Below are 57,671 nucleotides of genomic sequence, written 5' to 3'. Positions count from 1 at the left end.
CTGAGGGATCGCCAGGCAGGTCCTCAGTTCTGTTTTGACCGCATACAAACAGTCTGTGGATGGCGGGGTCGCAGCGCCGTCGCGCCATGTCTATGGCACGTAGACGGCGCACGCAGCGTTCACCTGGAACAGTCACATCTTTCATCCGCGCCGCTGCAGGCTGGACATATCGCAAACAAACAGGAGAACCCCATGGCCGAACCCCAAGAAAACCTGATGGACTGGCTGCGCGATGCGCATGCAATGGAGCAGCAGGCCGAGCAGATGCTCAAGGCCCAGGCCGCACGCATCGAGCACTACCCCCAGCTCAAAGCCCGCATCGAGCAGCATCTGGAAGAGACGCTGGGGCAACAGCGCTTGGTCGAGTCGTGCATCGAGCGCCTGGGCGGTTCACCGTCGATCATCAAGGACGCCATGGGCAAGATGGCCGCCTTCGGGCAGGCGATGGGCGGCATGACCACCTCCGACGAAATCGTCAAGGGTGCGATGGCCAGCTACGTGTTCGAGAACCTGGAGATCGCCACCTACACCGCGTTGCTGGGTGCCGCCAAAACGGTAGGCGATACCGAAACGCAGCGCGTGTGCGAGCAGATCCTGCCCCAGGAGCAGGCCATGGCCGATTGGCTACTGGCGCATCTGCCGGAGTTGACTGAAGAGTTCCTGGTACGCGACGCCACCCCAGGGGTTACCGCAAAGAAGTAAACGTCGGCTACGTCAGCTTGCATCGGCCCCGCAGTGCGGGGCCTTTTTGCTTCTGCGTGCAGAGCGCTTACCCTTGGCGCTTTCCTCGCACCGGTGTCTGCAATGACGACCAACCCAACGTATCCGATCGGCACGCCCGGGCAACCGTGGGGCGAGCCGGAACGCGCCATGTGGCGCGCACGCCAGCTGCAGCAGCGCAGTTATGCGGACGATGTCGTGCAGCAGATCGCCACCCTGGCCGAGCAATACCAGCGCGTGCAGTACGGCACCATTGCCCATGCGCAAGGGGAGTATCCCTTGCTGGCACTACGAAGCGAGCAGTGGGACGACAGCCTGCCATGCGTGTTGGTTACTGGAGGCGTGCACGGCTACGAAACCAGCGGCGTGCAAGGTGCGCTGCAATTCCTGCAGCAACGTGCTGCCGACTACGCAGGCAGCTGCAATGTACTGGTGGCGCCGTGCATCAACCCATGGGGTTATGAGCGCATCCAGCGCTGGAATGCCGATGCAGTGGATCCGAATCGCGCGTTTCGCAACAACAGCCCGGCCGAAGAGTTGGCTGCGCTGATGCGGGTGGTGGCTGCGACCCCCGGGCGAATGCTGGTGCATATCGACCTGCACGAAACCACCGATAGCGACGAGAGCGAGTTTCGCCCAGCGTTGGCGGCGCGCGACGGTGCGGTGTTTGTGCCGGGAAGCATCCCGGACGGGTTTTATCTGGTGGGCGACAGTGAAGATCCGCAGTCCGCCTTCCAGCAGGCGGTGATCGCGGCGGTGGCCGAGGTGACGCATATCGCGCCCGCCGATGCGGATGGGCGGCTCATCGGGGCACCGGTGGTGGGGCATGGGGTCATCAATTATCCGGTGCGGCGACTGGGCCTGTGCGCCGGTGTCACCGATGCGCGGTATCGCACGACCACCGAGGTCTATCCGGATAGCCCGCGCGCCACACCCGACCAATGCAACGCTGCGCAGGTCGCGGCAATTTGCGCGGCAATCGACTACGCATTGGCGCAGCACTGAGGGCAGGGCACTCAGTGCAGCTGACAAAACGACTGTGCAGCCGCCAGGCGGGCGCTGCCGGTGCTCGGAGCCGGCATGTCCCACGCGTACACGCCGGTTCCTCCGCGCCGTCCACGCCTACCTGACGACTGTTCGCTGCGTTGTGTTAGCCGCTCTCAGGCACGTACGCGGCAGGGTTGGCCGGCAAATCCCTGTACGCCGCGCGCAGCGATTGCTCGCGTGCGGATTCGGGCCAGGGTTCTGCGGCTACGTCGCATGTGTGCGACGCGTCTGCACGGCCGTGCATCGTCGCAGCATGGACCGGCGCGTTGCCTGCATGGCCAGCAGAGGACGGGCCGCACGCATGCGGCCTTGCGCGTACAGCGCGTAAACTACGCTTTCATAAATTGCACGAGCGCAGATCCATGCAACACGCTGCATTCAATGGCGCACGCAGGCGCGTGTTGGCTGGCGTGGTCGGGTTGACGCTCAGTGGTGGCGCGTTTGCACAACAGACCAACCCGAGGAACACCATGGCGCAGGACAGCAGCTGGCACGCCGGAACCTGGCTCAACCGGCCGAAGACATTCGCTATCAACGGCGACACGTTGGATGTGGTGACCGACCAGGCGACCGACTTCTGGCGCAAGACGCACTACGGGTTCACCCGCGACAGCGGGCACTTTCTGGGCATCAAGGCCGGCGCAGGCTTCACCGCGCAGCTGCGTGTGCGCGCGCAGTACGAAGCCTTGTACGACCAGGCCGGCATCATGGTGCGCGTGGACGAGCGGCACTGGGTCAAGGCCGGGATCGAACTCAGCGACGGGCGTGCCATGCTCAGCAGCGTGTTGACCAACCCGGTATCGGATTGGGCCACTGGTCCTTACGAAGCCGACCCCAAGGATTTCTGGATCCGTGCCACGGTTGCCGACGGTGTGCTACGCCTGCAGGTCTCTGCGGACGGCCGTCACTGGCCGTTGGTGCGGCTATGTCCATTCCCGATAGCAAACGCCTATCTGGTCGGGCCGATGTGCTGCACGCCCGAGCGCGCCGGACTGAAGGTGCGGTTCTCCGATTGGGCACTGAGTGCGCCGTCAGGCAAGGACCTGCACGATCTCAGTTGAGCGGGCCTCGCTGCATTGCAGGCAACAGGTTGGACGTGCATCGCATTGCCAGGCATCGTGTATGCAACCGCACAGCGGCGCGGTGCGATTGCCTGTCCGGCAGGCTCCGCGCGCCGCCGCGGCGTTACGGCAGGCGCTGCACCGCCGCGGTGTGTTTGACGTAATCGGCCACCAGATGCGCTTCCATGGGTCTGGCCAGCAGATACCCCTGCGCTTCATCGCATCCCCAACTCCGCAGCAAGGCAATCTCATCGGCGTGCTCGATGCCCTCGGCCACTGTGCGATAACCCAATGCATTGGCCAGGCGCACCACCGCCTCGGCGCGCATCTGCATGCCGGTTTTGGTGGCGATGCCAGTCACCAGCGACCGGTCCAGCTTGAGCACATTGACCGGCAACTCGGTGAGATAGCCGAAATTGCTATAACCGGTGCCGAAGTCGTCGATGGCCACGCTCACGCCTGCATCGCGCAACGCGCGCAGCCGCGGCACCGCTTCGACATTGCTGCGCAGCCAGCGCCCTTCGGTGATCTCCAGCTCGATGCATGTGGTGGGAATCGCCAGATCCTTGCAGCGGTTGATCACATCCGCTGCCAGATTGATGTTGCCGAAATCGCGCGACGACAGGTTGATGGAGATAGAAAAATCCAGGCCCTGGGCACGCCACTTCGCCAGCTGTACCAAGGCGCTTTCGATCACCCAATTGGTGACCGTGCACATCAGTGCGGTTTTTTCGAAGAGCGGGATGAACTCGTCGGGACCAATCGGGCCGAGGCTGGCATGATGCCAGCGCAGCAACGCCTCGAAGCCGGTCACCGATAGGTCTTCAAGATCGATGCGAGGCTGGAACACCAGCCGGAAATCGCCAGCGTCCAGTGCCTGTTCGGCATCCAGTGCCAAGCGGTAGGAGCGCTGGATCGCATCGTCGTGCGAAGCGCTATACCAGCACACGATGGCATGGTTATTGATGGCATCGCCCAGCGCCACCAAGCCCTTGCGCATCACGTCGTTGGTGTCCGGCTGCTGCGGGGCAAAGCGCACCACACCGGCATGAAAGGTCAGCGACATCGGTACGCCGGCGGCATCCACCGGCTTGAGCAGCATGTCGCGCAGATCCAGCAGCAGGTCTTCCATCTCGTCCGGCGCGGAGTTGAGCAGGAAGAACGCAAAGCGCATCGAGGCCACGTGGTACACCGTCGCCTTGCCGCGCAAGGCGCGCGTCAACACATAGCTGGCGTGGCGAACCAATTCTTCCAACGGCTGCATGCCCAGCGCCTGGCGCGCCTCGTTGGCGGCCTGGGTATCGTAGACCTCAATAAATGCAGCAATGGTGGGCACGCTATGGCTGCCGAAGGCGAGGGCGTCCAGATCCGATTGCAGCTGACGCGTATTGAGCAAGCCGCTATGCGGTTCGCGCCTGCCTGCACCGAACTGCAATTCCAGTTGTGCGGCAGCCACATTGGCGAACATCAGCAGTTGCTGGTGCTCCTGGCTCGCCAGCCGGCGCTCGCGTGTGTCGATCACGCACAGGGTGCCGGAAATGCCTGTCTGCGGGGCACCCACCGGCACACAGGCGATAAAGCGCGCGGGCAAGCCGGGGAAGGCGGCATCGCCCAGTTTGATTTGCGCAAGCGTTGCATGCTCGATCAACTCGGTCACGCCATTGGGCGCTGCCGGAACCTGCTGGCACAACTCCATCGCCTGCTCGACATGACTGCTGCTGATACCACGCGCTGCCAGCACGCGTAGGCGCCCGCCCTCGGTGATGGTCAGCGCAGCAGCCGGCGAAACCAGGGCATGGCAAAGCAATCGTGCGATTTGCTCGAGTGGCTCCATGCCACCCAGGTCGATCGGCACGCCTGACCAGTCGAAGTGGCGATCCTGCGGTTTGTCGTCCGGGGCTAGCGTCATGGCGTCAGGTTCCGTGTCGAAGATCACACTGCACCGCTACTAGAAACAAACCGGGGTCATCGATAGGTGATGAGGTCTGCACGATTCGTACATTCCCTATCAGCGTTGGGGTAGTTCCACGCGGTAAACAAGCTGGCAGCCCCGACAATAACTGCTGCCGCTGCGCCTGAGTTATACAAATACCGCACTCCCCAATCGGTGTCGACCGGTGCAGTGGTCTTACTCATAAAAGCGAACTCATAAATTGGCGGGAGCGTCTGCAAGCGCATGTATCGAACTTTTGCGACGCAGCAAGTTTCACTGAAAACGATTGTTACAAGGCACTACTGCGCCGAGTTTTAACGACGCATCAGCCTGGTTTTAATAATCCAGCCTCATCCAGTCGATGCCTTTGAAAAAGTCGGTAAGTTCCTGTTTTGTTAGTGAAGCAGTTGGTTCGTGCATCGTGAGCTTTTACTGCTGAGGTCGCGAAAGTGCAATTAACGAGCACGAGCAAATCAGTTCACAGAATCGGTGAGTGTGGTGGATGAGTTCAAGCTTAGTGATATTCGACACAGTTTTAGGTCGATTGATTCGCCTATTAATATAGCGTCGCAGTAATTCAGTACTGGTATTAACCGAACTCTTCCTTATTTAGGGGCTTCTGGTTCTTAGCCTTACTGTTGAACTGGCCTGGATTCTTTAAACCGGATCTACCGTCATTCCAATCCCGTCTTTGGAGGCGCGTGCATGGGTGCGCGCTGGTCTCTGCTCGGCAATCAGGGGGAATTCAAATGAATCGTGCATTTGCGCTGGTCTGGAACGCAGCCATTGGTAATTGGGTGGTGACGCATGAGTTGGTGCGTCGGCGTCGCAAGCCTGGCTCTACCCGTCGTCATTTGCCGGCCCTGGTGGTCCTTGCGTTGTGGGCCGCCGCACCAATGCTGGCCTGGGGCGCATGCACGCCGGCCATCCCCGCGGCGGGCGCTACAGTCACCTGCTCGGGTACGCCGGTCACCAGTAACAGCTTTTCCAGTAGCGCCAATAACCTGACCGTGAATGTCGCCTCCGGCAGCCAGATGACCGCAGGCTTGTTGGGCGGCACCGCCATCGCTCTGAGCGGTACCAATTCCACACTCAACAACGCCGGCACCATCGACCCTTCCGTGCTTGGGCTGCTCTCGGTACTGAGCAGCGGCGTGACCATGGGCAATGCCAGCTCCACTGCAGTCACCGTCAACAACTTTGCCAGCGGCACGCTCTACGGCACTGGCGGCCTGCTCGGCGCCAATCTGCTCAATCTCGACGGCATGGCGCTGGGGCTGACGTCGGCCAGCAACGGGACGGTGCAGATCAACAACGCCGGCGTGATCGATAGTCGCCCGTTGCTAGGGCTGTCGATTTTGGGGCCTGACACGCCGGTGATCGCAGTGACCGGTGGAGGCACCGTCAACGCGGTCAATACCGGCACCATCAACGGACGGGCGGGCTTTCAAAGTTCGGCCACCGGCAATACGTTCGTCAACTCGGGCACCATCAACGGCAGTGTTTCGATGGGGGCGGGCAGCACCAACAGCTTCACTGCAGTCACCGGTGGCAGCGTCAACAGCGGCGGGGGGCTTGCACTGGAATTGCTTGGCCCCGGCGGTCTGCTGAGTTTCGCACAAACCGGTGTGGTGGATGGAGGCCTGGGCGGAAACAACACGCTGATCCTGCAAAATTCTGCAGTCGGAACCGGCAGCGGTAGCGCCGGCACCGGGACGTTGAGCACTGCGCAATACATCAATTTCGGCAATTTGCGCGTCAATAGCGGCACCTGGTCGGTGGGCGGCGCGAGCAACTTCGCCAACAGCGCGCTCAATGGCGGCGTGCTGCAGTTCGCCAATGCTGCGCAGTTGGGCAGCACCATCACCGCCAACGGCGGCACGCTCGAAGCCACGGCTGCAGGCCTGACCCTTGCACCGACCAATGGCATTGCGCTTGGCGCGGGCGGCCTGACCGTACAGGGCACCAATAACCTGACCGTCGGCAGCCCAATCACCGGCACCGGCGCGTTGACCAAGACCGGCACCGGCGGACTGGCGCTGACCGGTACCAGCACGTTCAGCGGTGGCGTCAACCTCGTCAATGGCGCGTTGACGGTGGGTGCCAACAGCGCCTTGGGCACCGGCACGGTCACCGCATCCGGCGGCAGCGTATTGGCAGGTGCCGCGGTGAACCTGGCCAATGCGTTTTCGCTGAGCAACACGGTTGGTATTGGAGGCGCAAACGCGCTGCGACTCGGAGGGGCGGTCAGTGGCACCGGGACGCTCAACAAGGTTGGCGCCGGCACGCTGACCTTGGGTGGCAGCAATACATACAGCGGTGGCACCACCTTGGGTGCCGGCAGCGTGCTGCTGGAGACATCCGGTGCGCTCGGCACTGGCACGGTCACGGCGGCAGGCGGTTTGCTGGATAACACTGCGCCGCTGACCCTGACCAACAACGTTGCGCTCACCAATACGCTGGGCCTGGGTGCCAGCGGCAACGCATTGACCTTGAGCGGCACGCTGGCCGGCGTTGGCGGTGTCAATAAAATCGGCACCGGGACGCTTTCGCTCAGCGGCACCAATACCTACAGCGGCGGCACCACGCTCGCAGCGGGCACGCTGCAGCTGGGTACCGCGTCCGCGCTCGGCACGGGCGCATTGAATGTCACCGGCGCATCCAGCCTGAGTACCACTGCGCCATTGACCGTGACCAATGGCATCAGCCTCGCTGCGCCGTTGAACTGGACCGGCACACAAGCGCTGACGCTCAGCGGTGCCATCAACGGTGCAGGCAGTTTGATCAAGAGCGGCACCGGCGATCTCACGCTGACCAACGCCAACACCTACACCGGCGGCACCACGCTCAGCACCGGGCGGCTGGTGGTCGGTTCGAATGCGGCCCTGGGCACGGGCACGCTCGTCGCCAGCGGTGGTGAGCTCGATACCACGGCCGCGTCCACGCTGGGCAACGCGATTGCGCTGACTGGAACCTTGGGCGTCGGCAGTAGCGGCAACGGGTTGAGTCTCACCGGCACCATCAGTGGCGCCGGCGCATTGGACAAACTTGGCGGCGGGACGCTGACGCTGGCTGGCCTGAATACCTACACCGGCGGCACCAGCCTCAACGCGGGCACCTTGCAGGTGACCAGCGGCACCGCACTGGGCACCGGTGCGTTGAATGTCACAGGTTCTGCGACCTTGCAAAACACCGCCGCTGCCGCGCTGAGCAACGCAGTGACGCTGGGCACCGGTGCGCTGACCGTCAATGGTGCGCAAGCGTTGACCTTGGGCGGCGCCATCAGCGGTGCCGGTAGCCTGGTCAAGGCCGGCGGCGATCTCACGCTTAGCGGCAACAACACGTATACCGGTGGCACCGCGCTCAACACCGGCAAGCTCACGGTGGGCAGCAATACCGCGCTGGGTAGCGGGACCCTGACCGCAGCGGCTGGCACGACATTGGACAGCGCGGCAGTGAGCACGCTTGCCAATGCAATTGCACTGGCAGGGCAGCTCACTGTGGGTGGCAGCAACGCGCTCACGCTGACCGGAGGCATCAGTGGCGCCGGCAGCCTGGACAAACTCGGCCCTGCCAGCCTGACCCTCAGCGGCAACAACACCTATCTCGGCGGCACTCGTCTGACGGCAGGCAGCCTGATTCTGGGCAGCGATGGCGCACTCGGGGCGGGCGGCCTGAACGTGAGTGGCGGCCTGCTCGATAGCACCACTGCACGGGTGGTGGCCAACAACGTGGTGCTGGATGCGGATCTGCAACTGGGCGGCAGCCAGGACCTGACCCTCACCGGTGGCATCAGCGGCATCGGTGGCCTGATCAAAGACGGCGCTGCAGCGCTGACGCTGACCGGCGCGAACACCTTCGCTGGCGGCGTGGATCTCAACGCGGGTCGCTTGTCGATCGGCAGCGGCGCGGTACTGGGCAGCGGTGTGTTGACCGCGGCCGGCGGCACGCAACTGCAGGCCACCGCGGCAACCACGCTTGGCAACGACGTGGTGCTGAATGGTGCGTTGTCGTTGACCGGCAACAACACCCTGGGCTTGACCGGCACCGTGAGCGGCACCGGCAGCCTGGTCAAGCAAGGCACCGGAGCGCTCACGCTCAACGGAAACAACAGTTACGCCGGCGGCACCGTGTTGAACGACGGCGCCCTGGCCGTGGGCAGCAATACCGCGCTCGGTAGCGGGGCACTCACTGCCGCCAACGGCACGGCGCTCACCGCAGCGGCTGCGGTGACCTTGCAGAACGCGCTCACCACCAACGGTGCGCTGACGATCGATGGACAAAACCTCACGCTCGACGGCGCGATCGATGGCGCCGGCAGCGTGATCAAGTCAGGCGCGCAAACGCTGACCCTCAACGGCAACAACACCTGGAGCGGTGGGCTGCAATTGCAGAGCGGGTCGTTACTGGTTGGCAGCAATACGGCGTTGGGCGCGGGCACCTTGACCGCCGCAGGCGGTACCACACTGGAGGCAAGCACCGCCGTGGCGCTGGGCAATGCAGTCGCCTTGAATGGCACGTTGACCCTGCCTGGCACGCAGGATATTGCGCTCAACGGCGTGCTCAGTGGCATCGGTGGTATCGATAAGCAGGGCAACGCCACCTTGACGTTGAGCAACGCCAATACCTTCACCGGCGGCGTTGCGCTGGACGCAGGCAGGCTGGTGCTTGGGAACAATGCGGCGCTTGGCGCGGGTGACGTGCTGGTCAACGGCCCTGCCGAACTGGATGCCGTTGCCGCGTTGACGGTAGGCAACAACGTCGTGTTGAACGATCAACTGACGCTGGTCGGCAGCAACGATCTGGCCTTGAACGGCAGCCTCAGCGGCACCGGCAGCCTGATCAAGAACGGCGCCACCACACTGTCGCTCACTGCCAACAACAGCTACAGCGGCGGCACCAGCCTGACCGCAGGCACCATCGCGGTGGGAGCCGACAATGCGCTCGGTAGCGGCGGCCTGTCGGTGCTCGGCAATTCGGTATTGCGCAATGCCGTCGCCGTGGCGCTGGGCAACGACATCGCGCTGGGCGCCGCGCTCACCGTGGATAACGCCGCAGACATGCTGGCCAGCGGTGCCATCAGCGGAAGCGGAAGCCTGATCAAGACCGGCCTCGGCACGCTGACCTTGAGCGGCAACAACGGCTACACCGGCCCGTTGGCGATCCAGGCGGGTACCGTGGTGGCCAGCACTGCGGCTGCATTGGGCAACGCCAGCACTGTCGATGTCGCGGCAGGCGCGCTGTTGAATCTGGCCAACGGCGGCCTGATCAACGCGCTCAGCGGTGCGGGCGGTGTCGATACCGATGCCGGCGCCACGCTCCAGCTGGGTGGCGGCGATTTCGCCGGCAGCCTGGGCGGTGGCGGCAACCTGGACAAGGCGGGGACCGGCACCGTGCGTTTGCTCGGTACCAGTGCGATCGGTGGCAGCACGCAGGTCAGTGCGGGCACGCTCGATGTGGTCGGCAGTCTCGGCACCAGCGCATTGAACGTCGCATCGGGCGGCACGCTGACCGGCACCGGCGCCGCCGGTAATGTGGGTGCGGCCGTGACCATCAGCGATGGTGGCAGGCTTGCATTGACCAGCGGCTCGTCGTTGAGTGTGGGCGCGTTGACGCTGGCACCCGGCGCGTTTGTCGACGTGGCATTGGCCGCGCCGAGCGCAACCCGCTTGCTGGCCGTCAATGGCGATCTCACCCTGGACGGTACGCTCAACATCACCGATCTCGGCGGCTTCGGCACCGGCGTGTATCGCTTGATCGACTACACCGGTGCGCTCACCAACAACGGCATGCTGATCGGCCTGTTTCCGGGCAGCGTGGACATCAGCCAGCTCGCCCTGCAGACCGCCATCGGTCAGCAACTCAATCTTGTGGTGACCGCGCCGGGTAGCATCGTGCAGTTCTGGGATGGTGTGCAGACCACGGCCAATGGCACTGTCGATGGCGGCGCCGGCACCTGGGGTGCGGCCACCAACTGGACCGGCCAGGACGGTAGCGCCAACAGCGCGTGGCAAGGCGACTTCGCAGTGTTTTCCGGTACGGCGGGCACGGTGGGCGTGCAGGGCACGCAGAACATCGGCGGCTTGCAGTTCGTGACCGATGGATATCAGCTGACCGATGCCGGCGCGGGTGCACTGGCGGTGACCGACCCGTTGACCGCCATCCGCGTCGACCCGGGTGCCACGGCGAGCATCGATGTGGCCATCACCGGCACCGGCGGCGTGCAGAAGCTCGACACCGGCACGCTGGTGCTGAGTGGTCCCAACACCTACACCGGTGGCACCGCGCTCGGCGGTGGCAACCTGGTGTTGGGCAATGCACAAGCGCTGGGCACCGGCACGCTGACCGCCGCAGCGGGTACCACGCTCGATACTAACCAAGCGTTGGCGATCGGCAACGCGGTGGTGCTCGATGGTGCATTGACCGTGCCCGGCAGCAACAACCTGGCACTGACCGGCGCCATCAGCGGTGCCGGCAGCTTGATCAAGAACGGCACCTCCACGCTCACGCTGGGTGGCAGCAACAGCTATCTCGGCGGCAGCGTGTTGAATGCCGGCACGCTGGCGGTGGGCAGCAACGCCGCGCTCGGCACCGGCAGCCTGTCGGTGCTGGGCGATGCGACGTTGAGCAATGCCATCGCCCTGGCCCTGGGCAACAACGTCAACCTGGGCGCCAACCTGACCATCGCCAGTGCGGATGATCTGGCGTTGACCGGCGTGCTCAGTGGCGCGGGCGCGCTGACCAAGACAGGTCTGGGTACCTTGACCTTGTCTGGCAGCAACCTGTTCAGTGGCCCGGTGTCGGTACAGGGCGGCGTGCTTGCCACCACCGCCACCGGCACGTTGGGGACGACCGCCAGCGTGGATGTTGCGGCCGGGGCAGGGCTCTCGCTCGGCAGCAATACCGCGTTGAGCAGCGTGACCGGCCTGGGCAATGTCGCGATCCAGGGTGGCAGCACCTTGCAACTGGGCGTTGGCAATGTCAGCAGCACCTTGGCAGGTGGGCTGAACGATGCCGGCAATCTTGAAAAAATCGGCACCGGCACCGTGCAACTCACCGGCAGCAGCGCGATCGGCGGCACCACGCAGGTCACGGCGGGCACGCTGGATGTGGATGGCACGCTGGGCAGTGCCGGTGGCGTCACCGTGGGCACCGGCGGCACGTTGAGCGGCAGCGGCGTGGTCAACGCCGCGGTCACGGTGAATGACGGTGGCCGCCTGGTGGTGACCAGCGGTGCGCTGCTGACCACCGGCAGCCTGAGCATCGCGTCCAATGCCACGCTGGATGCGTTCCTGGGAATTCCCAGCCAGACCGGGGTACTTGCGGTCAACGGCGACCTCACGCTGGATGGCACGCTCAACATCACCGACATCGGCGGCTTCGGCACCGGCGTGTATCGCCTGATCGATTACACTGGCACCTTGACCAACAATGGCATGGGTTTCGGCACACTGCCGGGCACGGTCGACCCCACCCAGCTCACGCTGCAGACCTCGCTGGCGCAGCAGGTCAATGTGGTGTTGTCGGCTTCTGGCAGCAACGTGCAGTTCTGGGATGGCGCGCAGACCGTCGCCAACGGCAGTGCCGATGGCGGCACCGGCGTGTGGACCGCCGGCGCCACCAATTGGACGTCGGTCGATGGGCTGACCAACAGCGATTGGCAGAACAGCTTTGCGGTCTTCGCAGGCGCCGCGGGCAACGTGGGCGTGCAGGGCACCCAGGGCATCACCGGCATGCAATTCATCACCGATGGCTATGTGCTGAGCGATGCAGGCGGTGGCGCATTGAGCGCCAATGCAGCGACCACCATCATCCGTGTCGACCCCGGCGTGACCGGCACCATCGATGTCGCGATCGGCGGCACCGGCACCCTGCAGAAGCTCGACACCGGCACGCTGGTCCTGTCTGGTGCCAACACCTACACCGGCGGCACCGCGCTCGGCGGCGGCAGCCTGGTGTTGGGCAATGCGCAAGCGCTGGGCGCCGGCACGCTGACTGCCGCAGCGGGCACCACGCTCGATACCAACCAAGCATTGGCGCTCGGCAACGCGGTGGTGCTCGATGGCGCGCTAACACTGCCGGGCAGCAACGATCTGGCATTGACCGGTGCGATCAGCGGTGCAGGCAGCTTGATCAAGAACGGCACGTCCACGCTCACGCTCAGCGGCAACAACAGCTATGCCGGCGGCACGGTGCTCAGCGATGGCAGCCTGGCGGTGGCCAGCAACAGCGCCCTGGGGAGCGGCATCTTGTCGGTCACCGGCGATTCGGTGCTGGGCAACGCGGTTGCCGCGGCATTGGGCAACGCGGTCACGCTGGGCGCGGCGCTTACCGTCGACAACCCGGCCGACCTCACGCTTGCCGGCAACATCAGCGGTAGCGGGACCCTGATCAAGACCAACACCGGCGTGCTGACGCTCGACGGCAGCAATACTTACAGTGGTGGCACCACGATCGCTGCCGGCACGCTGGTGGGAGATAGCGCAAGCCTGCAAGGCGCCATCGTCGATAACGCAACCTTGGCGTTCAACCAGGTGGCCGATGGCGTGTTTACCGGTTCGATCACCGGCACTGGCACTATGATCAAGCAGGGTGCCGGCGCACTGCTGCTCAACGGCGCCAATGGCTACACCGGTGGCACCACCATTGCGGCCGGCACCCTGGTTGGCGACACCGCCAGCTTGCAGGGCGATATCACCAACAATGCAGCGTTGGTGTTCAACCAGGCCGCCGGCGGCGTGTATGCCGGCGCGGTCAGCGGTAGTGGCTCGCTGGAAAAGACCGGCAGCGGCGTGCTGCAATTGCTTGGCGCCAATACGTATACCGGCGGCACCGTCATCAGCGCCGGCAGCCTGGTCGGCAACACCACTAGCTTGCAGGGCGATGTGGTCGACAACGCGACGTTGATTTTCGATCAGGCCAGCGACGGCGCGTTCGCCGGCGTGGTCAGCGGTACCGGTAGCGTGATCAAGCAAGGTGCCGGCGCGTTGACCTTGGTGGCGCCCAACACCTATAGCGGCGGCACCACCATCGCCAGTGGCAGCCTGATCGGCACGACCGACAGCCTGCAGGGCAACATTGTCGACAACGCAGTGCTGGTGTTCGACCAGGCAACCGATGGGACCTACGCCGGCAACGTCACTGGCAGCGGCGTGCTGGTCAAGAACGGAACCGGTGCGCTCACCCTGGATGGCGTCAACGGTTACCTGGGCGGTACGACCGTCAACGCGGGCACATTGATCGGCGATACCAGCAGCCTGCAAGGCAATATCGCCAACAACAGCGCATTGGTGTTCCAACAGGCGGGCAATGGCACCTATGCGGGAACGCTGTCTGGCGCGGGCAGCTTGCTCAAGGACGGCGCGGGCACGCTGCTGATCACCGCAAACAGCGGTGGTTTTACTGGTCCGACCACCATCGCGGCAGGCACCTTGAGCGTAGGCAACCCCGCCAACCCGGGCGCCGCGCTGGGTGGGCCGGTCACGGTGGGCCCGGGCGGCACGCTCACCGGCAGCGGCAGTGTCGGTAGCCTGGTGTCGTCGGGCACGGTCGCCATCGGTGGTGCCGGTGGCACCATCAGCGTCGGTGGCAACGCCACGTTTGCACCAGGCTCCACGTTGCAGGTGACCCCCGGCGACGGCGGTGTGGTGACGCCGGTGACGGTCGGTGGCGCAGCCACCGTGGCCACCGGCACCACCCTGGCGTTGGTGCGTGCGACCGACCTGCCGCTGTTTACGGAGATTCCGGTGATCAGCGCCAGCGGCGGTCTTACCGGGCAGTTCACCAACGTCGTCTCCGACTACGCGTTTATCGATCCGAATGTGAGCACCACCGCCACGGCGCTGTCGGTGACGTTCGGGCGCAATACGGTGGGCATGGTGGACGCGGTCACCACGCCGAACCAACAGTCCGCTGCGGCGGCTGTGGACGGCTTGCCGAACACCAGCCCGATCTATCAGGCCGTCGTGCGTTTGCCCGACGACCCGGAAGCGGTGCGCACTGCATTTGCCTCGCTATCGGGCGAAAGCCATGCCAGCACCGCAACCGCGTTGCTGGACAGCCGCTTCCTCAACAGCGGCATCGGTAACCATCTGCGTGGCGACAGCCAGGACACGCTGGTCGGCGACACCACGGTGTGGATCACCGGGCGCAGCCTGCCCAACCGCGTCGATGGCGATGCCAATGCGGTGTCGGTACGCCGCGAGGACAACGGCGTGATGGCCGGTGCGGAACGTCGCTTCGGCGAACGCAGCGTGGTGGGCATTGCGGTCGGCAACCAGGATATCGAGAGCTGGTCGCGCGAATGGGGCGACCGTGCCGATGTGGATGGCACGCATGCCGGCGTGTATGGCCGGGCCGACTGGTCTGCGTTCTCGCTGCAAGGTGCGGTGGATTACGCCAGCTATAGCGTCGACAGCACGCGCCGGGTGATGTTGCCCGGCGTGCTCCAAGAGCGCCTGGATGGCAGCTACGACGCCACCGCGGTGACGGTGTCGGTGGAAGCGGCCTGGAATCTGCGTACCGAGGGCGCGGTGTACAGCCCGTTCATCGCGGCCGATTACACCCGCCTGAAGACCGATGGTTTCACCGAGCGCGGCGGCATCTCCGCCCTGTCGGTGGACAGCGCCAGCGACACCTTCAGTACCGCCACGCTGGGTATGCGTGGTCATTGGGACCTCGGCCAGAAAGCGGCGTTGTATGCGTCGGCAGGTTGGCGGCATGCCTTCGGCGACCGTTCCGTGCAGCGCTCGGCCGGCTTCGTCGGCACCGGGTCGGAGTTCTCGGTGCAAAGCGTCACCCTGGCCAAGAACGCGGCCATCGGCGAGCTGGGCGTGAGCCTGATCACCTCGCCACGCAGCCGGCTGGCACTGTCGCTGCAAGGACTCAACGGCGACGGGCAGACGGCGTACGGTGGTCAGGTGACCTGGGGAGTAAGCTTCTGAGCCTTGTCTTGCGGCGTGCTTGACACTGGAATGAGAAAAACGCCCCGGATACCGGGGCGTTTTTTTTGCCTACATTCCTGTGCCTGTTGCGCGCATCGCAAGATGCGCACCTGAGCATTCGTATGCGTGCGGCGATCAGGTTTAATGCATGACATCGAGAGTGGAAAAAGCGCTGCATAGGTGCCGCTTCAGGCGCATCCGGGAGCACGCATACCGTCGCAACGGCAGCATGCCAGCCGATGGCACGTGCATGGGCATGCACCACAGCACGCTCGCGCACCGGTCACATCGCGCGCATCACAGCCCGATGCGTTCGGCCAGGCGCACCAGTTCGGCCAACGAGCCAGCCTGCATCTTGCGCATGGCTTGGCCACGCCGCACCTTCACGGTGATCTCGCTCAGATGCAGGCGCGCGGCAATCTGCTTGTTCAACAGACCTTGCACCACCAATCGCGTGACATCCTGCTCGCCGCCACTCAGCGACTCCCAACGTGCACGCAACTGCGCGGCGACCGCCTCGCTCTGGCGGCGCGCACGGTCGCGGCGGATGCCGTCCTGAATCGCATCCAGCAGGGCCTGATCGCGGAACGGTTTGGTCAGGAATTCGATTGCGCCGTTCTTCATCGCCTCCACGCTCATCGCGATATCGCCATGGCCGGTAATGAAGATGGTGGGCAGGGCAAAGCCGGAGTCGACCATGCGCCGATGGAACTCCATCCCGCTCTGGCCCGGCATACGGATGTCGAGCACCAGGCAGGCGGGTGCCTCGTGCAACCGATGCGCGAGGAATTGATCGGTGGTGCCGAACGCGTAAACCTGCAGGCCGACCGAGGCGAACAGATCCTCCAGTGCGGCGCGCATCGAGGCATCGTCGTCGATGAGATACACCACCGGAGCCAGCTCGCTCATTGCCTGCGCTCCGTCGCGACCAGGGGCAGACGCAAGCCGAAGCGCGCGCCGCGTACACCGGCCGGCTCGGCCCAGATCTGCCCGCCGTTGGCTTCCATGATGGTGCGGCTGATGCTCAAGCCAATGCCCATGCCATCGTCCTTGGTGCTCCAGAATGCCTCGAACACATGCGCCAGTGCGTCGTCGGACAACCCCGGGCCGGTATCGTCGATGCACAGGCATGCCCATGCACCATCGATGTGCGAGCGTACGTGGATGCTGCGCGCCTCGTCCGGCCAGGTGGCCAGTGCCTCCACTGCGTTGAGCAACAGATTGCCGATGACCTGCTGGATCTGTACGCCATCGGCCAGCACCGCGGGCAGGGCAGGGTCCAGCTCCAGCGACAGCGCGATGCCATGACGTTCGGTTTCGCCGCGGGTGAGGGCAATCATGTCGAGCACGGTGCGGTTCAGATCCAGCGGCTGGCGTTGGCTCGCTTCGCCACGCGCCAGCGCACGCATGCGCGCGATGATGGCGCTGGCGCGGCCGGCGTCGGCGAGCATGCGCTCCAGTGCGGCATCGGCCTTGGCCAGGTTGGGTGGTTGCTGCGCCAACCAGCGCTGGCAGGCATTGCCACTGGTCACGATGGCGGCCAGCGGTTGATTGACTTCGTGCGCGATCGACGCGGCCAGCCCGCTCATGCTGCCGCTGCGGGTGAGCCGCAACAGCCGGGCCTGTGCGGCATGTGCGCTGGCCTTGGCCGCTTCCATCTGCACCGCCAGATACGTGGTGACCGCCACCACCACCGCGCTGATGCAGGAGTTGATCACGCCCACGCGGTAGCTGCCGGCCGGGGTGAGATGGAAGCTGAGCACGATCAGCGCCAGGCAGATGGCCGCCAACAGCACCACACCCGTGCGCGTCAGCAGGCGCACCGACAGCAGCACCACCAGCGTATAGAACAAGGCTGCCGCCACCGCGTAGTCGGTGAAGGTATCGGCCACAAAAATCGCTGCCATGCCCGCCACCAGCCCGACCATGCCAAGCAGGTCGGTACGCGTGGGTGGCGAGCGGAATAGAGAAGTCATGCGCATGGCGGCGATTGTCTCAGCTGTCGGCGCCGCCGTTACATAACCGGCGCTGGATGCAGCGCGTGATTCATGGAACCGCGGGCTTTTGCGTCTGGGCCGCTGGCGACCACCACGGCCCGCCACCGAGGGCCTGATACAGCGCCACGGTGTCGGTGTAACGCGCGGCTTGTGCCTGGACCGTGGCGGCCTGCGTGCCTTGGTAGGCCTGCTGCGCCTGCAGCAGATCTGCCATGCCCACCGCACCGACCGCCTGTTGACGTTGCACCAGCGCCAGCGTGCGCTCCGCCAGCGCCTGCGCATCGGCACAGGCGCGCAGGTTCTGCGCGTCGCTCTGCAGCGCGGTGAGCGCATTGGAAACCTCGCCAAATGCGTTCAATACCACGCTGCGGTACTGCGCCATGGCCTGCGCGTAGCCAGCTTCGGCCGCCCGTTGCTGATGCGCAAGCGCGCCGCCATGGAACAGCGGTTGCAGCAGGCTGCCGGCCACCGACCATTGCGTATTGCCGGCCGCGAACATGCGTCCGACACTGGATGCAGAGCCGCCGCCGGCCGCACTTAAGGTAATCGATGGCAAGCGCGCAGCCGCCGCCACGCCGATCAATGCGCTGGCAGCATGCGCCTGCGCTTCGGCGGCGCGGATGTCCGGGCGGCGATCGACCAGCCGCGAGGGCAGCGATAACGGCAATTGCGCCGGTAGCTGCAGCGTGTCCAGCGTAAATGCCGCACCCGCAGCGTCGCCAGGCAATTGCCCGCCCAGAATCGCGAGCAGGGTCCGTTGTTGTTCCAGTTGCTTTTCCAGCGCCGGCACCGCGGCCTGCGCCTGTGCCAGCGCAGTGCGTTGGGCCAGCACCTGCGCTGTAACGAGCGCGCCAAGCGCCTGCTGGCGTTCGGTGAGCGTGCAGAGCTGCTCGGCGATGGCGACCTGCGCGCGCGCAGCAGCCAGTTGCGCGCGCACGGCCGCCTCGCCAATGGCCGCATTCACCACGTTGGCGGTGAGGCTCAGGTACGCCGCATCGCGCTGATCGCGCTGCGCCTGTGCCTGCGCACCGGCCGCTTCCACTTGCCGCCGCGTGCCGCCAAACAGGTCCAGCGTATAGCTGACGCTGAGTTGGGCGGTGCGTAGCGCATACGGTGTGTCGATGCCGGCATCCGGCGCCGGCACCACCGAGTCGCGTTGCCGGCTGGCATCCACATGCAGATCCGCTTGCGGTAGCCAGACACCGCGTTGTGCGGCCAGCGTCTGTTGTGCCTGGCGGAGCGCCGCGTCGGCGGCCTGCAGATCCGGATTGGCACGCAATGCACGCTCCACCACAGCATTCAGTTGCGGCGATCCGAATGCGCGCCACCAGGCGGCCGGCGGTTCCTGCCCGGGCTCGAACTCTTGCGCACCACCATGTGCCACGTCGGCGGCTGCGGTCGTTGCCGGTAACGCGTTGGCGGTGTAGCGATCGGCAGCAGGCGCAGCGGGGCGCTGAAAGTCCGGTCCCACTGCGCAGGCGGCGAGCGATACCGCCACGGCACCGGCGAGCAATGCGTTGCGAACGTCTGTCATGGTGTCGTCTCCTGGCGGCCCTGGCGCGTTGCGACGAAGGCTTCCATCAGGTAGTACAGCGATGGCAACAACACCAGGGTGAGTATCGTGGCGGTGACCAAGCCGCCAACCACCACCGTGGCCAAGGGGCGCTGCACATCGCTGCCCAGGCCAGTGGCGAGCATCGCCGGTGCCAGGCCGAGCGCTGCCACCGTCGCGGTCATCAGGACTGGACGCATGCGGCTCAGCGCGCCGGCCACCACCGCCTCGCGCAAGGACATGCCCACGTCTTGGCGCAGCCGGTTGATCTGCGCGAGCATCAGCACCGCGTTCAGGACCGCGACCCCGAACAGGGCGATGAAACCTACCGCGCTGGAGACATTGAGCGTCATCCCGCGCAGGTGCAGTGCAGCCAATCCGCCGATCATGGCCAGCGGCACGGCGGCAAGCACCAATGTCGGCTGGCGCAGGTTGCCGAACGCGCCGAACAGCAACACGAACATGATGCACAAGGTGGTCGGCAGCACCACCAGCAAGCGCGCCTGGGCGCGTTGCAGGTTCTCGAACTGGCCGCCCCACACCAGTTGCATGTGCTGCGGGTCCAGGTGCACGTGCCGCGCGAGCGTGGCCTGCGCATCGCTCAGGAAACTGGACAGATCGCGGCCGCGCACGTTGAGCCGCACGATGATGTTGCGCCGGCCCATCTCGCGCACGATCACGCTCTGGCCGCTGGTGGTCGTGATGCTGGCCACCGCCGAGAGCGGTATCTCGGCACCGGCGGCGGTACGCAAACGCAACGCACCAATGGCCTGCGGATCGTTGCGATACCGTTGCGGAAAGCGCACGGTAAGGTCGTAACTCTTCTCGCCGATATACATCTGCCCGATCGGGCTGCCGCCGATGCCGGTGGAAATCAGATCCGACACATCGGCCGCATTGATGCCATAGCGCGCTGCCGCCTCGCGGTCGAAACGCACCTGCAGGTTGGGCAGGGGCGGTTCGACATCCACGGCGATGTCCGCAGCTCCGGGCACCTTGTGCAAGGCTGAGGCCACCTGATCGGCAACGCCGCGAACCTGCTGCAGATCGTCGCCGAACACCTTCACGGTCAGATCGCTGTGCGCGCCGGAGAGCTTGTCCTGCACGCCGTCGATCATCGGTTGCATCATGCTCACCGTGTAACCGGGCATCCGTGCATAACGTGCGCCGAGCGCAGCGATCAATGCCTGCTTGTCCATGCCGGCCGGCCATTCCCTGTAGGGACACAGGCCCACGCTCGCTTCGATATGCGAAGGCGTCCAGTAGTCGGTGCCGTCGTCGTTGCGCCCGGTCTGGGTGACCACGTAAGACACCTCGGGAAATTCCAGCGTGGCCTTGCGCAGGGCATTGGCCATGGTGGCGGCCTTGTCCAGGGTGATGCCCGGCGGCATCTGCACCTGCAGCCACAGCGATCCTTCATCGATGTAGGGCAAGAAGTCGCGGCCGATGCTGCCCCCCAACACCGCCAGCACGCACAGCGCCAGCGCAGCGCAAGCCAGCAGCCAACCGCGTCGGCCCACGCTGCGTTCCAGCACTGCGCGATAGCGCTGCCCCAGTGTTGCCAGTACGCGGTTGTGCAGCATCTTGCGCGGCGTGCGGAACGCCAGCCACGCCAGGCCAGGAATCAGTGTCAGCGCCACCAGCAGCGCACCGATCAAGGCCACGCCCACCGCGTAGGCCATTGGCGAAAACAGCTTGTATTCGATGCGCTCGAATGCCAGCAGCGGCAGGTACGCACACCCGATCACTGCCATGCCGAAGAAGATCGGCCGCGCCACCTGCAGGGTGGCGTCGATGGCATCGCGTGCCGTCAATGCACGCTGGCTGTTTTCTTCGCGCAGGCGCAAGACGTTTTCCACCAGCACCACCGCGCCATCGACCAGGATGCCGAAGTCGATCGCGCCCAACGACAGCAGATTGGCGGGAATCTTGAGGTGGTGCATGAAGATGAAGGCGATCAACAACGACAGCGGGATGGTCAACGACACGATCGCCGCCGCGCGCGGGCTACCCAGGAAGATCAACAGCACCACGCACACCAGCAACATGCCTTCGGTCAGCGTGGCGCTCACCGTGTGCAGCGTGGCGTCGATCAACGCGGTGCGATCCAGATACGGCACCACCTTGACGTCCTTGGGCAACGCGCTGCTGTTGAGCTCCTCCACGGCGCTGTGGATGCCTTGCAAGGCCACCGAGGGGTTACTGTCCTTGAGCAGCAACGCGATGCCTTCGATCGTGTCCGGGTTGCTGTCCTTGCCCAGGATGCCGCGTCGCTCGACATTGTCGTAGCGCACCTCGCCCAGGTCCTTGACCAGGACCGGCACGCCATTGCTGCTGCTCACCACCACGTTGCCGATGTCCTGCAACGAATGCAGCAGGCCGATGCCGCGGATCACGTAGCTTTGTTCGCCACGGTCCATCACGCTGCCGCCGCCATCGGCGTTGTTGCTGGTGATGGCGCTCTTGACCTGCTGCAGCGACACCCCGTACCGGGTCAAGCGGTCCGGCTCCAGCGCCAGCGAAAACTGCGTGGTGAGGCCGCCGAAGTTGGTCACATCGGCCACGCCTGGCACCTTCTGCAGGCGCGGAATCACCGTCCAGAATTGCAGGTCGGACAGCTCGCGCAGGCTGCGTGTTTTCGATTCCAGCGTGTAGCGATAAATCTCGCCGGTGGGTGAGGTATACGGGTCGAGCCCGGGAATCGCGCCATAGGGCAGGGTGACCGCCTGTATGCGTTCCAGCACGCGCTGCCGCGCGAAGTAACCTTCGGTCCCATCGTCGAAGACCAGCGTGATCAACGAAAGAGCGAACAGGCTGCGCGAGCGCAACACATGCAGGCCGGGCGTGCCCATCAACGCACGTTCCAGCGGCACGGTGATCTGCTGTTCCACTTCTTCCGCGCCCAGGCCCGGGACCTGCGTGACCACCTGCGAGGTGACATCGGCGATGTCCGGGTAAGCCTCCACCGGCAGCTGCGTCCAGCTCCATGTGCCGTATAACGCAATGAGTACGAAGACCAGCCAGACGATGCCGCGACGCTGGAAGCAGGTGGTGATGATCGACTCAATCATTGAGCAAGGCTCCGTCCTTGATCACCACACGCTCGCCGGCCTTCAAGCCGGACAGAATCTCGGTATACCCATCCATTGCGCGGCCGGTGGCCACGATGCGCGAGCGATAAACGAACGGCGCGGTTTCGATGAACACCCGCGTGTACAGTCCCATCTGCAAGAGCGCGCTGTCGGGCACCAGCAGGGCCTGTTGGGGACGCGATTGGAACTGGGCGCGCGCAAACATGCCCGGCTTGAGCAGGCCATCGCGGTTCTCTAAGGCCACCCTGACTTTCAATGTGCGGGTGGCGGGGTCGAGCAAATCATCCAGGTGTTGCACGTGGCCGGCGAAGCGTTGGCCTGGATAGGCATCCAGGCTGGCAGTCACCGGCTGCCCCTCGAAGACCTGGCCAATCTCGCGTTCCGGCACGCTGGCGGTGAGCCACACCTGCGAGAGATCGGCCACCGTCATCAGTGACGCTGCTGTGTCGTTCCAGAAGCCGCCCAGCGCAGCGCTCAGGTCCACCACGCGGCCGGCAATGGGCGCACGCACGACATAGCGCCGATGCGACCTGGCCTGCGCAGCCACGCCCAGCTGGGCCAGGCGATCGCTGGCGGCCCGTGCATCGTTCTGCGCGCTGTCGAAGGCCTGCTGCGCGGCCTGCAGATCGCGTGCAGCGGAAATGCTATCCGCTGCCAGCGCCTTCTGTCGGGCAAGTTCCAGACGTGCCTGTTCCAGCGTGGCACGCGCCTTGCCGGCATCGCTGTAGGCACTGGCAAGTTCGGCAGAATCCAGCACGCACAGCACATCGCCAACACGCACGGTGTCGCCCAGAGTCTTGGGCAGTGCGACCACGCGCCCGGCCAACGGTGGCACGACCCGCACCAGCCGCTCGGGCAAGACCTCGATCACGGCCGGCATCTGCAGCAGCGGGGCGAGGGGTCGGCTGCGCACCGCCTGCACGCGCAGGCTGGCACGCAAGGGCGAGTGCGCCGGCACCATCACCTGCATGTTGGTGTGGATCAGCAGCGGCGAGGGAGCAGCCGGCGGCGGTGTGGCTCCGCAGCCAGCGAGCAAGCTGCACACACAGGCAGCTGCCAGCGTAGAACGCAGGAAGGGGGACGGCATGCGATGACTCGAACGGGGAGGGGGAAGGCGTTGCACCCGCGGTCGGCGATGCGCGAACGCAGGCCGCGGTTGCATCGGCGAGGGATCTACGCTCGCTGCCGGCAGCGGCGTCCATCGGCATCGCCTGGCACCCATGGCGAATCGCCACAGGTGTGAGGTTGCGCGCCAGCCATCGGGGCTGACGCAGTTGCAACGCGTGCTGCAGCCGCGTCGATGGCGTGCATGGTGCCAGCCGTTCGTGCGCGAAACCAGGGGTTTTCGCGTGTTTTCGCCAGTCCATGGACATCGCATCGATATACCTTCGTATCGTCTGCGCGTGGTCGGCACGCAGCACGCCGTGTCAGCCAAGCGCTTGGCAGTCCGGCGTTCGCATGCGGCCGTCAACGAAAAGGCCCCGGACATGCCGGGGCCTTTCTTTTATCTGTCACCCAGCCGTGTGCGTGACATCGTCACTTGCGTCACTTGCGTCACTTGCGTCACCTGCAGCACCGCCGCATCGGCTGCGCTCAGAACTGCCAGCGCAGACCGACGTTGGCATTGATGCTCTTGGTGTCCGAACGACCGCGCTCGGCACCGACGTTGCCGTAGATGGAGAACGCATCGTTGAGCTGGTAACGCAGGCCGGCCGAGGCGCGCAGCGACTGCTTGGACACCGGCTCGCCAGCGACATTGAAACGCGCTTCCGGCAAGCCGGTGAACCACGCCGAGAAGCCGGAATTCGGGTTGCCCAGCAGCGAGCGATACGCCACCAGACCATCGAAGCCCCATTTGCCGCGTGCCAGATGGCCACGCACACCCACCTCGCCATAGCCTGCGCGCAGGGTGTCGCTGTTCGCGCTCAGGCCCAGACCCGTGACCGAGGCTTCGCTGAAGGCATCCTGGGTCTGGTTCACCACACCGGCGGCCACGAACGGCGACAACCCGGCCTGCGGCATCAGGCCGATTTCCGCGCGTGCCGACCAGTTGGTGTCGTGGCGACGGTCCTGCAAGCGCTCGCCGATGCTGCCGGCCTGCACGTTGCGCTCGGTTTCGACGTTGCTCATGCCGTACGAACCGGTCGCCGACAGATACGCCCGGCCGATCGGCTGATACAGGTAGGCGGTCATCGCATACCGGTCCGAGCGCAGTCGGCTCGAAGACGCCGCGATGTGCGCACGGTCCTGACCGGAGGTCACGGCCGCACCGACGACGGTGCCGGCGTTGCCCATCGGCAGATCCACGCCGAAGGTGGTGGCCTGCTGGGTGTAATCGGCCGAATCGAAACCGCTACGGCCCAGATCGCAGTCCAGGTAGCTGCCCTGCATCCAGGTGGTCAGCGTGGTGGTATCGGCCAGGTAGGGCAGACGGTCGGCAGCCACACGTGCGTCGTTGAGCGCGGACTGGAAGCCCAGCGTACGCTCGATGCCGTGCACCTGGCCGGTCAGGGTCGGCAGCGATGCGGCAACCTGCGCATCGGATGCTGCAATCAGCGAACCGGTGGCGCTGATCAGGCCGCCCAGGTTGTCGGTGTCGCCCGAGGCGACCCGCGTATCCAGCACCTTGACCAGCGCGTCGGCCTGGTTCGCACCATTGACCACCGACTGCGGCGCACCGGCCGCCTGTGCGCTGGCCGCGGAGGCATTGCGGGTCAGGGTCGCGGTGACGGTGGTCGGGTCGTAAGACAGTGCCGCGGTCCAGAAGAAATTGTTGGCGTACTGCACGCGATCGAACGTGCCTTGCAGGACGCCCGCCTTGACGATCTTTTCGGTGCTGCCGACGGTGTAGCCGGCCGCCTCCGGCAGCAACAGCAGATTGCCCTTCAAGCTGGCCTGGCCGGTGACGGCGAGGCCCTTGCCCAGTTCGATGGCCGTGGTGCCGGTCGAGTTGACCAGGCTGTAGTTGCCGTTGATGACACCGCCGCGCGATTCGAAGGTGGCCGAGTTGAGCACTGTCACGTCCGAACGCAGGCTGCCCGACAGTGCCAGCACACCATCGCTGACGCTGGTGCCGCCGGTATAGGTGTTGGTGCCGCTCAGGGCGAGCCTGCCGGCGCCGTTCTTGGTCAGGCCGCCCGCGCCGGAGATGTCGTTGCTGAAGGTGCTGTCGTAACCGGAGGTCACGTTGGCCGCCCAGTTGCTTGCGAACTGGCCCGGGCCCTTGATCGCCTTGGCCGCATTGACCAGCCCCCAGCCGTACAGCGCGTCCACGCCCGGGTCGCCCAGGTCGGTGGCGGTGGTCAGCAGGGTTTGCTGCAGGTTGGAGGCGCTCATCCACGGATACACGCTCAGCACCTGCGCGGCGACGCCGCTGACTGCGGCGGTGGAGAACGAGGTGCCGGCAATCTGGCCCTGCAGTTCGGTGCCGGCCAGGGCCGGGGCGGTGTAGCTGCCCGGTGCGACCAGGCACCACTGCGCAGCGGCGCCGCAATGATTGGAGTAGCTGGTCAGGCCGGCGGCATTGCCGGCGCTATCGATATTGATCGCACCCACGGCCAGCCAGTTGTTGCGCACGCTGGCTTCCTGCACCGGCGTTGCGGCCGGGTAGGAGGCTTCTGTCGCCCCTTCGTTGCCAGTGGAGGCTACGATCAGCGCATCGGCCTGCACCAACGGGGTCAGTGCGTACTTCCAGGCCAGCGCAGCGTTGGCACTGGCGGCGGCATCGGGGTAGGAGGCACCAATGGACAGGTTGGCGATCCGCACGCCGGCCGCGGCCAGGTCCACCGCCGCGCGACGGGTCTGCTGGGTGCCGCAGGAATTTTCGGCGCAGATGCGCGCGTAGAACAGGTCCGCATCCGGCGCGACGCCACCGGCAAAGCCGTCCTGCGCGGAGCCCAGCACGAGCGCAGACACCACCGTGCCATGACCACGCAGGGCATTGGCCGACGATTCGGGCGTGCCCGGGCTGGCGGTGTAATCGTTGAAGCTGTCGACCTTGCCGCTGATCGGCGCGTAGCTCGGCACCAGGTTGTCGTCCAGCACCGCCAGCTTCACGCCCTGGCCCCGCGCACCGGCCTGCTGCGCCAGATCCGCATTGGTCGGCACCAGCAGATTGCTGCCCACGCCCTGATAGCGGGGCGGGGCCGGCGTCGGGGCGGGCGCGGTCTTGGGCAGCGGATCCGCTGCCGGCGGCGGTGTCGTCGGTGTCGTCGGTGTCGGTGCGATCACGGTGGTCTGCGGCGCGTCGCTACGGACGTTGCCGCCACCGCCGCCGCCGCCGCAGGCGGTCAGGACGAGGCAGGAGGCGATGGTGGTTGCAAGTAGCGAGCGATTCATTAGGTTGTCGATTCCAGTTATTGAGTGCGCCGCTACTGCTGGTGATTCAAATTTGGCGCAGAAGGTCCCCGCGCCGGCGATCGCCAGCGAAGGCATTAATTTCACGCGTTATTCATTTCTCGACCGCCGCGCCTTTCGTTCGTACGGAATGCGCTCGCGGAGCATCGGATAGTGCGTTCGGCATAACCGAGTGCTTGCGATTTGTTTAACGGCGCTGTCCACGTTCTCTGAAATGTGAATGGACAGTTGCTATTCAGAGAAAATCCGCACAAATAGGCTTTACTGATTTAATCCATAGCCCAAACGAATTAGGAGCGCATTATCAGGTCAGGTCGCAAATTGTTGTAGGAGCGTACTCAACAATAAAGCATCACAAATCTCGGAGGGCAGCTATCCTAAATGCGACTGCGGTCTTCGTGAATCAGGGAATGGCATTGGGGTTGTCAGTGAAATCACTATACGGATAGCGAATTCAAGCGCAAGTTAGCGGATCTAACGGGCTCTAGCGCTGCGCCTTCGTGACAGGGTTGCCGGTCGCAGAATTATACTAATTTGCTCATTTCCTCTTTTCGTTTCATTGAATATATTTCCGGAAATATACCAAGCGAGGTCTGGTGCAAACGCCCATTGTGCGTAATCCGGCACGTCAGGCGGGTCAAATTCACCAGTTCGCCATTTGCTTAAAGATCGGGCAGGAATTTGAAATAAACCGAGCAGCTTCAGGTCGTTGATCCTTCAACCGGAGATGCAGCTGAATGGCACGTGTTTTTTTCCTGCGTGGTGGATTTAAATTCCGACACGCGCAGGTCCATTCCCCGACCGCAGACTGGATCAAACACCCGCGATGACGCTTACCGTCATGGGCTGGGAGCGCATCGCCTGCCGCTGCGCGGCTGCGTCCGGCGCGTCCGAGTGTTGCCGCGCCCCATCGCGGTTCTACATCACGCAAGGCCGATCGCCGCTGCGCTACCTGTGCCGGCGCCAGGTTTGGCGACGCTCGCTGCAGCGTGGGTTGCGATCGTGTAAACGGTTCAAAGTGTGCTGCTGCCACCCGGGCCGATCGTCGTTATGCTCGATGCGGATGAGCACCACATCGCCCGAGGATCTGCTGACGATGGAAGGCACGCTGCATGGCATTGCCTATGCCGTAGTGGCCCGTCAGCTCGAGCACCAGCGCGTGGTCCTGGACACCTTGGAGGTAGGCGGGCAGTCGGTGCCGTTGACGGGATCTCCCACCTTCGGTTCGCTGCAGGCCGCCGTGGACATCGGCAGCAAACTGGCCGAGCAATACATCGGCCAATTGCTGAAGAAGCAAACGCGCCCGCGCTCGACCCCGCCCGGCAACGCACAGGGTTAGCGCGCAGACGCCAGCAGACGGCGACTGCGTTGGCGACCGGTTCGACCAGCGCTGCGGTGAGAAACGCATCGGCGGTCATCCACCTCGTGCAATCGCCTTCACCCGGCCCTATTCTCGGCCTCGGCATCAGTGGCAACGCGTCGCTGGCATGCCGGACGGAGATGAGGCGGCGTGACAGAGACAAGCAAAGACCCGGCATGCGCGGAGTAGGGCGCATGTTCTGGCTGATGCAGACGTTGGGCTGGTCGCTGTTCCTGGCGATTGCCTACGTGGCTCGGCCCAGCGAGGAAGCGGTGCCCGATGGGCTGCAGTTGGCCGCAGTGGCTGGCTTTAGCGTGGGCGGGTTGTTGGGCAGCCTGCTGCTGCGCCGGCTCTATCGAACGCTGCAAGCCGATGGCTATGGCGAAGTGCGTTGGCTGGGCCTGTTGCTGGTTGCCAGCCTGATGGCGGCGCTGGGCGTAGATGTGGCGGTCCACAGCGTGCTGCTGGGCTTGCGCGGACTCTCGCCGGGGTTGATGGCGCTGTCCGAGGCGCAGCCGATGATCTCGGGCACGGCCCTGCTATGGCCGGCCTACATCGCCTGGAGCCTGCTGTACCTGTCGATCAGCAGACAGACGCGGCTAGCCGAAGCGACTCGCCACCAGAACGATCTGCGGCTGGCGCTCAAGGAGGCGCAGTTGCAACGTCTGCTCGGCCATATCAGCCCGCATTTCACCTTCAACACGCTCAACAATATTCGAGCGCTCATCCTCATCGATCCAGAGCTGGCACGCGAACAGATCACCCGCTTTGCCGCCACGCTACGCTACCAGTTCACCGGCGGCGAAGAAGCCCTGGTGAGCGTGGAGGAAGAAATGGCGGTCGTGCGCGACTATCTGGGCTTGGTCGGCATGCAACTCGGCAAGCGCCTGCGCTATGCCGAGCAAGTGGATGCAGCCACATTGATGCGACGGGTACCACGATTCTGCGTGCAGCTGCTGGTGGAAAACGCGATCAAGCACGGTCTGGGGCTCAGCAGCAGCGTTGGCGATCTGCAGGTAGGCATTGCCGTGCAAGATGATGCGCTGCATCTCCATGTGCGTAACAGCGGGCGATTGCAAACCGGCGGCAGCGGCGGCACGGGCCTGGCGAATCTGCGTAGTAACGGCCGTCGGCATGCGGCAGCACGGCAACCGGGTCTTCTCCCTCGCGTTGCAGTTGCAGTACGCCGTCCACTTCTGCAAGCACGCGTACATCGTCTGCAGCAAAGCGGTAACGGCCCAGCCATGCGCGGTCCTGGCTGCGCAGTGCAACCGTCGCCGCATAGGCATGCCCGGCGGCGATGGCGGCCAGCCGCACGCTCAGGTTGGTCGGGTCCAGGAACTCGGCATTGGTCAACACGGTCACGAAGACGTCCGGCTGTCTCACGCGCACTACATAACTGTTGAAGCCGTTGATGAAGCCGCCATGCTCTACGTCGGCCAGGCCGTTTACCTGGCCGATGATCCAGCCGAAGCCGTAGGGCGAGGCGCCGCCATCGGCCAACGTCGTCTTGCGCATTGCCTGCGCCAGTAGCGATGCCGACACCGGCAAGCCGTCGCGCAATGCGCGGTGCCAGATCGCCAGATCGTCCACCGTGCTGATCAGACCGCCCGCGCCTTGCGGCTGCGACATGCTGATGAAGTCCGCGTTCTGCAATTGGCCCTGGGTGCGGCGATAGCCATGCGCGCGTTTGGCGATTACGGTGAGATGGTCATCGTAGCGGGTATGCAGCATGCCCAGCGGCTGGAACACCGACTGCTGCATGTAGACCGGGTAGGGCTGAGCGGTGATGCGTTCGATCAGATAGGTCAGCACGATATAGTTGGAGTTGCTGTAGCGAAAGCGCGTGCCCGCAGCAAACTCCAGCGGCAGGTCCTTGAAGTAGTTCATCAGGCTTCGCGCATCGGTGTCCTCCCGCCGCGCGGCGCGCGCGGCGCGCAAGGCAGCGATGCTGCTGACATTCTTGATGCCGGAGGTATGGGTGAGCAGTTGCTGCACGGTGACCTTGGCGAGCGGGCCGCTCAGCGCCGGGTCCACTGACTCCAGGCAGGTATCCAGTTGCAGCTTGCCCGCCTGCACCAGTTGCAGGACCGCCATGGCGGTGAACTGCTTGCTGACCGAGGCCAGCCGCAATGCCGCGTCCGGTTGCATGGCTATGCCATTTTCGATGTCTGCCATGCCGTAGGCCTGGCGCAGCAGCACCTGATCACCGCGCGTCACCAGCACCACGCCGCCGGGCTGGCTGTCCTTGAAAAACGCCGCGGCCTCGCGCGCCAATTCGGCCATGGCTGATACCGGCGGTGTGGTCTCCGTCGCGCGGGCCGTGCCGGCCATGCTCAGCGCGGTGGCCAGCAGCATCACCGCAATTGTCTTCATAAACCTGCTCCCTCAGTGAATGGAGCGCAGCTTGGGAGCGGAACCGCGCAGCGCCCAGCGATGCATGACGTGCGGTCGGGACAGGCAGCGAACGGTCGGCGGAGCGGATGAGCGGGAGCCGTGAGCGAAGGTCTGCGCTGCACATGGCCGGGCATCGCGTGTTGTCAGGGTGTGGGCGCTGCAGAGGCTTGCGGTGCACTTCCACAGGCAGCCTGCTGCCGGCCAGCATGCTGCCCAGGGATCGAGCGCGACAATAGATGCAGCCCCTGCGTTCGTTCGAAAGGCACAAGCCGGCGCCAGCCAACGTCATCTGCAAGGCGCGAATCGCGCAAATATCACGCTGCTCATCACATGCAAGCTGTCAGCATCGGGGCACGTTTCGCCATTGCCCCAATGAGTCCGCTATGAATTCAACGACCGTTCCGGCCCGTCCATGGGCCGTCCACCCGTTCCACGCAGCCGTGCTCGGCGGTGTGTGGCCGCTGTTTCTCGGCGCGTTGCTGAGCGATTACGCCTACTGGAGCAGCTATCAGATCCAGTGGAGCAACTTCGCATCCTGGCTGCTGGTCGGCGCGATGGTGTTGACCACGATCGCGCTGGTGTGCGCCATCGTCGCGCTTGTGCGCGGAAGCCGTAACCTGATCTACATCATTGCGCTCATTGCTGCGTGGATCGTGGGCTTTTTCGACGCCTTGCATCATGCCCGCGACGCATGGGCCGTCATGCCGGCAGCCCTGGCGCTGTCGGCGATTGCAACGTTGTTCGCGTTGGTTGCGACCTGGGCAGGATTGTCCGGTCTGCGCGTAGGAGGTGCACGATGAAGCGTCAGACCACCAGCATCATCACGGTCTCCATTCTTGCCGCAGCGCTGGCCGCATGCGGCAAAGCGCCCGAAGTCAGTCAGCGCGGCGCAACGCCGGAACTGCCGGAGCCGGACCGCGGTCTGCTGCCCGAGATGAAGATTGCCGAGCCAACCGCCTGGAATGAGCGCAAGCCCACGGTGCCGGCAGGCTATCGCATCGCCGCGATCGCCAGGGATCTGGGTATTCCGCGCCAGACGCTGGTGTTGCCCAACGGCGACATCCTGGTGGCAGAAGGCCGTGGCGGCGGCGCGCCGAACCTCAAGCCAAAGGATGTCATTGCCGGTGCGATCAAGGCCAAGGGTACCTCCAAAGCAAAGAGCGGCAACCGCTTGACCCTGCTGCGCGATGCAGATGGCGATGGCACCTACGAATTGAAAACGGTGTTCGCCGACAAGCTCAACGCGCCTTACGGGCTGGCGTTGATTGGCAACGCGCTGTACGTGGCGAACCAGGATGCGTTGGTACGCTTCGACTATCGCGAGGGCCAGACCCAGGCGAGCGGGGCGCCCACCAAAGTGACCGACCTGCCGTCGGCCATCAATCACCATTGGACCAAGGCGCTCACTGCCAGCGCCGACGGCCGCCATCTGTATGTGGCCATCGGCTCCAACAGCAACATCACCGAACGGGGCATGGCGGTCGAGCTCGACCGCGCGCAGATCTGGCAGGTAGATGCCGCGACTGGCGCACACAAGCCGTACGCGACCGGTATCCGCAATCCCACGGCGCTGGCCATCCAGCCCGGTAGCGGTGCGTTGTGGGCAGTGGTCAACGAGCGCGATGAAATCGGCCCCAATCTGGTGCCGGACTACCTCACGTCCGTACGCGAAGGCGGTTTCTACGGTTGGCCCTACAGCTATTGGGGCAAGAACGTGGACACGCGCGTCATGCCGCAAGATCCGCAGAAGGTGGCTTCGGCGATCGTGCCTGACTATGCCCTGGGCTCGCATGTCGCCGCACTTGGGGCGGCATTGCCGCCGCGCCGCTCCACCCCAACAGCCTGGTGCGTCTGCTACGGCGGATCTTCCGCGAGGCCGGGCTGAGCTCTCCCAACGCCTACAGCGGCCACTCGCTGCGCCGCGGCTTCGCCGGCTGGGCCAACGCCAACGGCTGGGACGTCAAGGCGCTGATGGAGTACGTCGGCTGGCGAGACGTGCAGTCGGCGATACGCTACATCGACGGGGCCGATCCGTTCGCCCGCCAGCGCATCGACGCCAGTCTGCCGGAAGCGTCCGCGCTGCCCAGGCATGCAACGACCTGAGGGGCTGGATGGCGTCGATCGAACGGACCGCATACCCGCAATTCAAGCGCAACCCGGTCGTCCGCGAACTGGTTGCGGCCTACACGCCAACCGACGCTGAGGTGGCCTTCGTTGCCGAGTACACCCGTCAGCCTGCGCACCGCCTGACGCTGACGATCCTGCTCAAGACCTTCCAACGGCTGGGGTACTTCCCCATGCTGGACGAAGTCCCGCCGGCGGTGGTGCGCCATATCCGCAGCGCGCTGAAACTGCGCGTGCAGGTCAAGCCAGCGAATCTTGCCAACGCCTCGCGCTATCGCTACTACCGCCGAATCCGGCAATTCCTGCAGGTCCGGGCCTACAGCGATGGCGGGCTGAAGATTGCTGCACGCGCGGTATACGAAGCCGCTGCGGTGATGGAAAACCCGGCGGACCTGATCAATGTAGCCATCGAACAGCTCGTGCGTGATCGCGTCGAGCTGCCGGCGTTCTCCACACTGGATCGCCTGACCCGGCGCATCCGCACGCTGGTCAACGGGCGCTATTTCGCCCAGATCGAGGCCCGACTGACCATCGACGAAAAACAGCGCCTGGAAGGCCTCATGCAGGTCGAACAGGGGCGCCAGAAGAGCCCGCTGCACGCGATCAAGCGCCTGCCCAAGCGCTCTTCGCTGCAGCATTTCCAGGAGTTGATCGACCATATCGCCGAACTGGACGAATTGGTCGGCAGCGAGTTGCACCTGGCGGGCATCCCGGAGGTCAAGCGCAAGCACTTCGCCGCCGAGGCGCGGGCATTGGATGCTTCCGAGCTGCGCAAGTTTCGGCCCGCTAAGCGCTACGCCGTACTGGTGTGCTTGATCCACCGGGCCCGGGTCCAGACGCGCGACGATCTCGCGGAGATGTTCATCAAACGCATGGGGAACATCCACAACCGGGGCCGAGAGGAACTGGAGCGGCTGAGGGCGCGCTATCGCGAGAAGACCGAAGCGATCGTGGCGACGATGTCGGATGTGGTCCGCGTCCTCGACCATCATCGCGGCAACACCGAGGCGGGGCGTGAAATCCGCCGCCTAGTCAACGCCCATGGTGGCGTGCAGACGTTGCAGGCCGACTGCAACGCCATTGCGGCGCATAGTGGCGACAATCACTTGCCGTTGCTGTGGCTGTTCTACAAAAGTCACCGCTCCACCATCCTGCGGATGGTGCGTAGGTTGGACTTGGCCTCGACCACGGAGGACCGCTCCGTGATCGATGCGATCGAGCTGATCCTGACGCAGGAACGAACCCGCAGCGATTGGTTGGATGAACCAGTCGATCTGGCATTCACCACCCAACTCTGGCGCAAGACCATCGTCCATCGCACCGAACAGAACGAAGAGCGCATCCACCGGCGCCTGTTCGAGGTTTGTGTGTTCTCATCGCTGGCCAACGAACTGAAATCGGGCGACGTGGCTGTGCGCGGATCGGAAACCTACGCCGACTACCGCGAGCAGTTGCTTCCGTGGGACCAGTGCGAACCTATGTTGGAGGATTACTGCAAGCAGCTGGGGCTGCCGGCCACGGCCGTGGGCTTCGTCAACGCGTTGCAATCGCGCCTGATGCAGGTCGCTGAGCTGACCGATCAAGGCTATCTGGAGAATGGCCAAGTGGTCATCGGCGAGGATGGCATCCCGGTGCTCAAGCGCAGCAAGGCCAAGGAGATGAGCAGTGGGGCCCGCGCCCTGGAAACCGCCATCCTAGATCGCATGCCCGAACGCAGCGTCATCGAGATCCTGTGCGATGTGGCTCATTGGACGCGCTGGACCCGGCACTTCGGTCCTCTGTCCGGCTCGGACGCCAAGATCGAGCAACCGACCGAGCGCTACGTCCTCACCGCCTTCACCTATGGGTGCAACCTCGGACCGGCCCAGGCTGCCCGACACCTGCGTGGCGCTGTCTCGGCGCACATGCTGTCGTTTGTCAACCGCCGGCATGTGGATGCCAACAAAAACTGGCGGCAGCTTGTCGGGACATCTTCAACAGCTACGCCGGCCTGCAGCTGCCCAAATGCTGGGGCGACGGCAAGAGCGCGGCCGCCGATGGCACCAAATACGATCTTTACGACCAGAATCTGCTCGCCTCGTACCACATCCGCTATGGCGGCTACGGCGGCATCGCCTACCACCACGTGTCCGATACGTATGTCGCGCTGTTCAGCCACTTCATTCCGTGCGGTGTGTGGGAGGCGGTCTACATCATCGATGGCCTGCTGAAGAACACCTCCGACATCCAGCCTGACACCGTCCACGCCGACACGCAGGGGCAGTCGCTGCCGGTGTTCGGCCTTTCACATCTGCTGGGCATCCAGCTGATGCCGCGCATCCGCAACTGGCGCGAATACAAGTTCTTCCGCCCCGATGAGGACATTCGTTACGAACACATCGACGCGCTGTTCCGGGACACTGTCGACTGGGATCTGATCGAGACCCACTGGAAAGACCTGATGCAAGTCGTGCTCTCGATCAAGACCGGCAAGATCGCGGCCTCGACGTTGATGCGCAAGCTGGGCAACTACAGCCGCAAGAACCGGCTGTACCAGGCCTTCAAGGCGCTCGGTTCCACCGTGCGCACCTTGTTCCTGCTGCAGTACATCTCCAACCGCGAGTTGCGCGAGCAGATCACCGCCTCGACCAACAAGGTGGAGGCTTACAACGGCTTCGCGAAGTACTTCTTCTTCGGCGGGGAAGGGGTGATTGCCGACAATGACCCCGTTGAGCAGGAGAAGGCCGTCAAATACAACGACCTGGTCTCCAATGCCGTCATCTTCTACAACGTGGTCGAACAGACCCGAATCATGACGTCTCTGATGCGGCAGGGGTGGAAGATCACGCGGGAGGACGTGGCGTGCCTCAGCCCGTACGTGACCAGCCATGTGAAGCGCTTCGGGGATTACCTGATTGATGTGGAGGCGGTTCCGGAACCGTATGAGACTGAACTGGCATTGGCAGGGTAGTTTTGGTGCGCCAAAATATCCGCTAACTCACTGATGCAATGAGTGAAATCCAATTTTGCGAGCTATTTTACACGTATGTCGGCTGAACCCCATAACCACCGGCTAGCAAGATGGGCGCGGGTGCGGACCGAGCTGGCCAGTGGAATACCTCATAGCCCAAAACCCGTGACAGGCAGCGTCAAGCAAGGACGCCAAACGCCGGCCACCTTGAACCATTTGCCACCTGGAGTGCGCAACTGGGAAAACCAGCCAGTCATCTTTGACTGCGTTGAATGGGTACTCGGATTGCGTCGGTGGACCATCAAAGAAAGCGGTGCCCAGCGCCCCAGTAGCGCATGTCGCACGGCTCGATGCCGTAGTTTTCCTAGGTGACTAGCGTCATCGTCCGGTCCGCTGCTGTGGAGGGATCAGCATTGGTAGGCGGCCAGGGCGCACAGGAGCGTCAACAGTCCACTTCGCATAATGTATAGAAGGTTGGCGTTATGGCCACAGGGGAGAGGGCTACCAGCAGCGCCTCATGTGCTCCCGTTTGCACCGCCAGGACCAGCAGCGCGACCACCGCGGCGGCCGCGCTTAGCCTGTCCAGCACTGATCGCCATAGAGCCCGCTCAGCTGGCGACGCAGCGCGCTCTCCGTGGATCCGCGCCATCCATTCGCCGCCGTCCAGTTTTGCCAATGCGCAGACCTGCGCAATTCGTTCATCTGGCATCGGGTAGCGGTCTTTTCTCCAGCTGCTTATCACAGCTCGCGTGACCCCAATACGCTGAGCCAAAGCATTGTCTGACTGGAGGTTTGCCTTCTCTCGCGCTTTGTCAAGCAGCTCGTTCACGCTTGGCATGTTTAGAAATCTCTTGACGTTCTGTTCAGTGGTCACTATACATGCGCCTGTGGATAGGAATCCCTAGACACCCCTCCCCCCCGGTACCCCCCGGGGGCCGAGGGTCAGGGTAGGGGATCTGCAACAGGGGACATTCCGTGACGCATCACATTATCTTGGCCATCTGGCTGGTCCTGATCGCGTGCGCATACCTGCGCGCCGTGTTCGTGTCGATCGCCTATCGCCGGCAAGCTCGATTCAGCCGCCTCGACTCCGCTTACCGCGCCGCCGCCCTGGTCGCCAACGCCAAGCGGGAGTTCCGCGCATGAAGGACCTCGCCTTAATGGTGCTGGCTTCATGGGCATTTGCTGCATTCGTATCCCTTTTCATCATGGGCTTCTACTTCCTGGCCGCTCCCTGGTCCTGGATCTGCGCCCTCTTTCTGTTCGTGACTCCTTGCGGCGTGCTTGCCTACTTCGTGAGTGAAGGCCTGTGACCCCGCTGCTCGCCCTTTGCCTACCCTTTTCACCGGTCGCAGCCTGCAATCAGACCGGTGCAAGCCCGGCGCAGCCGGGTGGCCCGAGTAGTAACACGGGCCAAAAGTGTCAGACCCTCGAAGGGCTATCGAAGCCGATCATCGACTTTTGCACCCTGGTCTTCGACACCGACAAGGCGGTCAATTTCTTTAAGCGCATGAACGCCCAGCAGATGGTTGCCTACGTCTTCGGCACCTCGGGCAGCATCGTCGCCGGCCCCCTGCAGGAGCGGCTGTGGAACTTCAACTACCAGCGCAGCGCCATGCTGATCGATGAGACTTCCAGTGTGTGCGGCCGCATAGGTGTCGCAGATACGGGCGAGGTCTGTATCAGCCTGACAGGGCAGGGCTGCAGCCACGTCCCGAGCTGGCCTTATGCCGAGCGCATCGCACAGGATCTGGGCGCACACCTGACGCGCGTCGATATCGCTATCGATGACCACACCGGCAAGTGGTTCGATGTGCAGCAGTTCCGCGATGCCTACCACGATGGTGCGTTCACCATGAACGGCCGGCCTCCGCATGCTAAGCACATCAGCGACGAGGGTAACGATAAGGGATGCAGCTTCTATGTCGGCCAGAAGGGCCATAAAGAGCTGTGCATCTACGAGAAGGGCAAGCAGCTGGGTGACCCTGAGAGCGAGTGGACACGTTGCGAACTGCGTCTTTACGCCAAGCGCATCGATCTTCCCCTCGGTGCGTTGGTTGACCCCGGTAAGTATTTCGCCAGCGCCTACACCGTTCTCGCTGACCTGGTCATCGGTGAGTTGACACGCCTCGAGCTCAAGGAACGCATGGTTAACCCCTCGGTTAAGGCCATGATCGATTTCATCGACACCCAGGCCGGTAGCGCTCTGCGTGTGCTCTGGAATGCGCTCAACACCCGTAGCCACGAATACGCCGTGTCGGTCCTCGATCGCTATCTCACCCATGACGGTGTGCCTGGTCGTTTTAAGAACCTGCAACAGCTCGATCTAGAGATACGGATCTCCAACCAGTTGGATGAGCTGTTCCCTGATTGCGCCGATTGAAATTCGCTGCACGTCGTTATGGCCACTGACGTGGGTAGCAGCAAATGTGGTCAAAAGAATCACCCGGATCGTCGGGATCAATCAAACCTAAAAAGGGTTACACCATGAGCGGAATCAAAGTCACCGTGTTGAATAGTGAAGTCGATGAGCGTGGCGGCACGTTCGAAGATGAGAAGGGCAAGGAGCGCAGTTACACCACGCGCAAGCAGAAATGCCGCCTTGAGGTCGACGGCTTCGTGTATCCCTACGAGGCACGCCTCGAAGACGGCCAGAAGGCCTTTGCACCTGGCGAGTATGAGCTTGATGTCGCCGGTATGCTGCAGGTGAATAAGGGCAACATCGCGTTGGGTAAGTTCGCCAAGCTCAAGCCGCGTCAGGCTTCTCCCGGACGCGCTGCGTCGTAATCCATGGCCGTCCTGATCTACACCACTCATCCCTACGTCGTGCTCGGCTCGGGCTTTGTCCTGGGCGCTCTGACGGTCGGTGCGATGTGGTTCGGCGCAACTCGGAAATAGCCTCATGACACGTGTCCTCACCTGTATCGATGCAGTGCCTGCACAGGACGGCACGTGTTCTCAAACTGCTTGGCTGGATCAATCCAGCTGGGTGGAAATGCTGCCCACGGCGGAACAGGCCAATGTCGTGGGGCCAGCGATTGTAGTCGGCCTCGTAACACTCGCAGCCTTACGGCTAATCATCCCAAGTAAAGGAGAAGACGAATGAACAGCAAGAAGATCTGCGCCCTGGGCGCATATCTGTCCACCCTCGGCAACAAGCCGAAAGCCATCGCGGTTGGTGGTGCTTTTGCCATGGCCGCTCCGTCTGCATTCGCGCAGGCCGCAGCGGGTTTCGATCCGGCAACGATCTTGGCAGCGGTGGCCGCCATGGTTGCGGCGGGCGTGTTGATCTACACCGCGTTTGCGGTGGGTCGTTGGACCATGAAGGCCTTCGGCCTGATCGGCGGCAAGTAAGTAAATCATCGACAGGGCAGGGCGGGGAAACCCGCCCTTTTTTATATGACCGGAACAGTCCTCCTAATTTTCTATTTTATGGCCGGCCGCATCATGGCCGATGGGCTCCGCTGATGCGCTGGGTCGGTCAATATTTCGCGCGTGCGGTTGTGAGGCGAGTTGCGTATGTCGTCGTAGCCGCATTTTGTGGGCTGCTGCTGCAACTTTGTAGTGGCAGTGCGCATGCGGCTGTTGACCAGGGCGAGGCGTACTCGCTCTGCATGCAGTTTGCTAGCGAGATGGTTGCGAAGAATCCGGACATGCGGCGCAACCCTTCGTGCCCGTCGAATAAGCCATTTCAATACACATGCCAATATCAAGCGATCCCCTATCCAGGCGCTTCCCCTTGGTCTATCGACACATGCGGTGATTACAGCTACGACGATCAGTACACCTGTGCCTCTCGTAACTCAAAGAAGCTCGCTGACGCAGCACCCTGGTACACACCACCACCGAGTTGTATTTCCGGCTGTCAGGTGCAGGGCACCTCGTTCAGCGGTGACAATGGCGGCGTTAAGACCTATGGCATGAAGGATCGCACCTATAACGGGTCGATCTGTACCCCTACAAAGCCGACTAACGACATTGGCGAATTGCAGGAAGAGAAGGACGACGCCACCAAGGAAAAAGCGCCGGAATGCACCGCGCTGGGATCTGGGCAGACGGCCTGCATGAAGCCGAACGGCGACTATTGCGCAACGGCGTCATCCGGCAAGACGTTCTGTTGGAAGCCCACCGAAACGGGCAAAAAAACCGATGCCACCGATGCGCAAAGCAAGACGCCAAAGGGCGATCCCGTGACGCCGCCGCCGATTCCTCCGCCGGATGGCGAATGGCAGCGCAAAGAAGGGCATCAGCAGACCACGTGCGTGAACAACACATGCACTACCTACAACGTGACCAACTACACGACCGTGCCGTCTGGTACTTCGAAGAACGGCACGGGTGATAACAGCTCCGACGGCTCGGGCAACACGTCCGGCAATGGCAGTACTAGCAGCACGGGGAAGAAGGACGACGACAGCAAGGACAGTGCGAGCGATAGTGGAAACTGCACCACGCCGCCTATCTGTGTTGGCGATACCTTGAAGTGTCTGCATCTGAAATTCACTTGGAAGACGCAGTGCAATACTGATCGCGGCGAAGTCACTGCGGGTGCTACGTGCAGCGATGGTGATGTGCCGGTGTGCGCTGGCAAGAGTTGCAAAGCCGCTGAGTATTCGCAGGTTTTGCAGGCCTGGCGCACCCGGTGCGGTCTGGAGAAGGATCGCGACGCAGCTAAAGCCGACGCTGACCGGGGTTCAGCCGATGCCGCTGGAGACGATGAAAAAGGCGAGGTTGCCAAGCTGTGGGCCTCTGACGGCAAGCCTGGTCCGCATTTTGATCAGAGCCGTCTGAGCATCGGTGGTGGCGACTTGCTCGGCGGCAACATCGAGATCATGGGCACGTCATTCACTTTGAACGCTCAGTTCTACGATGCGCTCGCCATCATCAAAAAAATCATCATTGCGTCCGCCATGGTGGCTGCGTTCGTGATCTTGTGGAGGTCCTAATGTCGTGGTTTTCTTTCGATGTTCCGTGGCTGGGCGCGCTGGGCGGACTCCTCAACAAGCTGATGAAGCTCAAGTTGGCGTTGTGGACCGCCAAGGCTCTAGGTGCGCTCGGTCTCGGGTTCGCCGGTAAAGCGTTCGTGTATGACCCGCTCATTGACCAGGCCGTGAGTGCCTGGCAGCTGGTGCCGCCGTTGGCGGCCAACTGGGTGCATGCGCTTGGCCTGGACACTGCTATTTCAATTATCCTCAGCGCGTACGGCATCCAGGGCGTGCAGCGTGTCTTTCTCACTCGTGCAAATCAGGCTCGCGACGAATGATCGGTGATACCGCCTCTATTTCTCTGTTGACCGGTTTGCCGGGTTCTGGCAAGTCGCTGCGCATGACGCAGCGCATTGTCGAGCTGGTGGAGCGGGGCGCACACGTCTACACGTGCAACATCAATGGCATCAGCGTACCCGGCGTCACGCCGTGGGAAGATCCAACGAAGTGGCGCGAGCTGCCTGCTGGCGCTGTTTTGTTCGTCGACGAGGCGCAGCAGTATTTTCGCGCTCGACGCGGCGGTGATCCGCCTGAGTACATCAGCGCGATGGAGACGATTCGCCACCTTGGTGTGCGCCTGGTGCTGGCAACGCAGCAGCCGAACTACCTCGACACGCACCTGCGTGGCCTGGTTGGTTTCCATGAGCATCTGTTGCGCCAGTCCGGCAAGGATCAGACCTTCATCTTCCGCAATCACCAGGTCATGGACGAGGTGCGGTTGGGCCTTAAGCGCATCAAAGGCTTGTACGACTATCAGCTGTGGAAGCTGCCTGAGAAATATTTCCAGTACTACAAGAGCGCGGAGCTGCACACGGTCAAGTACCGCATGCCGTCGTTGATGAAGAAGATCCTGATCACCGGACCGATCGCCATCGTGATGATGCTCAGCGTTTTCGGGTGGCTATTCTGGAAGGGTATCCATGGGCGAGCGGAAGCGGAGGAGATGGCCAAGACTGCGCCTGTGGCGCAGCCGGGCCATTCCTCCGCTGGAGCGACCTCGGGAGGCAACGCCAGGCCTGCCATCGCAAGCGGTGAGGATTACATGCGTGCGATCACCCCGATGGTCCAGGACGTCCCGTGGTCAGCGCCAGGCTTTGCGGGTCGCGAGTTCCGTGCAGATCCGCACATGTTCTGCATGAGCAGCGAGAACAGCTGCCGGTGCGTTACGGAGCAAAACACCAAGGTCGTGGTGCGCGACGATGTTTGCCGCGACATTGCCAGGTGGGGCGAGCCATACAACCCGTACAAGCCGCCGCAGGAGCGCCGGGAGTACGCGAAGGCTGAGCAGGCCGATCACACTAAGCAGGACGCGCCGCAGCCGGCTTATGGCGCGCCAGGCACGGTTATGTCGAAGGGGGCGAGAGTGCAGGGCACGTTTCCCGAATCACCTGGCTACCAGGCGCACAGCTACACCAAGGCAACGACCTTGGAAATGTAATTCCGTGACGCGTCACATAACTAATTGTCATTAGACTTTCGTGACGCGTCACGATAATATAGACACATCAAGTCAGGGGTGCCACATGCATATCAAAGATCTGTTAGTCGAGATTCAAGCCGTCATTCTGATTGCAGTTCTGTTGTTTCTTTGGTTCCGTGCTGCTCGCCGCGAAGCCAAGAAGAAGGCTTAATGTGATGCGTGACGAAAAAGACCCCGGCACCCTCGAAATGCAGCTGCCACGCAAGAAGGGCAGGCCGCCTAAGTTCATCGGCGGCGCAATGTCGGCTGCGGAGCGTGCCAAACGGTATAGGGAAGGTCTGCGCAATGAGGCTCGCCAAGTGGTCCCGGCCATCGTTTTTGAGGCCGAGGGCGAGCCTCTGCGCGATACGGCCATTCTTGAAGCATTGCGCCGCGCCATGCTCAAGGGCGACGGTCGCGCAGTTCACGCAATCACTGACGAGTTGCGTACGCGTTACTGCCGCAAATCGTGACGGATCACAAAAAGGAGCTTACTATGAAATATCGTATCGATTGGGTCGAGGTTGGTCTTAACGTGTGCGTAGTCGCTGGGCTACTCGTCGTCTTCTTTTTCTGAAGAGGATATTGTGATGCGTGACGAAATTACTCCATTGCGCCTCGTCGCTGCGGCGTTAGTTCCTGCGCTTGAGCGCTCGGTCGCCGGCTAGAGCGTGCACCGCATAGCCGAGTCGTTCCTGGTAAGCGATTCAAAGCCGTGTTCGGTCTTTATTAGCAGCCTTCCGCCCTGGCAACGCACGTTGTCTGGCCAATACATCACGTCGTTGGGCAGTTCGGTGTTGGGCGTCTCGGTGACGATGCGTTCCTCTACTGTCGGCGGAGGGCAGGGTTGCCTGTCATTGCGTTCCTGGGTCAGTGCGCTCTTGTTGGCCACCAGGCCGAACGTGGCACCGATGAAGCCTAGTCCGACGACGAACGTCGATATCTGCCAGCCTGCCTTGTCCATCATCGCCTCCGTGAGAATCCCGCGATTGTAGGGGTGTAGGGGTGTAGGGGTGTAGGGGCATAGCCCCTACGGATAACGCCTCATCCGCGCCGTGGAGATCGAGGCCCACGCGTGTGCCGGACCACTCGTGCTCGATCGGCGGACCCCGTGCCATCCACCATTGATGACCGCGTTTCTCGCCTGCGTTGAATCACGTCACTGAGGTAGATCACCTCGGCGCCTCGAGATAAACGAGACCCCGGAACCCTTGTGGCAGTAGGCTTTCGCGGATTCGCCGATCGCGCGTTTCTCTCGATGGACATCATCATTGACCACTCGCGTGCTATGGCGCACGTCAGCGCCCAGTACCGCATATCGCACGGCTCGATGTCGTGTCCTTCGGGAGTGAAGAATCGGTGTCCCTGGAAACCAAAACCGGCCCAAGGGCCGGTCAGGTCTACGCGTTCGTAGGTGTCTATCGTCATCCGGTCCGCTTCCTTTGGAGGGACCAGCATTGATAGGCCGCCAGGGCGCACAGGAGCGTCAATAGCGCGACTTCGCATAATGTATATTATGTCAAGGCGCTTGCAGCGCTGGTTGCGTTCGTTTGCTGCTGCGGTCACGCCGCGGCGGCGACGATGGCCCGCCGAACGGAGAGCGGCGCATGCGTAATCGAAAACTGACAGGCCAATGGGCCGGTTTTTCGTTTCAGAACAGATACCTCATTACACCAGAGGGCCGCGCCATGGAGCCATGGCAGCTGAGCTACCTATCACTCACCTGCGATATCGCACGCGAGTGGACGAAGATGATGGCCGAGGGACGGTCAAAAACTCGGCTGAAACGTCCGGCGAACGTCATTTTCATTAGGGATCGATTCAGAAAAAAGATTGAATCAACATCGGGTCCGCAGGTGGTGGCTACCGGCTTTGCGGCGGAATGCGCAGGATCATCATTGCCGAAGGCGCGTAGGCGCAAAGGCCGCGTGTGAAGCGTTATCCGTAGGGGCGATGCCCCTACACCCCTACAATGCCCGCTCATCGTCAACGGGGGCCGTATGAGCTACAGACCGCAAAACAACCATGATGGGCTTTGGTGGGAAATCGCGCTGGGCATCTTTGTAGGCCAGCTCATGACCGCAGCACTCGCGGGCGTGGTGGCGCTGTGCCTAGGCTACTTCACGCTGCGCAGCGTCAGCGCCGCGCTGCCCACAGTCGGGCCGCACCCTCTATACAAGCCACGCTCTCAGCGCGCAGAACCGGCACGGCTGCAACTACGCGAACTAGAATCAGACGAGCGGTGCATTCAACACAAGCGCTTCCGACGACTGTCGAACGGCTGGCAGGAGTTGCCGAACGATCCCTGTTGAATCGTGACACGTCACGAAACTACATATCGAGCGTAGTTGCCGGCGTGCTGGTGACGGTCTGATAAGCCTTACTTTCGGGGAACGTACCAAGGCTGCGCGGAACACGCCCGATTACACCGCTTCCTTGATGGTCGCGATCAGCGCCACCGGCGTCACTCCCTACGGTCGCAACGCCAGCAGCGCCGTCGCTCCTGCCATCTGGCGAGGTGTTATAAAGGCGCGGGTCCTGCTCGCGCACTGGCTCGCGCCACGGCCAGGGGGTAGCGACCAACACATGCTTGCCGGCTGCCAAACGCACACCATATGGCAGCATCGAGACGACATAGCCAAGCGCCCGCAACTGATCGATATCAAGCTGCTCAATGACATTGTTTGACGTATCGATCCACTGCACCCACGCACGCTCATGCGAGCCAACACGTGCACGCGCAGCCAACCGAATGCGCCCTTTCTCCGCAAGCTGCGCGACATAGCGCTGCTCGTCGGTCAGATCGGCAAGAGGATCGGGTGGCGGCGCATGCACGGGCACACTTGGCGCGCCATTAGCGAGACCAGCACCCACACTGGTCTTGTCGGACTGCTGCCACACATGCGCACCGCCCGGCGCAGGCTTTTGCGTTTCCTGCTTGCCCTTGCTGAAAAAGCCCGCGAAAAAATACAAGCCGACGCCGCCGACCACAAGGAAGATCACGGCACGCACGGCCATCGCGGCCCAAACGTTTTTGCCGCCCTCTTCGTAAACCTCGGTATTTTCCGCGCCAGGCGCGTAGCCGTCATACAGGGGAAAGATGGCGGGATCGTACTTGAGCGTCTGCCCACCCACTTTTTCAAACTTGCCGGGCGAGGTCGTATGGAAATACGTCACGCGGTACCGGCTTTTCATGCCCACCGCAGTGAGCTTCTGGAACGTATTTTTTTTCTCGATACGCGCCTTAACAGCGGAATGCAGCCGATTGATCCACTGCGTCATGATGACCGCATCGCCGCCGTTCTGACCGAGCAACGCCCAGAAATTTTCGACGGCTGGTTCCAGCGGCTTACGCTCGTTCACGTAGAACTCGTGAACCTCATCGATCACCACCAGTGCATCTTTGAATTCGTCTGGAATGCACCACTTGCCCGAAGCATCCTGCGTGCAGGCAAACAACTTGGCTACATCCTTGGTGTCCACAAGAACCAGCCAGTGCCGCACATCCTTTTCCTCCATCCCCAGATGCTTGGCGATGCGGTCATGGCGTAGACCGTTGAGGCGAGCAAACACGCGACGACCTTTCTTAATTGCCGGCAAGATGTGATTTTTTACCGCGTCGTAGCTCTTACCGGCGCGCGGCACACCTTCATTGAAAACGAGCATGTCACCAAATCCCTAGCGTCAGCACACGACGCAGCAAGTAGAAAATCATGGCCGCACCCACGGCAACCAGGGACGGCCCAATCATGAAGACATCCGCGAACCAAAGGATTGTGCTGCCGGCATTTCCCAGCATCGCGCCGATGCTCTGGCCTTTCATGAAGTCGGGCATCGGCAAGAGGCTCAAGACATACAAGATCGCCGACAGCGACTGTTCCAACCACATCACAAACAAATCGCCAATGAAATCAGCGAACGCGTGCCAAACCGCCTTGACCGCTCTCCATATCCAGGCTGTCAGATCGGTGAACCAACCAGCGTACATGCCCTGCCCCTTATGTCACGGCGATGCGGATGGCCGCATAAGCAGCAATCGCCAAAATGACCCATCCACACGCACGCAAAAACGTGAGGAATGTGCCGCTACAGTGAAAATCAATCGTCATGGCATCCCACCACTTCGACGCGCGCAGGCTAAACACCGGACACGAACCGCCAGACGGAACCGTCATGAAGCTTGCAATCCCGCCAGCGAGAGGTGTGGCGCGAACCTGCGTTGCAAACCTCGACACAACGGACTCCACTGTTTTATCGCTCTTGGTGTAGAGGTCGCCGATAGGCGAAGCCTCTCCCGGATCGTCGCTATCCCCATCACCGTCGCCGTCTCCGTGTCCACTTCCGGAGCCGCCACCAGAGCCGCCAGAACCGCCACCCGAACCATTGTCTTTGCCACCCTCGCCCACGTTGCCCTGCCCGCCTTTGCTGCCGCTGGAACTCCACGTGGTCGTGTTGTAGGTGGTGTTATTGACGGTGGTCGTGGTGTTGGAAACCTGCTTAGGGTCTTTCAGATTAGGAGGAGGCGTCGGCGTAGCGGGTGCCTTCTGCCGATCACCGGCATACGTGCCATCGGCGGTCTGACGCGGGCCAGTTAGCTCTGGCTTCCAGCACAGCGTGGAACCAGCAGCGCCGGTCACACAGTGGGTGCCGTCCGACCTGATGCACTCAGCGTAAGCGCCGCCAGTAGATGCACACGTTTGCTTGTCAGGCTCATGAATACCAGACGGCACAGCATCGCCCTCTTGGCACTCCTGCCCCGTGGGTGACCAGTTCTTGGCAGCGCAATACAGGTCGGCACCACCACCCATGCACACATCCACGCCGCCAACGGAATTCATTGTGTACTGGCACTGATTCGAACACGCATAGATGGAACCGCGCACCGAGACGTTCGTCAGCGGAGGCGCATTTTTGCAGTTGTTATCATTGTCATAGGGGTACTCGCCGCAGGTCACCACAGACACGGGGCCTTGATAGTAAGCAGCGGCGCTGTATTGACATTGGTAGTACTTGCCAGCAGCCACGGTGCCCTTGTCTACGCACGTGCCTGGGCTGGTAATAAGGTTCGTGTCTTTGACCTGATACGCGCTGGCATCCTTCATGCACTTGGCAAATGCCTGTGACCGCGAGTCAGCAGCCTGCGCAGGAGAGATGGCACATAGCGCGATGACGAATGTCACCAACGCCGAACGAATCACTCGCATCATGGCGCGTCCAAACCCTTGACGGCTGCCCATCCACACAGCGCGCCCATGAATGCACAGAACAGTAGAACGATCATGACGACCCCCAGAAAGAGAGAGGGCGACACCGAAGCGCCGCCCTACCCTCACCACCATTAGCCGAAGAAGCCAGCCACCTTCTTTGCACCCCACTTGGTGAAGCCAACCAGCGCGATCAGCGCGGCAGCACCCACAACAGCGGTCACGGCATCAGCCGCACTCAGACCCGACAGAATGTCACCCATTTTTTCTCTCCTTGTTGATTGATTGATTTACCGGTCATTGAACATGCCCGCGACGCTGCCGGCGAGGCGCCCCAGGACGAACCACACGATCACCACACCGCAGCAGCCGGTGGACCACACAACGGCGTCCTCATTACTGGGCATGGCGAACGCTTCTTGCACCAGCGCATACACGCTGTATTCGCTACCACTGACCAGCACGTAGGCACTACATTCGCCGACCGATTGGCCGGTGGGCACCAAGGTGCCATCTGCTTGAAGGGCTACGCACATCGCCATGGGCTAGGCCGCTGCGCGTGCAGGCGCTTTGACAGCGCGCAACGCATGGAACTTGCTGAAATTGATCGCACCCTTGTTGACCGTCACCATGGCTTCAACATCGAGCTCGTATTCACCGGGCTGATAGGCGGCTTGGCCCTTCTCCAAACGCACATCCAGCGGATACGCGAAGCCACCGGCTTCGAGCTTGGCTTTCTGCTTGCGCGTGGTGTATTCCCGATCCTTGCCCTCGTCGTCCTTGAACGTGCCGCCACGCTCATCGACTTCGACACTCAAGACGGTGACTTTGATTCCGCTCATGGTGTAACCCCTTCTAAGGTTTGATTGACGCCCGCGATTTCGGGCCATTGATTGGCTACGTCTGCTGTTGCCCACGCCGGTAGCCGATGCGACGTGCAGGTGCTGATGACGGCATGCAACGCATCGGGCGTCGGGCATTGCCGCAAAATGAAATTCAGGGTTGCGCCGTACTGGCGCTTGAGGTGCCGGCGCGCACTTTTCCAAGTGGCATCAACGGCAGCTTTGGTGATATCGATCCGCGTGGCGACGCAGTGAAGGAACTTTAAAACCGGGTACGCGCCAAGCAGATAGCCAGCCGGATCACGCAGCAAATCCAACGGCAATTCCTTGCGATTGGTGGCCCGAAACTGCGCCTCATAGCGCACCCATTCGGACGCTTTGTCACCCTGCTCCCTGCCCTTCTCGTACACGCGCAGCTGCTTCTCTGACTTCTTGCCGCCAACATAAAAGGTCTTGCCGTCACCGCTGTCATGATCGTCAACTGTCTGCGCTTTAGGACGCTGGCCGCGATTGTCAAACTCGCCCGATGCGTACCAACTTTGCGCCAGTTTCAGCGGGTATTTGCCCAACAGGTCATCGGCGGCAACGTCAATACGAGTCAATCTCCCAGCGCAGCTTTCGAGCTTCGCTCGAAGCTCCAGCCACCGCTTCGCATGGCCGCAGCGCGCTGCGCTCAACACTCCACACCCGGTACCGGTCAACTCGATACGCGCGGTGTAGGTGCCATCCGCACGGCGGCAGTTTTCCCCGCCTAACTCGATCAGTCCAACATGCTGACCATCGCTATCAGTGATGCGCACGCGCCAGGTGTAGAAGCGCCCAGGGCCTGCCGTTTCGTCGAGTTCCAGCCCAAGGCCGGCGAAGAACCAGCAGAAAACCTGCAATGCAACCGCACGGGCATTGGCGGCGGTCACGTCCATCCATTCGCGGACCTCTTCGGGGTCGTCGTTGACGAACACGCCGGCTTCGCCGAGAACGGCGCGAAGATCTACAGAGGCGGAAAACCAATCAATGCCGACCGTGAGGGTTCCATCGGCGTTCCTGAATTCACTGACTCCCCTGTTAGACGAGGGGAGTCCCGACACCGCGAGCGATCCATCAGCCATGAGCGTAGAACTCCACGGCAGCGGCTTCACACGCCAGAGCAGCACGGCGGGAGAAGTACTCGCTCTGCTCTACCAGCCGGCCAGCAACGCGCACGGTCAGGCGGAAACGCCGAGTGCGACGGCCACCGATCACGGTGTGGTAGGTGTCGATATGAGAGACGACAGAGGCGGTCATGCCACGCACTCCCCGTACCAGTAACCCGAGGTAGCGTCACCCATGCGCTCGGCACGTTCTTCAGCAGCAGATACGCAAGGATCAACATAGTCAGCCGCCAACGAGGATGAAACCAGATCGGCGTAGCTTTCGATGATGAAGACCTGTTCTCGGTGTGCGCGCAGCGCAGCCTCGGCGCGACGGTCAAAAATCCACGCGACCAATCGGGCGAGGCCGACGATCACGGTCAGCGCGGAAGCGGCGAGCAATGCAAGTGTGTTGGTGTCCATGAAGCCCCTATCCCCTGCCCCTTGACGCGGACCCCGGAGGGGAGCCGGGGGCGCGACCATCAGGTGAATACCTGATGGCATGGGCATTAGACTCATCAGGCATTTACCTGTCAAGGAATTACCTGATGAACGGCATCCAAGCCTTGCTTGACAAAGCCAAGCTGCAAGCGGGCGGAATTTCAGACGCTGAGCTAGCGCGACGGATCGACGTAACGCCGCAGACACTCAGCCAATGGAGACGTGGCGACGTACCAATGCCGGACACACGAATCCCACAGATCGCGCACATAGCGAACGACGCGCCAGAATATTGGCTGGTGTACTTACAGGGAGAAAAGGCGAAGACGCCTAAATTGCGCGCCCATTGGCTAAACGTCTTCAAGGCGCTCGAAATGGTAAAAACTCAAAGCAAGACGGTGCCAGCAATAGCACTGCTGGTCCTTGCAGCAAATCTAATGCCATCCACCGCAAAAGCTATTGAAATCAATAGCTTGCACGATTCGAGTGCGCATAGTCTGTATATTATGTCAAAAACTGTTAGTACTTCTCTTGATTTCACTTGCCGCTGCACCGCGCCGCCCGCCTCAGCCAGCGATCGTGAATACCGAGCCCGAGTCCACGCGCACGCCGGCGCCGTTGATGAAGCTGGCGCGCTCCGAGCACAGGAATGCGACGACGGAGGCCACTTCCTCTGGCCGGCCGCGCCGCTTCAGCACCATGCCGGGGCGTTCTTCATCCAGGAACGAGGCAATGGCTTCTTCGACACTGGTTCCGTTCTCGTGTGCGCGTTTTTGCATCATCTTGTCGGTCATCGGTGTTGCGATGAACGCGGGCGACACCGTGTTGACCAACACATTGTCGGCGCCATAGGCCTTTGACAGTCCCTTGGCCAGGCTCAGGATGCCGGCCTTGGACGCGCAGTAGGCCAACTCATCCACGTACGGTTGCACTGCATCTTCGGACGCGAACAACACAATCCGCCCCCACTGCTTGCGACGCATGGCAGGAATGGCCTGGCGGCACATGCGCACCGCGCCCATCAGGTTGATGTCCAGCGTTTCGAGCCAGCCGGCATCGCTGACCTCCAGGAAATCGCCGGTGGCGCCGGTAACGCCCGCGGCGTTGATATAGATATCCGGGTCGCCCAATTGCGCGCGCACCTGGGCCCAGATGTGGATGACGTCCTGTTGCTGCGTCACATCGCCTTCGATGGCGACGATCTCCCCCAGGCCGGACAACTCGGCCACTGCCTGGTCGAGCGTGCCATTGGGAAGATCGGTGATCGCCACGCGCACGCCGGCTTCGAGCAGCTGGCGCGCCGTCTCCTTGCCCATGCCGGAGTCGCCGCCACTGATGAGGGCGATCCGCTGTTTGATTCCGAGATCCATGTCGAGCTCCTGGTCGTTGAGTACGTGGTGGCGCAGGTACTGCTAGCGCGCAAGGAAACGTTCTGCGGTGCGCAGCGCGAGTGCCATCTGGGTCAGTGCCGGATTGGCTGCCAGTGCGCTGGGAAACACCGAGTTGTCGCAGATGTAGAGGTTCGGCACGTCGAAGGCGCGGCCATCTGGATCGACCACGGCCTGTGCAGGATCGGTCCCCATGCGACAGGTACCGAGCGTATGCGCCGAGCGCGCAGCCGCGAAGATGTTGCGGGCGCCTGCGGCTTGCCAGACCGATTGAAGCAATGCGCGCGCATGGGCGTCGATGGCCTGCTCGTTCGGGCCGTAACTGAAGTCGATGCGTGCCTTGCGCTGCCCGAAGGCGTCCCGTTCGTCGGACAAGGTCAGGCGATTGGCGTCCTGCGGCAGGCATTCGCCATTGATGCCGATACCGGCCAGACGGTTGTAGCGCAGCAGCGTTGCGACCAGGTCCCTGCCCCACAGGCCGGCACCGCGCGCCAGCGTGTTCGCCAGCGTGACCGGCTGTACACCCAGGCTCTGTACCAGATAGCCGCCGATGAAGCTGGCATCCGCCGGGCGCACCATGTCTTCGGTAATAAGCGAAGATGGATACCCGCGATTCATGCGCATGTCCGCATCGAACTCACCCCATACCTGGGTCGCCACGTGCGCCATGAAATTGCGGCCGACCTGCCCGCTGGAGTTGGCCAGCCCCAGGTTGAGCAACAAGCGCGGTGTCTCCACACCACCTGCGCACAGGAAGACGGTGCTGCAGCGCTGGCGATACTCCTGCCCATGCTGGCGATAGATCACCGCAGTCACCGCACCGTGGCCGTCGCGCTCAAGATCGACTACCCGGCTGTCGGGACGCAATTGCGCGCCATGCGCCCTGGCCAGCGGGAGCCAGGTGGTGTCCACGCTCGCCTTGGCGGCGTTACTGCAGCCCTGGTGACAGGCACCACAGTTGTTGCACGCAGCACGTTGGCCCCAATGCGGCTGCTGATGTGGCCTGGTGACCAAGGCGGCGGGCGCGTCGGTCGTCCGAATGCCCAGGGCGCCGCAACCGCGCTCCATCGCCGTAGCCGACGCATTGCGTTGTGGTGGCCGATACGCATAGCTGCGATCGGGGTCCCACGGGTAATGCACGGGACCGGAGACCCCGATGAAGGTCTCCACACGACGGATGTAAGAAATCAACTCTTGGTGCGGGATCGGCCAATCGGCGCCCTGCCCGGTCTGGGTCAGAAGGCTGAGATCGCGCTTGTCCGGCCGCGGGCAGAAAGCGCCCCAATGCAACGTCGAACCACCAAGTCCGGAGCCCGAGTTGTTCGGCCCGAACGCAGTGGGCGTTTGCCCACCGCTCAGGCGCTCGTCCATCCAATAGATGCCGGTGGTCAACTCATCGGGAATATGCGAATCCGGCGTAAATGCCGCGCCGGCTTCCAGCACGACGACCGAGACGCCGGCTTGCGCAAGCCGCGCTGCAAGCGGGCCGCCCCCTGCTCCGCTGCCGACCACCACCACGTCGACGCTGTCCTGGCGACCAGCGTCGGTCATTGAGCAGTCTCGGGCGCACGCAATTGCCAGTGCTCATCCCGGCCTGCTGCCGTCTCTAGGTAGCCCACAGGGCCATTGCCCGTGTCGTTGCCGACGGCAAAACCGTCGTAGCCCAGCGCGGCCATGGTGGCGGGAAGGCTGGTCCAGGTGCGCACCACGTCCGCGCGTACATCCTCGAACCAATGCGCAAGTTGCCCAGCATCCAGGCCGTGCGCAGAGGTATTGCCCACCACCGCGCACGCGATCTCCTGCAGCCAACGGTCCTGGCCCTCTGCTGACTGTTCGGCAAAGCCGTCGGCCAGTGAATCGAGTGCATCCAGGCCAAGCGCAATCGCCAGGCGATCGTCTGGCAAGTCTGCGTACCGCCAGCCATCTCCCGCGCCTTCTGCGAGCTGCAGGTCGATACGCCGCGCAATCTGCGCCGCATCGCCCGCGCCATCCAGCACGCGTGCAGCCACGGCCGCGAGCACGTTCATCTGCCGCGGGTTCAACACGCCCTTGCCCGAGGCCGGGGGGCCCGCGTGTCGGGCGAGCAAGGTCTTGCGCATGCGCGGCGCGACGCGCTCGGAGTTCAGCAGGGCCATGAAGTCCTCAGGCAGGCAGTTCTCAACGCAGCGGTGCACGTGCGCTGCGACCAACTGCGCCAGTTCCCGCGGCTGCTCATTGGGAATCAGATGCGCGGCATTGGCGACGATGGCGAGCTGCGCATGCGCGTAGTGCGGCGCATTCAAGCGCCGCTGCGCAGCCTCGCCCAGATCGCCATCCTGGCCACCTGCGACAATCACTGCCGGCACGCCGATGCACCCGGCCTGCGCGGTGCAGTCTTCTCGACTACCGCGGGTGAGCCATGCCATCCATGCACTGGGGGCGGTGCGCAGAACGTCGTTTATCGCGGCGTCCCTGCTTTCATCAGGCAGCGGAGTGGCGCAGTTGGCATCCACGAATTGCGCAGCCTCCATGCGCGTAGGCTGCCCGGTTTCGAACCAGGCAAGCATGGTGCGGCGTCGCGATTCCTGCATCGGTTCGGGTGCCGGGGGCGACGCGGCAACAAGCACCACGCCCGCCAAACCGGCAAGGCCCGCCACGCCGTCGCGCGCCCGTGCCGCCGCCAAGGTGGCGATCTTCCCGCCCATGCTATGCCCTACTGCAAACCAGCATGCCGGTTGCCGCTTGATGACTTCAGCGCTAAACCAGTCAACAAGCGCATTCGTGTTGCAGTGGTCCAGCGCAGGCGCATCGCCGAATCCAGGGATGTCCAGGGCAATACAGTCGAAGCGGCTACCTAACTGCGCGATGACATGGCTCCACTCATGCCGGCTGGCGCCGAGGGCATGCAGGAAGAACAACGTTGGCTTGGCCATGTCGCACCTTGTGTGTCGGTTCGGCATGGTGGCGCACGCTTCGTCCACGCCCCGTGCAGATGAGGTCGACAGCCGGTTAGCAGTTGTCAGGCATTAGCTGGCCAGATGCAGGGGTTCAACTGCGGCGATGGACAAGGCGCGGATGCGCTTCAACTCGCGGTCTCGCAAGACCGTCGCCCTGCAGTCATTGAAGCGAAGAACCCTTTTGGCGGAAGGGCATCTGCTGAGCGAAAAAGACAGTTCCAGGCGTTGCGCGACCGTCTACGCAGGCACACAGGTCGAAGCTTCCAGCTGTTTCAAGAAATCCGAGAAACCGCCAATTGCCCGTGCCTGCCTGCGGGCACTGGTCCACACCACCGAGCGTGGCGACCAGGCGATCGAGGCGTTGATCGCCTGCAGCGCGTGCACCAGCGCAACGTCTTCGCTGCAGGTCACGGCAGGGAACCCACCGCATTGTTGATAGAGCGCGGTGCTCACACCGAGGTTGGCGCCGTGAATGCGACCATGACCTTGTCCGGTTGCCTGGGTCTGTTCGAACCTGCAACGCACTTCATCGGAATAGTCCAGCCAATCCTCCACCTGCACCACACCGCAGAACACGTCCGCGTCGGCCCTGCGCTGCTCCACCAGCCAGTCGGCGGGGACGCGCGAATCAGCGTCGGTCACGGCCAGCCAATCGGCGCCCAGTGCAATGGCCTTGGAGGCTGCTGCGGCCCGCGCAATGCCGACGCCGCCAGGTACGGGTACGTCGATCACGCGCGCGCCCAACGCCTGTGCCAGTGCTGCTGTTGCATCCGTGCAACGGTCCACTGCGACGATCACCTCCACAGGCTCGCGCAGTTCGGGGTGCGACGCGGCAAGAAAGACCGATGCGAGGCAGGCGGCCATGCATTCGGCCTCGTTATGCGCCGGAATGATGACAGCGATCATCGCAAGCCTTCGTGCTGCGCCACCGACAATGGTTGCGCGCTCCACGCTTCCAGCAGGAAATCGCTATCTTCGTAGCGATAACTCAGCGGCAAGGTGAGCAGTCGCGCGATACCGGCATGGACCGCGATGCCATCTTGTTGTGCCTGTTGGAAAGGATGCTTCCAGTGGCAGGCCACCAATAGTCCCTCCGGCGTGAGCGCCTGCTGCAGACGCGCGATCAGCTCGTCGAGTTCGGACGCGGCGAGGTAGTAGCCGATCTCGCTCAGCACGATCAGCTCGAAGCTTCCCACCGGCCACTGCTGCGGATGGCAAGCCTGCACGATTTCGACATTGCTTCGCTCTCCCACGCGTTGCTTGGCATGTTGCACCGCAGCTGCCGACATATCGGTTGCCAGCAAGCGCTCGCAGCGTGAAGCGAGTCCACAGGTCGCTTCGCCGTTGGAACACCCCAGTTCCCATCCCCGGGCAAATCCCTGCCGAGGCAAGGTTGCCAGCAGGATGTCGCGTTTGCGCTTTTCGTACCAACGTGTCCCATAGCCGAACGGATCGTGCTGCTGGTAGATGCTGTCGAAATAATCGGCGTTGGCCTGGGCGTTCATGGGAGAAAGACCTCGAAGTCGCGCTGAAACCTGACCAGCGCCCAGTCGGGAAGGATGGGATTGCGCAGCGCAGGCGTGAGGTGACCGGTCTGGGTCTTGAACGCGGACATCGCCTGCATCTTTGCAGCATGAGCATCGGCAGACAGCACAAGACGCGTGGCCGATGCCAGCATCTGACTGTGGTCGGGGTCGTCCCAATGCCATGCCCATATCGGAAACTGGATCAACCGCGCTCCGCATTGTGCAACTGCGTTGCTCGCCGCATCAGCGCACGCTTCGTGGTCGGGGTGGCCATCGCGCGCATACGTCACCAGGACCACGTCGCGTGGCTGCAGCAGATCGGCCAGCCGCGCACCAAGTGCGTCGACTCCCGCACGTACCTGGCCATCTCCCGCATCCAGCCTGACGATGCTGGATGGATCGATGCCCAGGCGCGCCAGCGCATCACGCAACTCCTCACAACGCGCAGCTGCTAGCCGCGCGGGCGGCCATGCGTCGTCCTGCGGGTAGGCGGCTTCGCCATCGGTAACGGAAACGATCAGGGCCTGCCTTCCCGATGCGATCGCCATCGCAAGCAGCCCGCCACACCCCAGCACCTCGTCATCCGGATGCGGAGAAACCACCACCACACGTGAAGCGGTGCCCAGCAACTGTTCGAGGCTGCTGGTGAGCAGCGCATTCAACTGGCGCGATGCACGCCAGCGCTGTTCGCTGACGCCTTGCCCTGCGATCTGCTCGCCCCTCACAGCAACCATGGGTTGACCTCGCGTGCGTGCAGCTGCTCCCTCAGCCACTGCTCGTCTTTTTCGCCGTGGGACTGGCGGATGAAGGCAGCCAGGTCGGCGCACCGTTGCGCGTGCCCGGCATCGCAGCACAGTGAGGCAGGCCCCAGAGCCAAGGCGGCGCGTTCGATCACGTCCCGGCAGACGCGGTCCATTACGCTCCGTAACCGAATGACAGCCAGTTGATGGCTTTGGGTTGGAGCGTCGTCGATCGTATTCGCCAGGTCTTGCAGCATCAGCCGTGCACCCGTCAGCTGTTCGTCGATGGTGCCCAGGTGTGCTGCGGCGAAAGGGTTGTTTGCCACTCGTGGCGAGCGGCGGACATGCTCGGCAATGGCCGCGGCGGCGCCATACCAGCAGGCCGCGATGCCTGCCCCACCATGCCAAAAACCCGGCCGCTGCAAATAGAATTCCGGCTCACCCAGCAAACGTGCCGGCGCACTTGCGAAAAGGCCGTTGCCAGTTGGAATGCCGAGCATGCCTGGTCCGTGCCACTGAGTTGCATCGAGCTCGAAGCATCCCTGGCTTAGCGTCACTGCGGCAAGCGGCTGCCGATCACCGTTTCTGACGGTCACCAGTGCGTGTGTCACAACGTCCAACTCTGCGCTGCACCACGGTTTGATACCGGACACGGTGCTTGAGCTCGCCTCATACGTCACGGTGTCAAGCGGCCCACCCGCTGCCCACACTGCCCACACCGCTCCATTCGAAGGCAATGGTTGGCCGGCCTCGAAAAAAATCGACACAGCGTCGTAGTGCGCTTCCAGCACTTTGGCAAGCGGCAAGCTCGCAGCACCCAGCCTGCTCAGCGCCTGCCAGCGAGCGTACGTGCGTCCTGCGCCAGGGTTGGGAAGTTGCGGCGTCAATCGCAAGTACTCACGCACGCATTGCGCGAGCGCTGGACTTGGCGATATCGAAGCTGTGCCCGGCAGATCGTCGCGGGCGAGTGCTGATTGATACATAGCTCAATCTAGGCGATCGCTCGTCAATCCAAAGTGAGCCAATGACCAATTCCCTCACCGCAACGGCAACTGGATAGGAAGAGTGCTTGGCTGCTTGGCTGCTTGGCGATGGGCGCGAGTCGTTGATGCGAGCGTGGCTTCAACAATCAGCACCGATCGCAATACTGCGCGCAAGAAATGCCACGCCGTGTCTGCGTGCGATTAAGGGGAGCGAACAGAGTTTTTGCGATGCGTCGCCACCGGACTCATCCGATACGGATGATCGATCGTGCTATTGAATGTCGCTTCGAGCCGGAAAGAATCGACAGACCGCCCCTCAGCAGAAAAAGGGCGCAACAGCACTGGTTGGAATCATCGAGCGCTTAGGGAAGGTCTGAACAACGAGACCTGACAGGGCGGAAGGTGGCGTCGTTCCGAAGAGTGGCTTTTGGAACTTCGGAATTTCGCCATTTCTGGCGCTTTCCGCGGGAATTTCCCGGTTCACAGACGCACGCTCCCCATCGCCGGC

The 57,671-nt window shown here is 63.0% G+C and carries 45 protein-coding genes, 1 other RNA gene and 6 pseudogenes; 22 read left to right on the top strand and 30 right to left on the bottom strand.

From position 1 onward, the window contains the following. The first annotated feature begins 192 nt into the window (after window positions 1–192). The 4 genes from J7367_RS10740 (at window position 193) to J7367_RS10725 (ending at window position 2,828) form a co-directional block, all read left to right on the top strand. Window positions 193–702 (top strand): DUF892 family protein, encoded by a 510-nt coding sequence (locus J7367_RS10740; RefSeq protein ID WP_008575404.1) that lies wholly within the window; start codon window positions 193–195, stop codon window positions 700–702. Window positions 703–804: 102 nt separating this feature from the next. Beyond that, complete coding sequence (locus J7367_RS10735; protein WP_057661297.1) at window positions 805–1,725, top strand: M14 family metallocarboxypeptidase; 921 nt, start codon at window positions 805–807, stop codon at window positions 1,723–1,725. 75 nt (window positions 1,726–1,800) lie between these two features. Beyond that, window positions 1,801–1,876, top strand: a non-coding RNA gene (locus J7367_RS10730) — sX9 sRNA. A gap of 253 nt (window positions 1,877–2,129) precedes the next feature. Next, window positions 2,130–2,828: a DUF1349 domain-containing protein gene (locus J7367_RS10725; protein WP_057661296.1), complete on the top strand. Its 699-nt coding sequence runs from the start codon at window positions 2,130–2,132 to the stop codon at window positions 2,826–2,828. A gap of 124 nt (window positions 2,829–2,952) precedes the next feature. Here the strand turns inward: J7367_RS10725 and J7367_RS10720 are convergent, their stop codons facing one another. After that, entirely contained in the window at window positions 2,953–4,764 is a 1,812-nt protein-coding gene (locus J7367_RS10720; RefSeq protein ID WP_042674995.1) for an EAL domain-containing protein, read from the bottom strand. Between the two features lie 29 nt (window positions 4,765–4,793). Then, window positions 4,794–4,964: a hypothetical protein gene (locus J7367_RS10715; RefSeq protein WP_157838197.1), complete on the bottom strand. Its 171-nt coding sequence runs from the start codon at window positions 4,962–4,964 to the stop codon at window positions 4,794–4,796. Window positions 4,965–5,510: 546 nt separating this feature from the next. Between J7367_RS10715 and J7367_RS10710 the strand changes: the two genes are divergently transcribed. Beyond that, entirely contained in the window at window positions 5,511–15,704 is a 10,194-nt protein-coding gene (locus J7367_RS10710; protein WP_057661294.1) for an autotransporter-associated beta strand repeat-containing protein, read from the top strand. Between the two features lie 297 nt (window positions 15,705–16,001). Here the strand turns inward: J7367_RS10710 and J7367_RS10705 are convergent, their stop codons facing one another. The 6 genes from J7367_RS10705 to J7367_RS10680 all read right to left on the bottom strand — a co-directional run bounded on the left by J7367_RS10705 (window position 16,002) and on the right by J7367_RS10680 (window position 26,683). After that, a complete protein-coding gene (locus J7367_RS10705) occupies window positions 16,002–16,613 on the bottom strand; it encodes a response regulator (protein WP_007970314.1) in 612 nt (203 codons plus the stop codon). Continuing rightward, window positions 16,610–17,632, bottom strand: a complete 1,023-nt coding sequence (locus tag J7367_RS10700; protein WP_050780423.1) for a HAMP domain-containing sensor histidine kinase — start codon at window positions 17,630–17,632, stop codon at window positions 16,610–16,612. The genes J7367_RS10705 and J7367_RS10700 overlap by 4 nt, the downstream gene beginning before the upstream one ends. A gap of 118 nt (window positions 17,633–17,750) precedes the next feature. Beyond that, window positions 17,751–19,235, bottom strand: coding sequence for an efflux transporter outer membrane subunit (locus J7367_RS10695; protein ID WP_057661292.1), 1,485 nt, complete (start codon window positions 19,233–19,235; stop codon window positions 17,751–17,753). After that, window positions 19,232–22,324: a CusA/CzcA family heavy metal efflux RND transporter gene (locus J7367_RS10690; protein WP_057661290.1), complete on the bottom strand. Its 3,093-nt coding sequence runs from the start codon at window positions 22,322–22,324 to the stop codon at window positions 19,232–19,234. Before J7367_RS10690 ends, J7367_RS10695 begins: the two co-directional genes overlap by 4 nt. After that, window positions 22,317–23,432: an efflux RND transporter periplasmic adaptor subunit gene (locus J7367_RS10685; RefSeq protein ID WP_057661288.1), complete on the bottom strand. Its 1,116-nt coding sequence runs from the start codon at window positions 23,430–23,432 to the stop codon at window positions 22,317–22,319. Before J7367_RS10685 ends, J7367_RS10690 begins: the two co-directional genes overlap by 8 nt. Before the next feature lie 506 nt (window positions 23,433–23,938). Continuing rightward, complete coding sequence (locus tag J7367_RS10680; protein WP_057661286.1) at window positions 23,939–26,683, bottom strand: S8 family serine peptidase; 2,745 nt, start codon at window positions 26,681–26,683, stop codon at window positions 23,939–23,941. A gap of 1,081 nt (window positions 26,684–27,764) precedes the next feature. Here J7367_RS10680 and J7367_RS10675 point away from each other — a divergent pair. Next, the gene (locus J7367_RS10675) at window positions 27,765–28,040 is read left to right on the top strand and encodes a hypothetical protein (RefSeq protein ID WP_039731535.1); all 276 of its coding nucleotides are present in this window, start codon (window positions 27,765–27,767) and stop codon (window positions 28,038–28,040) included. 161 nt (window positions 28,041–28,201) lie between these two features. Beyond that, window positions 28,202–28,891: pseudogene (locus tag J7367_RS22535) on the top strand (histidine kinase); the annotation flags it as partial. Here the strand turns inward: J7367_RS22535 and J7367_RS22270 are convergent. Continuing rightward, window positions 28,841–29,110, bottom strand: coding sequence for a hypothetical protein (locus J7367_RS22270; protein ID WP_244672291.1), 270 nt, complete (start codon window positions 29,108–29,110; stop codon window positions 28,841–28,843). The pseudogene J7367_RS22535 and the gene J7367_RS22270 overlap by 51 nt on opposite strands. Further along, window positions 29,052–30,437 carry a serine hydrolase domain-containing protein gene (locus J7367_RS10665; protein WP_244672289.1) on the bottom strand — a complete coding sequence of 462 codons (1,386 nt, stop codon included), beginning with the start codon at window positions 30,435–30,437 and terminating at the stop codon, window positions 29,052–29,054. The genes J7367_RS22270 and J7367_RS10665 overlap by 59 nt, the downstream gene beginning before the upstream one ends. Window positions 30,438–30,841: 404 nt before the next feature. Here J7367_RS10665 and J7367_RS10660 point away from each other — a divergent pair, with 404 nt between their 5' ends. The 4 genes and pseudogenes from J7367_RS10660 to J7367_RS10645 all read left to right on the top strand — a co-directional run bounded on the left by J7367_RS10660 (window position 30,842) and on the right by J7367_RS10645 (window position 35,532). Continuing rightward, window positions 30,842–31,258, top strand: coding sequence for a hypothetical protein (locus tag J7367_RS10660; protein ID WP_005916026.1), 417 nt, complete (start codon window positions 30,842–30,844; stop codon window positions 31,256–31,258). Further along, a pseudogene (locus J7367_RS10655) lies at window positions 31,255–32,265 on the top strand (PQQ-dependent sugar dehydrogenase); the annotation flags it as partial. The gene J7367_RS10660 and the pseudogene J7367_RS10655, both read left to right, overlap by 4 nt. Beyond that, a pseudogene (locus J7367_RS10650) lies at window positions 32,262–32,525 on the top strand (tyrosine-type recombinase/integrase); the annotation flags it as partial. The pseudogenes J7367_RS10655 and J7367_RS10650, both read left to right, overlap by 4 nt. A gap of 44 nt (window positions 32,526–32,569) precedes the next feature. Continuing rightward, a pseudogene (locus tag J7367_RS10645) lies at window positions 32,570–35,532 on the top strand (Tn3 family transposase). Between the two features lie 407 nt (window positions 35,533–35,939). Here J7367_RS10645 and J7367_RS10640 read toward each other — a convergent pair. Continuing rightward, window positions 35,940–36,370, bottom strand: a pseudogene (locus J7367_RS10640) (DUF3693 domain-containing protein). A gap of 137 nt (window positions 36,371–36,507) precedes the next feature. Between J7367_RS10640 and J7367_RS10635 the strand changes: the two are divergent. The 9 genes from J7367_RS10635 to J7367_RS10595 all read left to right on the top strand — a co-directional run bounded on the left by J7367_RS10635 (window position 36,508) and on the right by J7367_RS10595 (window position 42,449). Beyond that, complete coding sequence (locus J7367_RS10635; RefSeq protein ID WP_209028930.1) at window positions 36,508–36,678, top strand: hypothetical protein; 171 nt, start codon at window positions 36,508–36,510, stop codon at window positions 36,676–36,678. After that, the gene (locus tag J7367_RS10630) at window positions 36,675–36,845 is read left to right on the top strand and encodes a hypothetical protein (protein WP_209028929.1); all 171 of its coding nucleotides are present in this window, start codon (window positions 36,675–36,677) and stop codon (window positions 36,843–36,845) included. The genes J7367_RS10635 and J7367_RS10630 overlap by 4 nt, the downstream gene beginning before the upstream one ends. Next, window positions 36,842–37,915: a replication initiation factor domain-containing protein gene (locus tag J7367_RS10625; RefSeq protein ID WP_209028928.1), complete on the top strand. Its 1,074-nt coding sequence runs from the start codon at window positions 36,842–36,844 to the stop codon at window positions 37,913–37,915. Before J7367_RS10630 ends, J7367_RS10625 begins: the two co-directional genes overlap by 4 nt. 104 nt (window positions 37,916–38,019) lie before the next feature. After that, window positions 38,020–38,319, top strand: coding sequence for a single-stranded DNA-binding protein (locus J7367_RS10620; protein ID WP_209028927.1), 300 nt, complete (start codon window positions 38,020–38,022; stop codon window positions 38,317–38,319). Between the two features lie 315 nt (window positions 38,320–38,634). Further along, window positions 38,635–38,886 carry a hypothetical protein gene (locus tag J7367_RS10615; protein ID WP_209028926.1) on the top strand — a complete coding sequence of 84 codons (252 nt, stop codon included), beginning with the start codon at window positions 38,635–38,637 and terminating at the stop codon, window positions 38,884–38,886. Window positions 38,887–38,999: 113 nt separating this feature from the next. Further along, window positions 39,000–40,478: an A coat protein gene (locus J7367_RS10610; protein WP_209028925.1), complete on the top strand. Its 1,479-nt coding sequence runs from the start codon at window positions 39,000–39,002 to the stop codon at window positions 40,476–40,478. After that, window positions 40,478–40,795 carry a DUF2523 family protein gene (locus J7367_RS10605; protein WP_005997732.1) on the top strand — a complete coding sequence of 106 codons (318 nt, stop codon included), beginning with the start codon at window positions 40,478–40,480 and terminating at the stop codon, window positions 40,793–40,795. Before J7367_RS10610 ends, J7367_RS10605 begins: the two co-directional genes overlap by 1 nt. Further along, window positions 40,792–41,955: a zonular occludens toxin domain-containing protein gene (locus J7367_RS10600; protein ID WP_209028924.1), complete on the top strand. Its 1,164-nt coding sequence runs from the start codon at window positions 40,792–40,794 to the stop codon at window positions 41,953–41,955. Before J7367_RS10605 ends, J7367_RS10600 begins: the two co-directional genes overlap by 4 nt. Before the next feature lie 197 nt (window positions 41,956–42,152). Then, complete coding sequence (locus tag J7367_RS10595; protein ID WP_209028923.1) at window positions 42,153–42,449, top strand: hypothetical protein; 297 nt, start codon at window positions 42,153–42,155, stop codon at window positions 42,447–42,449. A gap of 191 nt (window positions 42,450–42,640) precedes the next feature. Here the strand turns inward: J7367_RS10595 and J7367_RS10590 are convergent, their stop codons facing one another. Together J7367_RS10590 and J7367_RS10585 are read right to left on the bottom strand one after the other, a co-directional pair. Further along, complete coding sequence (locus tag J7367_RS10590; protein WP_209028922.1) at window positions 42,641–42,940, bottom strand: hypothetical protein; 300 nt, start codon at window positions 42,938–42,940, stop codon at window positions 42,641–42,643. A gap of 80 nt (window positions 42,941–43,020) precedes the next feature. After that, on the bottom strand, window positions 43,021–43,404 hold the full coding sequence (locus J7367_RS10585) for a DUF3653 domain-containing protein (protein ID WP_209028921.1): 384 nt from the start codon (window positions 43,402–43,404) through the stop codon (window positions 43,021–43,023). A 179-nt stretch (window positions 43,405–43,583) separates the two neighbouring features. On the opposite strand from J7367_RS10585, the gene J7367_RS10580 reads away from it, so the two are divergent. Together J7367_RS10580 and J7367_RS10575 are read left to right on the top strand one after the other, a co-directional pair. Next, window positions 43,584–43,910 (top strand): DUF3653 domain-containing protein, encoded by a 327-nt coding sequence (locus tag J7367_RS10580; RefSeq protein ID WP_081027866.1) that lies wholly within the window; start codon window positions 43,584–43,586, stop codon window positions 43,908–43,910. 66 nt (window positions 43,911–43,976) lie between these two features. Beyond that, the gene (locus J7367_RS10575) at window positions 43,977–44,288 is read left to right on the top strand and encodes a chloride channel protein (RefSeq protein ID WP_081027867.1); all 312 of its coding nucleotides are present in this window, start codon (window positions 43,977–43,979) and stop codon (window positions 44,286–44,288) included. 19 nt (window positions 44,289–44,307) lie between these two features. Here J7367_RS10575 and J7367_RS10570 read toward each other — a convergent pair whose 3' ends face one another. The 17 genes and pseudogenes from J7367_RS10570 to J7367_RS10490 all read right to left on the bottom strand — a co-directional run. After that, window positions 44,308–45,642, bottom strand: a complete 1,335-nt coding sequence (locus J7367_RS10570; protein ID WP_057661922.1) for a zonular occludens toxin domain-containing protein — start codon at window positions 45,640–45,642, stop codon at window positions 44,308–44,310. 1 nt (window position 45,643) lies between these two features. After that, window positions 45,644–45,964 (bottom strand): hypothetical protein, encoded by a 321-nt coding sequence (locus J7367_RS10565; RefSeq protein WP_041019722.1) that lies wholly within the window; start codon window positions 45,962–45,964, stop codon window positions 45,644–45,646. 10 nt (window positions 45,965–45,974) lie between these two features. Further along, a pseudogene (locus J7367_RS22530) lies at window positions 45,975–46,370 on the bottom strand (hypothetical protein); the annotation flags it as partial. Window positions 46,371–47,314: 944 nt separating this feature from the next. Beyond that, window positions 47,315–47,443: a hypothetical protein gene (locus tag J7367_RS10555; RefSeq protein ID WP_015471906.1), complete on the bottom strand. Its 129-nt coding sequence runs from the start codon at window positions 47,441–47,443 to the stop codon at window positions 47,315–47,317. 27 nt (window positions 47,444–47,470) lie between these two features. After that, complete coding sequence (locus J7367_RS10550) at window positions 47,471–47,722, bottom strand: hypothetical protein (protein ID WP_057661925.1); 252 nt, start codon at window positions 47,720–47,722, stop codon at window positions 47,471–47,473. A 3-nt stretch (window positions 47,723–47,725) separates the two neighbouring features. Continuing rightward, window positions 47,726–48,022 carry a single-stranded DNA-binding protein gene (locus J7367_RS10545; protein ID WP_057661928.1) on the bottom strand — a complete coding sequence of 99 codons (297 nt, stop codon included), beginning with the start codon at window positions 48,020–48,022 and terminating at the stop codon, window positions 47,726–47,728. Continuing rightward, window positions 48,019–49,128 (bottom strand): replication initiation factor domain-containing protein, encoded by a 1,110-nt coding sequence (locus J7367_RS10540; protein WP_057661930.1) that lies wholly within the window; start codon window positions 49,126–49,128, stop codon window positions 48,019–48,021. Before J7367_RS10540 ends, J7367_RS10545 begins: the two co-directional genes overlap by 4 nt. Next, window positions 49,121–49,303 carry a hypothetical protein gene (locus J7367_RS10535; RefSeq protein ID WP_081027870.1) on the bottom strand — a complete coding sequence of 61 codons (183 nt, stop codon included), beginning with the start codon at window positions 49,301–49,303 and terminating at the stop codon, window positions 49,121–49,123. The genes J7367_RS10540 and J7367_RS10535 overlap by 8 nt, the downstream gene beginning before the upstream one ends. Further along, window positions 49,300–49,572, bottom strand: a complete 273-nt coding sequence (locus J7367_RS10530) for a hypothetical protein (protein WP_057661953.1) — start codon at window positions 49,570–49,572, stop codon at window positions 49,300–49,302. Before J7367_RS10530 ends, J7367_RS10535 begins: the two co-directional genes overlap by 4 nt. A 584-nt stretch (window positions 49,573–50,156) precedes the next feature. Then, complete coding sequence (locus J7367_RS10525; protein ID WP_057661934.1) at window positions 50,157–50,960, bottom strand: SDR family oxidoreductase; 804 nt, start codon at window positions 50,958–50,960, stop codon at window positions 50,157–50,159. A 42-nt stretch (window positions 50,961–51,002) separates the two neighbouring features. After that, on the bottom strand, window positions 51,003–52,529 hold the full coding sequence (locus J7367_RS10520) for a GMC family oxidoreductase (protein WP_007962686.1): 1,527 nt from the start codon (window positions 52,527–52,529) through the stop codon (window positions 51,003–51,005). Beyond that, window positions 52,526–53,890: an alpha/beta hydrolase gene (locus J7367_RS10515; protein ID WP_057661937.1), complete on the bottom strand. Its 1,365-nt coding sequence runs from the start codon at window positions 53,888–53,890 to the stop codon at window positions 52,526–52,528. The genes J7367_RS10520 and J7367_RS10515 overlap by 4 nt, the downstream gene beginning before the upstream one ends. A 261-nt stretch (window positions 53,891–54,151) precedes the next feature. Next, window positions 54,152–54,820 (bottom strand): glycosyltransferase, encoded by a 669-nt coding sequence (locus J7367_RS10510; RefSeq protein WP_022559197.1) that lies wholly within the window; start codon window positions 54,818–54,820, stop codon window positions 54,152–54,154. Beyond that, the gene (locus J7367_RS10505; protein WP_057661940.1) at window positions 54,817–55,419 is read right to left on the bottom strand and encodes a class I SAM-dependent methyltransferase; all 603 of its coding nucleotides are present in this window, start codon (window positions 55,417–55,419) and stop codon (window positions 54,817–54,819) included. Before J7367_RS10505 ends, J7367_RS10510 begins: the two co-directional genes overlap by 4 nt. After that, the gene (locus tag J7367_RS10500) at window positions 55,416–56,174 is read right to left on the bottom strand and encodes a PIG-L family deacetylase (protein WP_057661943.1); all 759 of its coding nucleotides are present in this window, start codon (window positions 56,172–56,174) and stop codon (window positions 55,416–55,418) included. The genes J7367_RS10505 and J7367_RS10500 overlap by 4 nt, the downstream gene beginning before the upstream one ends. Beyond that, a complete protein-coding gene (locus J7367_RS10495; protein WP_209028931.1) occupies window positions 56,162–56,680 on the bottom strand; it encodes an acyl-CoA dehydrogenase family protein in 519 nt (172 codons plus the stop codon). Before J7367_RS10495 ends, J7367_RS10500 begins: the two co-directional genes overlap by 13 nt. A gap of 799 nt (window positions 56,681–57,479) precedes the next feature. Further along, the coding region (locus J7367_RS10490; protein WP_209028920.1) for a hypothetical protein at window positions 57,480–57,671 on the bottom strand (192 nt) is incomplete at its 5' end.

It is taken from the genome of Xanthomonas sp. D-36-1, from assembly GCF_017746155.1.
Taxonomy (GTDB): domain Bacteria; phylum Pseudomonadota; class Gammaproteobacteria; order Xanthomonadales; family Xanthomonadaceae; genus Xanthomonas; species Xanthomonas cissicola.
The sequence above is the reverse complement of the archived record's forward strand: the minus strand, read 5'-3'. Positions and strand labels throughout refer to the sequence as shown.

Bases quoted from the DNA above. Each gene is read 5' to 3' on its own strand.
- J7367_RS10740 (WP_008575404.1), top strand. From the start codon at position 193: ATGGCCGAACCCCAAGAAAACCTGATGGACTGGCTGCGCGATGCGCAT.
- J7367_RS10735 (WP_057661297.1), top strand. From the start codon at position 805: ATGACGACCAACCCAACGTATCCGATCGGCACGCCCGGGCAACCGTGG.
- J7367_RS10725 (WP_057661296.1), top strand. From the start codon at position 2,130: ATGCAACACGCTGCATTCAATGGCGCACGCAGGCGCGTGTTGGCTGGC.
- J7367_RS10715 (WP_157838197.1), bottom strand. From the start codon at position 4,964: ATGAGTAAGACCACTGCACCGGTCGACACCGATTGGGGAGTGCGGTAT.
- J7367_RS10710 (WP_057661294.1), top strand. From the start codon at position 5,511: ATGAATCGTGCATTTGCGCTGGTCTGGAACGCAGCCATTGGTAATTGG.
- J7367_RS10705 (WP_007970314.1), bottom strand. From the start codon at position 16,613: ATGAGCGAGCTGGCTCCGGTGGTGTATCTCATCGACGACGATGCCTCG.
- J7367_RS10700 (WP_050780423.1), bottom strand. From the start codon at position 17,632: ATGGTCGGGCTGGTGGCGGGCATGGCAGCGATTTTTGTGGCCGATACC.
- J7367_RS10695 (WP_057661292.1), bottom strand. From the start codon at position 19,235: ATGACAGACGTTCGCAACGCATTGCTCGCCGGTGCCGTGGCGGTATCG.
- J7367_RS10690 (WP_057661290.1), bottom strand. From the start codon at position 22,324: ATGATTGAGTCGATCATCACCACCTGCTTCCAGCGTCGCGGCATCGTC.
- J7367_RS10685 (WP_057661288.1), bottom strand. From the start codon at position 23,432: ATGCCGTCCCCCTTCCTGCGTTCTACGCTGGCAGCTGCCTGTGTGTGC.
- J7367_RS10680 (WP_057661286.1), bottom strand. From the start codon at position 26,683: ATGAATCGCTCGCTACTTGCAACCACCATCGCCTCCTGCCTCGTCCTG.
- J7367_RS10675 (WP_039731535.1), top strand. From the start codon at position 27,765: ATGAGCACCACATCGCCCGAGGATCTGCTGACGATGGAAGGCACGCTG.
- J7367_RS22270 (WP_244672291.1), bottom strand. From the start codon at position 29,110: ATGCAGCGCATCATCTTGCACGGCAATGCCTACCTGCAGATCGCCAAC.
- J7367_RS10665 (WP_244672289.1), bottom strand. From the start codon at position 30,437: ATGAAGACAATTGCGGTGATGCTGCTGGCCACCGCGCTGAGCATGGCC.
- J7367_RS10660 (WP_005916026.1), top strand. From the start codon at position 30,842: ATGAATTCAACGACCGTTCCGGCCCGTCCATGGGCCGTCCACCCGTTC.
- J7367_RS10630 (WP_209028929.1), top strand. From the start codon at position 36,675: ATGAAGGACCTCGCCTTAATGGTGCTGGCTTCATGGGCATTTGCTGCA.
- J7367_RS10620 (WP_209028927.1), top strand. From the start codon at position 38,020: ATGAGCGGAATCAAAGTCACCGTGTTGAATAGTGAAGTCGATGAGCGT.
- J7367_RS10615 (WP_209028926.1), top strand. From the start codon at position 38,635: ATGAACAGCAAGAAGATCTGCGCCCTGGGCGCATATCTGTCCACCCTC.
- J7367_RS10610 (WP_209028925.1), top strand. From the start codon at position 39,000: ATGCGCTGGGTCGGTCAATATTTCGCGCGTGCGGTTGTGAGGCGAGTT.
- J7367_RS10605 (WP_005997732.1), top strand. From the start codon at position 40,478: ATGTCGTGGTTTTCTTTCGATGTTCCGTGGCTGGGCGCGCTGGGCGGA.
- J7367_RS10600 (WP_209028924.1), top strand. From the start codon at position 40,792: ATGATCGGTGATACCGCCTCTATTTCTCTGTTGACCGGTTTGCCGGGT.
- J7367_RS10595 (WP_209028923.1), top strand. From the start codon at position 42,153: ATGCGTGACGAAAAAGACCCCGGCACCCTCGAAATGCAGCTGCCACGC.
- J7367_RS10590 (WP_209028922.1), bottom strand. From the start codon at position 42,940: ATGGACAAGGCAGGCTGGCAGATATCGACGTTCGTCGTCGGACTAGGC.
- J7367_RS10585 (WP_209028921.1), bottom strand. From the start codon at position 43,404: ATGACGATAGACACCTACGAACGCGTAGACCTGACCGGCCCTTGGGCC.
- J7367_RS10580 (WP_081027866.1), top strand. From the start codon at position 43,584: ATGCGTAATCGAAAACTGACAGGCCAATGGGCCGGTTTTTCGTTTCAG.
- J7367_RS10575 (WP_081027867.1), top strand. From the start codon at position 43,977: ATGAGCTACAGACCGCAAAACAACCATGATGGGCTTTGGTGGGAAATC.
- J7367_RS10570 (WP_057661922.1), bottom strand. From the start codon at position 45,642: ATGCTCGTTTTCAATGAAGGTGTGCCGCGCGCCGGTAAGAGCTACGAC.
- J7367_RS10565 (WP_041019722.1), bottom strand. From the start codon at position 45,964: ATGTACGCTGGTTGGTTCACCGATCTGACAGCCTGGATATGGAGAGCG.
- J7367_RS10555 (WP_015471906.1), bottom strand. From the start codon at position 47,443: ATGGGTGACATTCTGTCGGGTCTGAGTGCGGCTGATGCCGTGACCGCT.
- J7367_RS10550 (WP_057661925.1), bottom strand. From the start codon at position 47,722: ATGGCGATGTGCGTAGCCCTTCAAGCAGATGGCACCTTGGTGCCCACC.
- J7367_RS10545 (WP_057661928.1), bottom strand. From the start codon at position 48,022: ATGAGCGGAATCAAAGTCACCGTCTTGAGTGTCGAAGTCGATGAGCGT.
- J7367_RS10540 (WP_057661930.1), bottom strand. From the start codon at position 49,128: ATGGCTGATGGATCGCTCGCGGTGTCGGGACTCCCCTCGTCTAACAGG.
- J7367_RS10535 (WP_081027870.1), bottom strand. From the start codon at position 49,303: ATGACCGCCTCTGTCGTCTCTCATATCGACACCTACCACACCGTGATC.
- J7367_RS10530 (WP_057661953.1), bottom strand. From the start codon at position 49,572: ATGGACACCAACACACTTGCATTGCTCGCCGCTTCCGCGCTGACCGTG.
- J7367_RS10525 (WP_057661934.1), bottom strand. From the start codon at position 50,960: ATGGATCTCGGAATCAAACAGCGGATCGCCCTCATCAGTGGCGGCGAC.
- J7367_RS10520 (WP_007962686.1), bottom strand. From the start codon at position 52,529: ATGACCGACGCTGGTCGCCAGGACAGCGTCGACGTGGTGGTGGTCGGC.
- J7367_RS10515 (WP_057661937.1), bottom strand. From the start codon at position 53,890: ATGGCCAAGCCAACGTTGTTCTTCCTGCATGCCCTCGGCGCCAGCCGG.
- J7367_RS10510 (WP_022559197.1), bottom strand. From the start codon at position 54,820: ATGATCGCTGTCATCATTCCGGCGCATAACGAGGCCGAATGCATGGCC.
- J7367_RS10505 (WP_057661940.1), bottom strand. From the start codon at position 55,419: ATGAACGCCCAGGCCAACGCCGATTATTTCGACAGCATCTACCAGCAG.
- J7367_RS10500 (WP_057661943.1), bottom strand. From the start codon at position 56,174: ATGGTTGCTGTGAGGGGCGAGCAGATCGCAGGGCAAGGCGTCAGCGAA.
- J7367_RS10495 (WP_209028931.1), bottom strand. From the start codon at position 56,680: ATGCTCGGCATTCCAACTGGCAACGGCCTTTTCGCAAGTGCGCCGGCA.